The organism is Streptomyces sp. H27-C3 (assembly GCF_030063415.1).
Taxonomy (GTDB): domain Bacteria; phylum Actinomycetota; class Actinomycetes; order Streptomycetales; family Streptomycetaceae; genus Streptomyces.
In genome coordinates, this window is record NZ_JASITA010000007.1 from 115,343 (window position 1) to 171,012 (window position 55,670).

53 protein-coding genes, 1 pseudogene and 1 riboswitch (2 of these 55 running past the window's edge) are annotated in these 55,670 nt (G+C 71.3%); of the genes and pseudogenes, 17 read left to right on the top strand and 37 right to left on the bottom strand.

Going from position 1 to position 55,670, the window contains the following annotated elements; all coding sequences use genetic code 11:
* On the bottom strand, window positions 1-593 hold the start of the coding sequence (locus tag QMK30_RS09020; protein ID WP_283516668.1) for a DUF8508 domain-containing protein. The gene continues 1,252 nt to the left of window position 1, outside the view; only the first 593 of its 1,845 coding nucleotides appear in the window; the start codon lies at window positions 591-593; its stop codon lies off the left edge, out of view.
* A 204-nt stretch (window positions 594-797) separates the two neighbouring features.
* Here QMK30_RS09020 and QMK30_RS09025 point away from each other — a divergent pair, with 204 nt between their 5' ends.
* Complete coding sequence (locus tag QMK30_RS09025; protein ID WP_283516669.1) at window positions 798-2,276, top strand: hypothetical protein; 1,479 nt, start codon at window positions 798-800, stop codon at window positions 2,274-2,276.
* Between the two features lie 138 nt (window positions 2,277-2,414).
* Here the strand turns inward: QMK30_RS09025 and QMK30_RS09030 are convergent, their stop codons facing one another.
* The 5 genes from QMK30_RS09030 to QMK30_RS09050 form a co-directional block, all read right to left on the bottom strand.
* Entirely contained in the window at window positions 2,415-2,861 is a 447-nt protein-coding gene (locus QMK30_RS09030; protein WP_283516670.1) for a hypothetical protein, read from the bottom strand.
* Window positions 2,862-2,876: 15 nt separating this feature from the next.
* Window positions 2,877-4,031: a chymotrypsin family serine protease gene (locus QMK30_RS09035; RefSeq protein WP_283516671.1), complete on the bottom strand. Its 1,155-nt coding sequence runs from the start codon at window positions 4,029-4,031 to the stop codon at window positions 2,877-2,879.
* 33 nt (window positions 4,032-4,064) lie between these two features.
* Window positions 4,065-4,304 (bottom strand): hypothetical protein, encoded by a 240-nt coding sequence (locus QMK30_RS09040; protein ID WP_283516672.1) that lies wholly within the window; start codon window positions 4,302-4,304, stop codon window positions 4,065-4,067.
* Window positions 4,305-4,528: 224 nt separating this feature from the next.
* Window positions 4,529-5,323 carry an SDR family NAD(P)-dependent oxidoreductase gene (locus QMK30_RS09045; RefSeq protein ID WP_283516673.1) on the bottom strand — a complete coding sequence of 265 codons (795 nt, stop codon included), beginning with the start codon at window positions 5,321-5,323 and terminating at the stop codon, window positions 4,529-4,531.
* A gap of 232 nt (window positions 5,324-5,555) precedes the next feature.
* On the bottom strand, window positions 5,556-6,449 hold the full coding sequence (locus tag QMK30_RS09050) for a serine/threonine-protein kinase (protein WP_283516674.1): 894 nt from the start codon (window positions 6,447-6,449) through the stop codon (window positions 5,556-5,558).
* A 525-nt stretch (window positions 6,450-6,974) separates the two neighbouring features.
* On the opposite strand from QMK30_RS09050, the gene QMK30_RS09055 reads away from it, so the two are divergent.
* Window positions 6,975-7,202, top strand: coding sequence for a hypothetical protein (locus QMK30_RS09055; RefSeq protein ID WP_283516675.1), 228 nt, complete (start codon window positions 6,975-6,977; stop codon window positions 7,200-7,202).
* Between the two features lie 19 nt (window positions 7,203-7,221).
* Here QMK30_RS09055 and QMK30_RS09060 read toward each other — a convergent pair whose 3' ends face one another.
* The 3 genes from QMK30_RS09060 to QMK30_RS09070 form a co-directional block, all read right to left on the bottom strand.
* The gene (locus tag QMK30_RS09060; RefSeq protein ID WP_283516676.1) at window positions 7,222-8,439 is read right to left on the bottom strand and encodes a TerD family protein; all 1,218 of its coding nucleotides are present in this window, start codon (window positions 8,437-8,439) and stop codon (window positions 7,222-7,224) included.
* A gap of 36 nt (window positions 8,440-8,475) precedes the next feature.
* On the bottom strand, window positions 8,476-8,784 hold the full coding sequence (locus tag QMK30_RS09065; RefSeq protein ID WP_283516797.1) for a hypothetical protein: 309 nt from the start codon (window positions 8,782-8,784) through the stop codon (window positions 8,476-8,478).
* A gap of 188 nt (window positions 8,785-8,972) precedes the next feature.
* On the bottom strand, window positions 8,973-9,782 hold the full coding sequence (locus tag QMK30_RS09070) for an NAD-dependent epimerase/dehydratase family protein (protein WP_283516677.1): 810 nt from the start codon (window positions 9,780-9,782) through the stop codon (window positions 8,973-8,975).
* 260 nt (window positions 9,783-10,042) lie between these two features.
* Here QMK30_RS09070 and QMK30_RS09075 point away from each other — a divergent pair, with 260 nt between their 5' ends.
* The 4 genes from QMK30_RS09075 to QMK30_RS09090 all read left to right on the top strand — a co-directional run bounded on the left by QMK30_RS09075 (window position 10,043) and on the right by QMK30_RS09090 (window position 14,367).
* Complete coding sequence (locus QMK30_RS09075; RefSeq protein WP_283516678.1) at window positions 10,043-10,978, top strand: 5-dehydro-4-deoxyglucarate dehydratase; 936 nt, start codon at window positions 10,043-10,045, stop codon at window positions 10,976-10,978.
* Window positions 10,975-12,141 (top strand): hypothetical protein, encoded by a 1,167-nt coding sequence (locus QMK30_RS09080; RefSeq protein ID WP_283516679.1) that lies wholly within the window; start codon window positions 10,975-10,977, stop codon window positions 12,139-12,141. Before QMK30_RS09075 ends, QMK30_RS09080 begins: the two co-directional genes overlap by 4 nt.
* Window positions 12,142-12,450: 309 nt before the next feature.
* Complete coding sequence (locus tag QMK30_RS09085; protein WP_283516680.1) at window positions 12,451-13,032, top strand: TetR/AcrR family transcriptional regulator; 582 nt, start codon at window positions 12,451-12,453, stop codon at window positions 13,030-13,032.
* Window positions 13,033-13,140: 108 nt separating this feature from the next.
* Window positions 13,141-14,367, top strand: coding sequence for a Cmx/CmrA family chloramphenicol efflux MFS transporter (locus tag QMK30_RS09090; protein WP_283516681.1), 1,227 nt, complete (start codon window positions 13,141-13,143; stop codon window positions 14,365-14,367).
* Here the strand turns inward: QMK30_RS09090 and QMK30_RS09095 are convergent.
* From QMK30_RS09095 to QMK30_RS09105, 3 genes and pseudogenes are all read right to left on the bottom strand, one after another.
* Window positions 14,352-15,635 (bottom strand): annotated as a pseudogene (locus QMK30_RS09095) (mannosyltransferase family protein). The gene QMK30_RS09090 and the pseudogene QMK30_RS09095 sit on opposite strands and share 16 nt — an antisense overlap.
* 70 nt (window positions 15,636-15,705) lie before the next feature.
* Entirely contained in the window at window positions 15,706-16,149 is a 444-nt protein-coding gene (locus tag QMK30_RS09100; RefSeq protein WP_283516682.1) for a hypothetical protein, read from the bottom strand.
* A complete protein-coding gene (locus QMK30_RS09105; RefSeq protein WP_283516683.1) occupies window positions 16,142-16,675 on the bottom strand; it encodes a SigE family RNA polymerase sigma factor in 534 nt (177 codons plus the stop codon). The genes QMK30_RS09100 and QMK30_RS09105 overlap by 8 nt, the downstream gene beginning before the upstream one ends.
* 184 nt (window positions 16,676-16,859) lie before the next feature.
* Between QMK30_RS09105 and QMK30_RS09110 the strand changes: the two genes are divergently transcribed.
* Complete coding sequence (locus QMK30_RS09110; RefSeq protein WP_283516684.1) at window positions 16,860-18,191, top strand: S28 family serine protease; 1,332 nt, start codon at window positions 16,860-16,862, stop codon at window positions 18,189-18,191.
* A 62-nt stretch (window positions 18,192-18,253) separates the two neighbouring features.
* Here the strand turns inward: QMK30_RS09110 and QMK30_RS09115 are convergent, their stop codons facing one another.
* The 5 genes from QMK30_RS09115 to QMK30_RS09135 form a co-directional block, all read right to left on the bottom strand.
* Window positions 18,254-19,705: a peptidoglycan D,D-transpeptidase FtsI family protein gene (locus QMK30_RS09115; protein WP_283516685.1), complete on the bottom strand. Its 1,452-nt coding sequence runs from the start codon at window positions 19,703-19,705 to the stop codon at window positions 18,254-18,256.
* An 84-nt stretch (window positions 19,706-19,789) separates the two neighbouring features.
* Window positions 19,790-20,545, bottom strand: coding sequence for a response regulator transcription factor (locus tag QMK30_RS09120; protein ID WP_283516686.1), 756 nt, complete (start codon window positions 20,543-20,545; stop codon window positions 19,790-19,792).
* Window positions 20,542-21,237 carry a hypothetical protein gene (locus tag QMK30_RS09125; RefSeq protein ID WP_502963097.1) on the bottom strand — a complete coding sequence of 232 codons (696 nt, stop codon included), beginning with the start codon at window positions 21,235-21,237 and terminating at the stop codon, window positions 20,542-20,544. The genes QMK30_RS09120 and QMK30_RS09125 overlap by 4 nt, the downstream gene beginning before the upstream one ends.
* 151 nt (window positions 21,238-21,388) lie before the next feature.
* The gene (locus QMK30_RS09130) at window positions 21,389-21,859 is read right to left on the bottom strand and encodes a GNAT family N-acetyltransferase (protein WP_283516687.1); all 471 of its coding nucleotides are present in this window, start codon (window positions 21,857-21,859) and stop codon (window positions 21,389-21,391) included.
* Between the two features lie 6 nt (window positions 21,860-21,865).
* Entirely contained in the window at window positions 21,866-22,636 is a 771-nt protein-coding gene (locus QMK30_RS09135; protein WP_283516688.1) for an IclR family transcriptional regulator, read from the bottom strand.
* A gap of 128 nt (window positions 22,637-22,764) precedes the next feature.
* On the opposite strand from QMK30_RS09135, the gene QMK30_RS09140 reads away from it, so the two are divergent.
* The 6 genes from QMK30_RS09140 (at window position 22,765) to QMK30_RS09165 (ending at window position 27,928) form a co-directional block, all read left to right on the top strand.
* Window positions 22,765-24,306, top strand: a complete 1,542-nt coding sequence (locus QMK30_RS09140; protein WP_283516689.1) for an aldehyde dehydrogenase (NADP(+)) — start codon at window positions 22,765-22,767, stop codon at window positions 24,304-24,306.
* A complete protein-coding gene (locus QMK30_RS09145; RefSeq protein WP_283516690.1) occupies window positions 24,303-24,917 on the top strand; it encodes a DUF1349 domain-containing protein in 615 nt (204 codons plus the stop codon). Before QMK30_RS09140 ends, QMK30_RS09145 begins: the two co-directional genes overlap by 4 nt.
* 229 nt (window positions 24,918-25,146) lie before the next feature.
* Window positions 25,147-25,632, top strand: coding sequence for a GNAT family N-acetyltransferase (locus QMK30_RS09150; protein ID WP_349362056.1), 486 nt, complete (start codon window positions 25,147-25,149; stop codon window positions 25,630-25,632).
* 75 nt (window positions 25,633-25,707) lie between these two features.
* Window positions 25,708-26,433 (top strand): DsbA family oxidoreductase, encoded by a 726-nt coding sequence (locus QMK30_RS09155; RefSeq protein WP_283516691.1) that lies wholly within the window; start codon window positions 25,708-25,710, stop codon window positions 26,431-26,433.
* A 70-nt stretch (window positions 26,434-26,503) separates the two neighbouring features.
* Entirely contained in the window at window positions 26,504-27,571 is a 1,068-nt protein-coding gene (locus QMK30_RS09160) for an aminotransferase class V-fold PLP-dependent enzyme (protein WP_283516692.1), read from the top strand.
* Window positions 27,572-27,796: 225 nt separating this feature from the next.
* Window positions 27,797-27,928: a hypothetical protein gene (locus QMK30_RS09165; protein ID WP_283516693.1), complete on the top strand. Its 132-nt coding sequence runs from the start codon at window positions 27,797-27,799 to the stop codon at window positions 27,926-27,928.
* A 276-nt stretch (window positions 27,929-28,204) separates the two neighbouring features.
* On the opposite strand, the gene thpD is transcribed toward QMK30_RS09165, so the two are convergent.
* From thpD to QMK30_RS09190, 5 genes are all read right to left on the bottom strand, one after another.
* Entirely contained in the window at window positions 28,205-29,122 is a 918-nt protein-coding gene (thpD, locus tag QMK30_RS09170; protein WP_283516694.1) for an ectoine hydroxylase, read from the bottom strand.
* Window positions 29,123-29,125: 3 nt separating this feature from the next.
* A complete protein-coding gene (locus QMK30_RS09175) occupies window positions 29,126-29,524 on the bottom strand; it encodes an ectoine synthase (RefSeq protein WP_283516695.1) in 399 nt (132 codons plus the stop codon).
* A gap of 48 nt (window positions 29,525-29,572) precedes the next feature.
* Complete coding sequence (gene ectB / locus QMK30_RS09180; RefSeq protein WP_283516696.1) at window positions 29,573-30,841, bottom strand: diaminobutyrate--2-oxoglutarate transaminase; 1,269 nt, start codon at window positions 30,839-30,841, stop codon at window positions 29,573-29,575.
* A gap of 26 nt (window positions 30,842-30,867) precedes the next feature.
* Complete coding sequence (ectA, locus tag QMK30_RS09185) at window positions 30,868-31,401, bottom strand: diaminobutyrate acetyltransferase (protein WP_283516697.1); 534 nt, start codon at window positions 31,399-31,401, stop codon at window positions 30,868-30,870.
* A 323-nt stretch (window positions 31,402-31,724) separates the two neighbouring features.
* Window positions 31,725-32,831: a pyridoxal-phosphate-dependent aminotransferase family protein gene (locus tag QMK30_RS09190; RefSeq protein ID WP_283516698.1), complete on the bottom strand. Its 1,107-nt coding sequence runs from the start codon at window positions 32,829-32,831 to the stop codon at window positions 31,725-31,727.
* 93 nt (window positions 32,832-32,924) lie between these two features.
* Here QMK30_RS09190 and QMK30_RS09195 point away from each other — a divergent pair, with 93 nt between their 5' ends.
* Together QMK30_RS09195 and QMK30_RS09200 are read left to right on the top strand one after the other, a co-directional pair.
* Window positions 32,925-34,016, top strand: coding sequence for an amidohydrolase family protein (locus QMK30_RS09195; RefSeq protein ID WP_283516699.1), 1,092 nt, complete (start codon window positions 32,925-32,927; stop codon window positions 34,014-34,016).
* Between the two features lie 342 nt (window positions 34,017-34,358).
* Window positions 34,359-35,288, top strand: coding sequence for an SCO1860 family LAETG-anchored protein (locus tag QMK30_RS09200; RefSeq protein WP_283516700.1), 930 nt, complete (start codon window positions 34,359-34,361; stop codon window positions 35,286-35,288).
* A gap of 540 nt (window positions 35,289-35,828) precedes the next feature.
* Here QMK30_RS09200 and cobC read toward each other — a convergent pair.
* Genes cobC through cobM form a run of 6 tightly spaced genes read right to left on the bottom strand, consistent with a single transcriptional unit; the run spans window position 35,829 to window position 42,386 of the window.
* A complete protein-coding gene (cobC, locus tag QMK30_RS09205; protein ID WP_502963103.1) occupies window positions 35,829-36,893 on the bottom strand; it encodes an Rv2231c family histidinol phosphate aminotransferase CobC in 1,065 nt (354 codons plus the stop codon).
* The gene (locus QMK30_RS09210) at window positions 36,871-37,788 is read right to left on the bottom strand and encodes a sirohydrochlorin chelatase (protein ID WP_283516702.1); all 918 of its coding nucleotides are present in this window, start codon (window positions 37,786-37,788) and stop codon (window positions 36,871-36,873) included. Before QMK30_RS09210 ends, cobC begins: the two co-directional genes overlap by 23 nt.
* Window positions 37,785-38,387 (bottom strand): precorrin-8X methylmutase, encoded by a 603-nt coding sequence (locus tag QMK30_RS09215; protein WP_283516703.1) that lies wholly within the window; start codon window positions 38,385-38,387, stop codon window positions 37,785-37,787. The genes QMK30_RS09210 and QMK30_RS09215 overlap by 4 nt, the downstream gene beginning before the upstream one ends.
* Window positions 38,387-40,255, bottom strand: a complete 1,869-nt coding sequence (gene cobJ / locus QMK30_RS09220; RefSeq protein WP_283516704.1) for a precorrin-3B C(17)-methyltransferase — start codon at window positions 40,253-40,255, stop codon at window positions 38,387-38,389. The genes QMK30_RS09215 and cobJ overlap by 1 nt, the downstream gene beginning before the upstream one ends.
* A complete protein-coding gene (cbiE, locus tag QMK30_RS09225) occupies window positions 40,252-41,526 on the bottom strand; it encodes a precorrin-6y C5,15-methyltransferase (decarboxylating) subunit CbiE (RefSeq protein WP_283516705.1) in 1,275 nt (424 codons plus the stop codon). The genes cobJ and cbiE overlap by 4 nt, the downstream gene beginning before the upstream one ends.
* Window positions 41,523-42,386, bottom strand: a complete 864-nt coding sequence (gene cobM / locus QMK30_RS09230; protein WP_283516706.1) for a precorrin-4 C(11)-methyltransferase — start codon at window positions 42,384-42,386, stop codon at window positions 41,523-41,525. Before cobM ends, cbiE begins: the two co-directional genes overlap by 4 nt.
* A gap of 107 nt (window positions 42,387-42,493) precedes the next feature.
* Between cobM and QMK30_RS09235 the strand changes: the two genes are divergently transcribed.
* Window positions 42,494-43,216 carry a ZIP family metal transporter gene (locus tag QMK30_RS09235; protein ID WP_283516707.1) on the top strand — a complete coding sequence of 241 codons (723 nt, stop codon included), beginning with the start codon at window positions 42,494-42,496 and terminating at the stop codon, window positions 43,214-43,216.
* A gap of 17 nt (window positions 43,217-43,233) precedes the next feature.
* On the opposite strand, the gene cobI is transcribed toward QMK30_RS09235, so the two are convergent.
* Genes cobI through QMK30_RS09270 form a run of 7 tightly spaced genes read right to left on the bottom strand, consistent with a single transcriptional unit; the run spans window position 43,234 to window position 54,219 of the window.
* The gene (cobI, locus tag QMK30_RS09240; RefSeq protein WP_283516708.1) at window positions 43,234-43,986 is read right to left on the bottom strand and encodes a precorrin-2 C(20)-methyltransferase; all 753 of its coding nucleotides are present in this window, start codon (window positions 43,984-43,986) and stop codon (window positions 43,234-43,236) included.
* Window positions 43,983-45,347, bottom strand: coding sequence for a cobyrinic acid a,c-diamide synthase CobB (locus QMK30_RS09245; RefSeq protein ID WP_283516709.1), 1,365 nt, complete (start codon window positions 45,345-45,347; stop codon window positions 43,983-43,985). The genes cobI and QMK30_RS09245 overlap by 4 nt, the downstream gene beginning before the upstream one ends.
* The gene (cobO, locus tag QMK30_RS09250; RefSeq protein ID WP_283516710.1) at window positions 45,341-45,940 is read right to left on the bottom strand and encodes a cob(I)yrinic acid a,c-diamide adenosyltransferase; all 600 of its coding nucleotides are present in this window, start codon (window positions 45,938-45,940) and stop codon (window positions 45,341-45,343) included. The genes QMK30_RS09245 and cobO overlap by 7 nt, the downstream gene beginning before the upstream one ends.
* Window positions 45,940-48,018 carry a putative cobaltochelatase gene (locus tag QMK30_RS09255; protein WP_283516711.1) on the bottom strand — a complete coding sequence of 693 codons (2,079 nt, stop codon included), beginning with the start codon at window positions 48,016-48,018 and terminating at the stop codon, window positions 45,940-45,942. The genes cobO and QMK30_RS09255 overlap by 1 nt, the downstream gene beginning before the upstream one ends.
* Complete coding sequence (gene cobN, locus QMK30_RS09260; protein ID WP_283516712.1) at window positions 48,015-51,695, bottom strand: cobaltochelatase subunit CobN; 3,681 nt, start codon at window positions 51,693-51,695, stop codon at window positions 48,015-48,017. The genes QMK30_RS09255 and cobN overlap by 4 nt, the downstream gene beginning before the upstream one ends.
* Complete coding sequence (locus QMK30_RS09265; protein WP_283516795.1) at window positions 51,692-53,224, bottom strand: cobyric acid synthase; 1,533 nt, start codon at window positions 53,222-53,224, stop codon at window positions 51,692-51,694. Before QMK30_RS09265 ends, cobN begins: the two co-directional genes overlap by 4 nt.
* An 8-nt stretch (window positions 53,225-53,232) precedes the next feature.
* Entirely contained in the window at window positions 53,233-54,219 is a 987-nt protein-coding gene (locus QMK30_RS09270; protein ID WP_283516713.1) for a cobalamin biosynthesis protein, read from the bottom strand.
* Between the two features lie 56 nt (window positions 54,220-54,275).
* Window positions 54,276-54,476: riboswitch (cobalamin riboswitch) on the bottom strand.
* 96 nt (window positions 54,477-54,572) lie between these two features.
* Between QMK30_RS09270 and QMK30_RS09275 the strand changes: the two genes are divergently transcribed.
* Window positions 54,573-54,752, top strand: a complete 180-nt coding sequence (locus QMK30_RS09275) for a hypothetical protein (protein WP_283516714.1) — start codon at window positions 54,573-54,575, stop codon at window positions 54,750-54,752.
* Between the two features lie 8 nt (window positions 54,753-54,760).
* Here QMK30_RS09275 and QMK30_RS09280 read toward each other — a convergent pair whose 3' ends face one another.
* Together QMK30_RS09280 and QMK30_RS09285 are read right to left on the bottom strand one after the other, a co-directional pair.
* Window positions 54,761-54,985 carry a hypothetical protein gene (locus QMK30_RS09280; RefSeq protein ID WP_283516715.1) on the bottom strand — a complete coding sequence of 75 codons (225 nt, stop codon included), beginning with the start codon at window positions 54,983-54,985 and terminating at the stop codon, window positions 54,761-54,763.
* Window positions 54,986-54,997: 12 nt separating this feature from the next.
* On the bottom strand, window positions 54,998-55,670 hold the 3' portion of the coding sequence (locus QMK30_RS09285; RefSeq protein WP_283516716.1) for an inorganic phosphate transporter. The gene runs 575 nt beyond the window's last position; the window shows 673 of its 1,248 coding nt (coding positions 576-1,248); its start codon lies beyond the right edge, outside the window; it ends in the stop codon at window positions 54,998-55,000.

The following is a 55,670-nucleotide window of genomic DNA, read 5'->3' on the forward strand; positions in this document are numbered from 1 at the left end:
TTGCTGCCCTCCAGCGACTCGTAGAAGTCCAGGGCGTACTTGCGGGGCCGCAGCGGCAGCGCGTTGATGCTGCCGCCCGCCGCCGGGTCGCCGTCCGGGGCGTACGCCGAAGGGACGGACTTCGAGGAGAGGGCGACCGGCGCGGGCACCGCGTTGCCGGACGACGTCACGGACACCGTGGGCTTCGCGATCTGGGTGAGCGACTGATTGCCGGAGGTGGCTCCGCCCGGAACGTACTCGCCGACCGTGCCCGACACATTCACCGCGTCACCCACGGCGACCGTCGGCGCGGAGCTGGTGAAGACGAAGATGCCCTCGCTGGTGGCGGCGGAGCGGTCGGCCCGCGGGTCCTGGAACCAGAAGCCCTTCGAGCCGTACGTCCGCACCCCCGTGACGATCCCGGTGACGTCGGTGACCTGCTGTCCCACGAGCGGGGATATCCGGGTGCTGCCCTGGATGTCGTGGATCCGCGTCCCGTCGGCGGCGCCGGACGCGGAGGCCGATGACGAGGCCGCGAGCAGGCCTCCTGCCAACGCGGCGGCGACCACGGCCGCGACGGCGGCGGACCTGGGGAGGGAGGAACGGGCAGTCATCACGAGACTCCGGGAGGGTGTGAGTGAGTGCGAGAAGGGTGGACGAACAAGGGTCTACGCGCGTCAATCTCTTGTGTCGGCCCAGGTGTTGTCAAGGGTCGTCGGGTGTACGGCTCACGGCCGGTAGATGAACCAGGTGGCATGGGGGCAAATACGTCTACGCTGGGGGCCGCCCGAGCCGCATGCCCCGAGGAGAATCACCAGATGTCCGGAGACCGCCCCTCCCTGCCGCCGGTGCGGCTGCACTCCGAAGCCGAGCTGGCACGCGAGGCGCTCGCCTCCCCGCTGCTCGCGCGCGCCGCCCTGCTCGCCCGCTGGGCCGGGCCCGCGACCCGGGTCGGAGCGGGCGGCGAGCTCGCCGACGAGCAACTGCCCGCCGCGGCCGAGCACCTCGGCCTCGCCGGCGACGAGGACGGCGCCGCGGACGCGAGCGAGGCCTGGCGGATCGCCGTCGACACGGGCCTGGTCGACATCACGGACGCCGACGAGGACGGGGAAGCGGGCGCCGCCCAGTCGGACGCGACCGGCACGGTCACGGCCGGCGAGAACCTGGCGACGCTCACCTCCGGAAGCCCGCAGGACATCCTCGCGGTCTGGCTCGACGCCCTCGACGCCGTATTCGCCGACGCGACCGCGCCCGTCCTGGAGGACCTCGCCGAGGTCATCGACGAGGACGGCGAGATCGACTTCGGGGCACTGGAGTGGGACCCGGAGGCGGAGGCCGATTTCCTGGAGGGCGTACTGGGCAATCTGTATCTGCTGACCGTGGCATCAGGTGCGGCGGAAGGGCCGGTGCCGTTGCCGGCGCTCGCCGCTTCGGTGATCGTGCCCGACGACATGGGCGAGCCGACCGACGACGTACTGGAGCAGGTGTCGGACGCGATGATGCGGCTCGACGACCAGTTCCGGATGCTTGAGCCGGTCGGGCTCGTCGTCTACCGGCCGGTGGACGAGGCGCTGATGGCGGAGGCGGGCGAGGACGAGCCGGACGTACCGCAGCCGCCCGTCGACGAGGAGGACGTGTCCCGGTACGGGATGGTCGGGCTCACGCCGCTCGGCCTGTACGGGGTCAGGTCCCGGATGCTCGAAGCGGGCGTGGACGCGCCCGCCGTCGGTGACCTCGTGGACAAGGGCGCGGACACGCTGCTCGACGGCATCGCGTACTTCCCGGAGATCTCGGCGCGCGGGGAGACCGTGCTGTGGCTCGCCCGCCGCGAACCGGCCACCGCGGCACGGGAGTTGCTCGCAGCCGCGCGCGGCGCCGACCGGGGCGCGCCGCTGCGCAGGCTCCGCAGCCAGCAGGCACTCTCGCTGGTCGGCCCGGAGGCCGAGCCCGCTGTGCGCGAGGTGCTCGACGACGTGGAGCTGGGCGGCCTGGCCCGGGTCTGGCTCGCCGAGAGCGGCGCGTCGGACGTGCCGCCGCCGCCCGACACGATGATCTTCTGGCTGGCGATCGACACCATCGCGGCCCAGCTCGACGCGGACGGCGAGCCGGCCGAGCTCCAGGATCTGGTGGCGGGACTCACCGGACAGCACAGCGGGTTCTTCGACACGGCCTGGCGGGTGCGGCACCCGTCCACGGCGGACGTGCTGGAGGCGATGGGCCGCCTGCACCCGGACCGGAAGTCGGCCAAGGAGGCCCGTAAGGCGGCCTTCAAGGCCCGCTCGCGCACCGGGAGTTGATCACCCCCCCCGCCTCGGCGGGGCGGGGCGCGGCTGCGCCGTTGCGGTGAATCGCGCGCGTGTGGGCGGGCGGCGGGTTCCGATGGAGCCGGCCGCCCGCCGGTTCACGTACTCGGTGCGTGGGCGCGTAACTACGCGTCACAGGTACTTCGTCGTGTGCTTGAACGAGGACGACGCCCCGTCGAACCCGTACGTACCCCGGTACGACGACGGATTCTGGAACTCGCCCACGATCGTGATCGTGTTGGCGCAGGAACCCTGCCCCGCACGCTTCGCGTCGAGCCTGATCTGCTCGCCGACGAAGCCGCCCGTGATGTCCCACGGGGCGCCGCAGATGCCGGACGTGATCTGACCGCCCGTTACCACGTGCGGGTAGGTGTTGGGGTTGTACTTCACCTCGATGGCGAACGTGGTCTGGCCGTTGTGCAGTTCCAGCTTGGCGGCCGTCGAGATGGCTTCCGCCGAGAGGTCCATCGGTGTCGCGAAGGCCTCCTCGCGCGACTTCACCTCCGCGCCCTGCGCGTTGAGGTAGCGGTGCGCGGAGCGGTCCTGGCTCTGCGATGATTTCCGTGTCTGGGTGGTCATGGGTGCCTCCTCCTGTCAGGCCAGCTGCTCGGCGATTTCGACGCGCAGCAGTGCGCGGACGGTCTCGATGTGGTTGACCACGGTCACGACCTGGGAGCCCGCGAAGAGCAGGCCGAGGGCGACGTTGTCCTGCGAGGTGACCAGCGAACCGGAGTCGCCGCCCGCGGAGATGTTCGTCGTCAGGATCTGGTCCTTGAACCGCGCCGTCCCGGCGGTCCCGTAGTTCACGTCGATCGTCGCGTCGACCGCGATGATCCGGCCGAAGCTGATGTTGGTCGTACGGCCGGTCTTCTTGACCAGGTCACCGACGGCCACATTGGCCTTGCGCCGCCAGGCGCGCGGCGCGCCGCTGAAGTACTGCTCACGGGTGGCGTCCTGGAAGTCCACCGCGCCCAGCGCCGCGTCGACGACGTTGTTGTGCCGGTCCAGCGGGATCTGCGGGGCGAACTGGATGGTGATGAACCGGTCCAGCGTCGCGATCCTGTCGGCCGGGTCCTGCCCGCCGTCGAACACGCCGGGCTGGACGATCGCGCCGCCCGCCGGAGCCCTGTTGGAGTCGGCGAGTACGTGGTTGTTGCTGAGGATGTAGAACTTCGCCGGGGTGCCGAGCCCCGACCCGGGCGGGTCGGTGGTGGCACCGGGCAGGAAGTCGTACACCACGCTGCCGAGCGTGCCGGCCGTCACGCGTACGTTGCCCACCGAGATGCCGGAGGGCGCCGGACGCATACGGCGCTTGAGGAGCTGCGGCTCGAACGCGCCGAGCCCGCTGAGCTCTTCGAGCTGCGGCTGGGACAGCTGGGAGAGCTGCTCGCTCACGCTGCCGTCCGGCCGGTACTGGGACTCCTGCTCGGCGCCGCGGCGCTGCTGACGCCGCTGGCGCTGCGCGGAGACATGGCCGACCGCGACGACATCGGTCGGGGTGCCGTCGTCCATCCGGCGCGGGATCAGGTCCCGCTCCGGAAGCATGGAATCTGGAACCTTCTGGTTCACGAAGACGAGCAGGGCCGGCTCGCCGGTGGGCTGCCCGTTGCTCCACTTCACGCCGTGGCCGAAGCCGACCACATTGGTTCGCGGTTCCTGCGGATTCAGGAAGTCGTGCACTGCCTGCTGGCGGGAACTGTCACTTACCTGCCCGCCGGTCGGACCACGCATCATCTCGGGCTGGCTCATGCCAGACCACCTCTTCCCCGGTTCTACGGCGCGTCAGAGCTCGTCGTCCTGTGCGTGGACGTCGCCGATCGCGACCACCCGCACGGGAACGCCGTCGAGCTCCGGTGGCACCACGTCTTCGGTCCGAAGCCGGTCGCGGGGCACTTTGCGCGTAACGAACACAACGATCATGTCCACGCCCGAGTGCTCATCCCTCCCGGTGCCGACCCCGGTCACATTGGCCAGCTGCATCAGCCGGCTCTCATGGAGGTCGCGGGCCTGCCTGGCATCCACAGGCTCGCCTCCCCCGCAGGTACGGATCTGCCCGGGTACGTTCCCCCCGGTCCCGGGCCGGTAGGGAATGTCTATTGCGGCCTTCGGCTGCGGTCAAGGCGTTCTGCGTTAAATCTTGGGATTACGGGCGTTCCATGCCTGTTGACCTTCTTTACGAAGATTCTTCGAACCACTTGTCGGGCACGCCGAGAGCCGCCTCGTGGGAGGTCCGGTGACGCTCGCGCTCAAGTACGCAAATGCGAAGCGCCGTTGAGGTCCAGCACCGCGCCCGAGGACCATTCGGCGGCCGGCGAGGCCAGCCACAGCACCGCCGACGCGACCTCGTCCGCCGACGCCACCCGGCCGAACGGGCTCTGCGCCCGGATCGCCGCGCCCTCCGCCCCGCTGAGCCGGTGCGCCACCCGCTCGGTCTCGAAGAACCCCGGTGCGACCGAGGCCACCCCGATTCCGTACGGGGCCAGCGACACCGCCAGCGACTGGCCCAGCGCGTGCACCGCCGCCTTCGTCGCCCCGTACGCCGGGTGGTCCGGCTCCCCGCGGAAGGCGCCGCGCGAACCGATGTTGACGATCCGGCCGCCGCCGCCCTGGTCGATCATCCGGCGCGCGGCGAGATGGCTGAGATTGGCCGTGGCCAGGAGATTGACGGACACATGCCGCTGCCATACGGCCGCCCAGTCCTCGTACGACGTCTCGGCGAGCGGGTGCCGCTCGTTGACGGCGGCGTTGTTCACCAGGACGTCGATGCCGCCGAGCCCCTCCGCCGCCAGGGCCGCGACCTCGGCCGCCCCGGCCGGGTCCGAGAGGTCGCCGCCGACCAGCACATGGCCCGTACCGGCGAGACCGTCGAGGGTGCGCCGCGCGTCCTGGCGCCGTGAGCCGTAGTGGACGGCGACGCGGTCGCCGTTGCCGGCGAAGGCGCGGGCGACGGCGCGGCCGAGGCCGCGCGAGGCGCCACTGACGAGGACACGGCGAGCGGGGCTTTCGGGGCCTTCGGGGCGTTCGGTGGCGGGCGGGTTCATCGGCGGTGCCTCTCGGAACTCGGTTGATGTACAGCCGTCGTTGGTGCGCCCGGACAGAGGGCCGTGTGGCGCACTTGGGGCTTCCGGATTCGGAGAAATGGGCGGAGTCGGAATTCGGCGAATTCCCCCGCTGTCTTCACCCCGCTGTCTTCAACGCACGGAATCTTCTCGCCGACAGGAAAGGCCGGTTACGCGAAGATCGCCCGTCGCGCGAATATCCCGGAGCCCGGCATCATGCTCGCCAGTCCGGGTCCGTGGCGGCGTCGATTTCGGGGTCGGATTCACCGAGACCGAGAAGTTCGGTCACTTCGTCCTCGTGTTCGCGGATCACCCCGGACATCGGTTCCTCCTCCCACCACGGCACGGGGGCTGCCTGACCGGCGCACCAGGCCAGGGCCTCGGGGACGCTGGGGCGGTCCGCGGGGCTCTTGGCGAGGCAGTGCGCGATGAAGCCCGGCCACTGGACGCCGGGGACACCGATCAGATCAGGCGCTTCGTGCAGCGTGCGCCGGAGCACCTTCTCGGCGCCGCCCGAGCCGTGCGGATTGCGCCCGGTGCTGGACAGGGCCAGCAGCACGCCGAGCCCGAACACATCGGCGGGCGGGCCCACTTGGGCGCCGGAAATCAGCTGTTCCGGGGCGATGAAGCCGAGCGGTCCGGTGGCGTCCTCGGGGTATCCGGCGCCGAATCCGATGACCTTCGGGCCGCCGCGGGTGACGATCACATGGGCCGGTTTGAGTTCACGGTGGACCAGTCCCGCGGCGTGCAGGGCGGACAGGGCGACGGTGAGCGCCGTACCGAGGGTGCCGAGGCTCGGCGGGTCCAGCGGGCCGAGTGTGGTGACCGTCTCGACGAGGGCGGGGCCCACGCAGAACTCGGTCGCCAGCCAGGGCTGCCCGTTCTCGATCCCGCCGTCGACGACCGCCGCCGTGAACGGCCCGCCGACGGCGTGCGCGGCGGTCGCCTCACGGCGGAAGAGCTCGCGGAAGCTGCGCTCCGCCGCGAGGTGCTGGTGCACGGTCTTGAGGGCGACCAGCTGTCCGGAAGCCGCCTGCGCCAGCTCCACGCGGCCCGTCGCGCCCTCGCCGAGCAGCGAGACGATGCGGTACTCCGCGCGCTCGGCCATGCCGTGATCCCCTCGCGTGATCCAGTGATGCGGTTGCTGCCAGTGATCAGTTTCCCGGACGCCATGAGCGACGCGCGCCGCGCCCCCTCGGTTGCGGCCTCGATGGCGGCGCGCGTCTGTTCGGAATCGGCTCGCTGTCGGAATCGAAAAGTTGTGCCCGTATTGCTCCGTGCGGAGGATTTGGGTCGAACAGGAGCAGCGGTCCGTCGAGTGCCTCGCGGGTCGGCGGATTCGCGGAGGAATGAATTGCCCGTACGCGCCAAGGCAAACAGCGGGACACCGATTGAAGGCCGTGTGACGGCCTCCGGGCGCACCGCCGACGGGGCAATCGTCCAATTCCGCAGGGTGTCGCGGCGGTCACGCCCCGTCCGGAATGCCTGGTCGCCGCACCCTCGACGGGGCGAGGGACGCGGCGTTCCGGATGGTGGCGTCGACCGTGGCGGGAGGGGGTGCGAACTGGCCCTCGGGCAAGTGATCAAGGACGGGCATGGCGTGGCGGGCGCGCGGGGCGCATACTCTCAAGCAATGACAAAGTCAGCCGGAGCCCGGCGTTACCTGCCGTCCAGTCCCTTCAACGTCCCGGCCGCGGCCGCCCCACCGATCGAGGTTTTCGATGTGGGCGACCGGGTCTCGCACGACCAGTTCGGACTTGGGAGGGTTGTCGCAGTCGAGGGAGATGCCGCAGTGCTCATCGACTTCGCGGGGCGACAGGGCCGCATCCTGAGTCCTTTCGTCAAGCTGACGAAGCTCTAGTCCCTCCGGCGCGCAAGCGCTAGAGGGCCTGGGCAGCCGGCTTGACCATGCCGCGAACGGTGCGACTCTTCGCGAAGTCGCCCATCGCGGTCATTTCCCATTCCCCCGAGAACTGCTTGATCAGCTTCGCCATCATCACGCCCGTCTGCGGCTCGGCGCCCGTCAGATCGAAGCGCACCAGCTCCTCGCCGGTCGCCGCGTCCAGCAGACGACAGTAGGCCTTGGCGACCTCGCTGAACTTCTGGCCGGAGAACGAGTTCACCGTGAAGACCAGGCCGGTCGCCTCCGGGGGGATGCGGCCGAGGTCGACGGTGATGACCTCGTCGTCGCCCGCGCCCTCACCGGTGAGGTTGTCACCGGAGTGCTTCACGGAGCCGTTGAGGATCGAGAGCTTGCCGAAGTAGCAGCTGTCGAGGTGTTTGCGGTTTCCGTCGTAGGCGATGACGGACGCGTCCAGGTCGATGTCCTTGCCCCGGAAGGCGGGCTCCCAGCCGAGCCCCATCTTGACCTGGGAGAGCAGCGGACGGCCGCCCTTGACCAGGGAAACGGTCTGGTTCTTCTGGAGGCTGACCCGCCCCTTGTCCAGGTTGATCTTGCCGGCCGCGGCAGGGGGCGCAGGCGGCGCCTGAGGGGCCGCGGGAGGCGCCTGGGCGGTAACCCTCGGGTCGGCCACCGGAGGGGCCGAGGGGGCCGCTGGAGCAGCCGGAGCGGGCGTCGGAGCGGCTGCGGCGGCGGGCTCGTCCACCGAGACGCCGAAGTCCGTGGCGATGCCCGCCAGCCCGTTCGCGTAACCCTGGCCGACCGCGCGCACCTTCCAGGCGCCGTTGCGCAGGTAGATCTCCACGATCACCAGTGCCGTTTCGCTGCCGAGCTGCGGCGGGGTGAACGTGGCGAGGGCGCTGCCGTCGTCGGCGTTGCGCACGGTGGCGGTGGGCTCGATGCCCTGGAAGGTCTGGCCCGCGGCGTCGGGGCTCGCGGTGATCACGATCTTCTCGATGCCGGCCGGCACCGCGGAGGTGTCCACCACGATCGCGTCGGGCGCCGAGCCGCCGCCGGACCGGTGGACGACACCGGGTCCCGTAGGCTGGTTGAAGAAGATGAAGTCGTCGTCGGAGCGCACCTTGCCGTCGGCGGTGAGCAGCAGGCCCGATACGTCGAGCCGCACCGGAGCGGCGACGTCCACGGCCACGCGGGCGGTCGAAAGCGGGATGTTCGAGCCGGGTGTCATTGCGGTCATGCCAGGGCTAACGACCGACACCTCTTTGCCGTTCCCTTACCTGTCGCTATCTGTTGCGCGGGTGATTGCGGGCCGCCCGCTCGGTTCCGTGCTTGCGACCTCACCCGCGATTGACAGTGGGAGGCGGAGGTCCCAGGCGCCGCGACGCCGCTGCCAATCGTGGGTGAGGTCGTTGTACGCGCCGGTCCAGTGGGCCATCACGAGCTGGCTGTCGTCGGCTTCGGCCTCGGCCAGGAACTTCGCCGCGCGCTCACCCCGCAGGGTGCCGGCCGCGCGCCCCTGGTGGGTGATGACGACGCTGCCGTCGCTGTGCGCTTCCCAACCGAATCCATGAGGTTTCGGCATGGAGGCATGGTGCCCGCCGGACGCGCTTGCGGCCATGTGTTTTAGGCGCCCGGCGGTTTCGCTGGGGTTTCACTCGTCCGGGTCGGTTCTCCGGTGTGCACCGGGCGCGAGGACCGGTCCGCCCGCCTCGGCGCGCTCTGCCCGCCGGGAGCGGCAGGCCGTGCCCGGGACTCCTCGTACGCGATCTCTCAGTACGGCCACTGGGGCGGGTCGGTGCAGAACGGGCCGCCCAGATTGGCGTGGGCCGGATTGTCCGGGTCGAGCTCGCCGTGCTCGGCGATCAGCGTCTCGGCGAACTGCTCCGAGTCGTCCTGCGGCTCGTAGCCGATGGCCCGCGCGGACGACAGGTCCCACCACAGGCGGGTGTTCGCGGAGGAGCCGTAGATGACGGTGTGGCCGACCCTCTCGGCGGTGAGCGCGGCGTGGAAGAGCCGCGCGCCGTCGCCCGGACTCATCCAGACCGAGAGCATCCGCACCGAGCTGGGCTCCATGAAGCAGGAGCCGATCCGTACGGAGACGGTCTCGACGCCGTGCAGGTCCCAGTACAGCTGCGCGAGGTCCTCACCGAAGGCCTTGGAGAGCCCGTAGAAGGTGTCGGGGCGGTGCGGGGTGTCGATGGGGATGAGCGGCGCGCCCTCGGCGGGACGCGGGGTGAAGCCGACCGCGTGGTTCGACGAGGCTAAGACGATCCGGGCGACGCCCTCCTCGCGGGCCGCCTCGTAGAGGTTGTACGTCCCTTCGATGTTGGCGCGCACGATTTTCTCGAAGGAGGCTTCCAGGGAGATGCCCGCGAGGTGGATGATCCCGTCTACGCCCCGCACGGCCTCGCGCAGCGCCTCCTTGTCGGCCAGGTCCGCGGTGATCGCCCTGGGCTCGCCCTCGATCGGAGTCGCGTCGAAAAGCCGCAGTTCATAGCCGTACGCCGGGAGGATCCCGCGCATCAGGGTGCCGAGGCCGCCCGCGGCGCCGGTGAGCAGGACGGTGCGTGGAGCAGGCATCGGTGGGTCTCCTCGGTGCGCGGCAGGGCGGTGTGTGAGCGTGGCGTGGTCCACAGGGCATGGACGCGTCCGTGAACCTTGTTTACATATGTGGACACGCTACGGATCGCCGCCGGACCACGTCAAGTGTTGCGCGGAGGGGGTCGATCCGTCTGGGTCTTGCGGTTTCTCGTCTTGACCGGCCCCGTGGACCTGCTTTAGCGTGACGGCGTTCAGGGATATGGACGCAGATCAGAATTGTGCACGCACAGGGAGCGCTCGTGACCTCAGCCCCGCTCGCCGACCGACTCGACGGTCTGCTCTTCTTTCCCGTCACCGCGTACGGACCGGACGGCGGTCTCGACCTCGAAGTCTTCCGCGCCCACGTACGCGCTGGCATCGACTCCGGCGCCGCCGCCGTCTTCGCGTGCTGCGGAACGGGCGAGTTCCACGCCCTGACCCCGGAGGAATTCCGCGACTGCGTAGCCGCGGCCGTGCAGGAGGCCGCGGGCCGGGTGCCCGTCGTCGCCGGCGCGGGCTACGGAACGGCGCTCGCGATCCAGTACGCGAAGGCGGCCGAGGCGGCGGGGGCGGACGGACTGCTCGCCATGCCTCCGTACCTCGTCGTCGCGGACCAGAAGGGGCTGCTGCGCCACTACACCGCGCTGGCAGCCGCGACCTCCCTCGACGTCATCGTCTACCAGCGCGACAACGCGATCTTCGCTCCGGAGACCGTCGTCGGACTCGCCCAGGTGCCCCGCATCATCGGGTTCAAGGACGGCCACGGCGACATCGATCTGATGCAGCGCATCGTCAGCAGGGTGCGCCGGGAGCTTCCCGGCCACCCGTTCCTCTACTTCAACGGCCTGCCCACCGCGGAGCTCACCGGCCTCGCGTACCGGGCCATCGGCGTCACTCTCTACTCGTCGGCGGTCTTCTGCTTCGCTCCCGACATCGCCCTTGCTTTCCACAAGGCGCTGAACAACGGCGACGACGTCACCGCCAACCGGCTGCTCGACCACTTCTTCGTGCCCCTGGTCGAACTGCGCAACGCGGGCCGCGGATACGCCGTATCGCTCGTCAAGGCGGGTGTACGGCTCGGTGGTCTGGACGTCGGCGAGGTCCGCCCGCCGCTCAATGAGCCCGACGCCTCGCACGTCAAGGAGCTGGCCGAACTGATCGCGAGCGCGCGGAGTCTCCTGGGGGACGACGCGTGAGGGCCTCCGCCTTCGTCTACCCCTGGGACGTCGTGGGCGACCCGGACGTCGCCGTCCGCATCGCGGACCTCGGCGTCCGGCAGGTGACCCTCGCATCGGCCTACCACTCGACCAGGGCCCTGACCCCGCGCCACCCCGGCCACCGCATCGTCACCGCCGAACACGCTTCGGTGCTCTACCCCGTGGACGAGGACCGCTGGGCCGGGCGCGCCCTGCGGCCGTACGCCGCCGGCGCCTGGGCGCCGACCGCCGACCCGTACGGCGAGGCGGCGCACGCGCTCACGGAGGCCGGGCTCGACGTCCACTCCTGGGTCGTCCTGGCCCACAACTCCCGTCTCGGCGCCGAGCATCCGGACACCAGCGTGGTCAACGCCTACAGCGACCGCTACCCCTGGGCGCCCTGCATCGCCCAGCCCGCCGTCCGTGCCTACCTCGTCGCCCTCGCGGCGGAAGCGGCCGTACGACCCGGCGCGCGGGGCACCGAGCTGGAGTCCTGCGGCTGGTACGGGCTGGCCCATCTGCACGCGCACGACAAGATCGGGGGAGTCGGGCTCGGGGACGCGGCGCAGTATCTGATGTCGCTCTGCTTCTGCCCGGCCTGCCGCTCCGGCTACGCGGAACTCGGCCTGAACGCAGATGAATTGAGCGCGACCGTACGTCGCGCGCTGGACCCCGTGTGGTCTGCGGGCTCGCTGGAAGCAGGCTGGCCCGCGGTGGAGAAGCTCATCGGGGCGGACCTCGCGGCCACGACCCTGGAGTGGCGCACCCGGACCGCCCGCACGCTCCAGGAGTCGGCGGTCGGCGCGGTACGGGCAGCGGCGCCGCCGGGCTTCCAGGTGCTGCTGCACGCCGATCCGACGGCGTACCACTGCGGTGCGAACGTCGGCGTCGATCCGGAGCACATCATGCGGGTAGCCGACGGCGTGGTCGTTCCCTGCGCCGCCGGTCCGCATCTGATCGCCCCCTTCGCGGAGCACCGCGCCGGGGGAGGCGTCCTCGCGGCCAACCTCACCGTGGTCTCCGGCATGGGCGGCAGTCCGGCCTCGCTCGCGGCGGACGTGGAGCGCGCGGCCGGACTCGGCGCCACTGAACTGCGGCTCTATCACGCGGGCCTGGCGTCCGACGCGGACCTGAGGCTCGTGCGGGAGGCTCTGGGGGTGTGAGGGTCGGCCGAAGCCGGTTGCGTGGTGGCTTCGGCCGACCGCCAGGCCCCGGCGGCGAAGGCGGCGTAGCCGAGGGGGACGATCGCGCGTCCGCTGAACAGCAGGGGGGAACCGGTCCAGGTTGATCCGGCCGAGCGGACCGGCCCGCCACGTCACCAGGAGGCTGAGCAGTCCGACGACGGCGGCGGCGATAGAACGCTAGCTCTGTCTCCTATGTCAACGAGCCGGGAGTCGGCGGCGCGCTCTGTGGTGCCAGGGCCCCGGCGAAGTTATGGACTGGTCGGTTCAAAACATGTTAGCGTCCTCGTCATGGCCCGCCCGAGGAAGTTCGACGAGGAGCAGGCGGTCGATGCCGCGATGGAGGCGTTCTGGGCCGCCGGCTACGAGGCGACGTCCACGCAGGATCTGTGCGAGGCCACCGGTCTGGGCCGCAGCAGCATTTACAACACCTTCAAGAGCAAGCGCGATCTCTTCGACCGGGCGCTCGCCCGCTATATGGAGTTCAAGAACGCCGAGCTGACCGCCCTGATGGAGAGCGATCTGCCGGTGCGGGAGAAGCTCCGTACCCAACTCCAGCTGGTGATCGACGAGGAGTTCGGCCGCGGTCGCGACGGCCGCGGCTGTCTGGTCGTCAATACGGCCGTCGAGGCGGCCACTCGCGAGCAGGGGCTCAAGGAGGATCTGGCGCGTGACTACGGGGTGCGGCTGTCGGTGATCCGCGCCGCGATCGAATCCGGGCAGCGGGACGGCGACATCGCCCGCGACAAGGATGCCCTGGCCCTCGCGCACTTCGTGATCGCGACCGTCGCCGGACTGCGGGTCTCGGCACGGGTCACTTCGGAGCGGTCCACCTTGGAAAGCATCGCGGACGCGGCTCTCAGCGCACTGTGAAGACCGCGCGCGTGGCGAAGACCGCACGGTGAAAAACGCCCCCGTCGTCCGGGGGTTTCTTTACGGGTTCGTTTTGAACTGAACGGTACAAAAAGGAGCGCCACACTCATGCCGATCGCCGTCTACATACTGGGCCTGGGCATCTTCGCCCAGGGAACCTCCGAGTTCATGCTCTCCGGGCTGCTGCCCACCATGGCCGCCGACCTGGGCGTTTCCATCCCCGACGCGGGCCTGCTCATCTCCGCCTTCGCCGTCGGAATGGTCGTCGGCGCACCGGTGACGAGTGTGCTCACCCTGCGTGTGCCCCGGCGCACCGCCCTCGCCGCCTTCCAACTCGTCTTCATCGCCGGGCACGTGGTGGCGGCCCTGGTGCCGGACTACGGGGTGGTGTTCGCGACCCGTGTGGTGACCGCGGTCGCCTACGCCGGGTTCTGGAGCGTGGCCGCCGCGGCGGCCGTCAGCCTGGTGCCCGTCGGCGCCAAGGGCAAGGCGCTCTCCGTCGTCGCCACCGGCCTCACGCTCGCCACGATCGTGGGCGTACCCGCCGGGACGCTCCTGAGTCAGTACGTCGACTGGCAGGCCGCGTTCTGGGGCGTGGCCGTGTTCACCCTGGTGAGCCTCGTGGCGATGCTGGCCGTCCTGCCCGGCGGCCACGCGGCGGACCGGCAGATTCCCTCGGTGCGGCGGGAGTTGAAGGGGATGGCCCGGCCGGCGCTCTGGGTGTCGTTCGCGGTCACCGTGCTGACCTTCGGCGCGGCCATCGTCACCTTCAGCTATCTCGCGCCGCTGCTCACCGAGGTCAGCGGAGTGCCGGAGAGCTGGGTGCCCGCCGTGCTCTCCCTGTACGGAGTCGGCGGGCTGATCGGCATGACCATCGGTGGACGCGTCGCCGACGCCCACCCGATCCGTACGCTCTACTTCGGGGTCGGCGGACTCACGGTCCTGTCCGCCGCCCTCGCCGCGGCGGCGTCGAATCCGGTCGTCACGATCGGCCTGGTCCTTCTCCTCGGCGTGGCCGGCTATGTCACCAACCCGGTGCTTCAGTCACGGGTGTTCAGCATCGCCCCCGACGCACCGACGCTGGTTCCGGCGGTCAACACCTCGGCCTTCAACGTGGGCATCACCCTCACGCCGATGCTGGGCGGCATGGCCATCGACGCCGGACTCGGCTACGCCTCGGTCGCCTGGGTCGGCGCCGGTGTCGGCGCCCTGGGCGTCGCCGCCACGGCCTGGGCGGCCGCGCTCCAGCGCCGAGCAATCCGGAGCCGGGTGGTGGCGGGAAGCGGGCTCCGCGTAGCGGCCGGGGACGTTCCGCGAGGTCAGCCCGCCCAGTGACCGGACAGGAAGGCGACGGCGACGAGGGTCGACAGGGGGGCGGCGACGTACAGATAGGCACTCTTCAGTCAGGCCCGGCGCAGGCTCCAGGCGGCTAGGAGTGTCCACAGGGGCCACCACAGGAGGGTGGCGCGAGGAACAGACGTGTACCAGTAGGGCGTCCCCAGCGCCCACAGGCTGAGCCCGATATAGACGGCCTCCGGCCAGCGCCGGAGTCTCAGGAGGACGCCGAGCAGTACGACGCCGCCGACCATCGCCAGCAGTTCGGCCTGGCACATCAGGGCGTACCCGGTGGCCTGGGTATGCTCGAAGGCGGCCCGCCAGGTGTGCTGCCAGGCCTCCCAGGGGGCGTGGAACTCCCGGTACCAGCCGCGTTCCTGGGCGTGTTTCCACGCCATCCAGTCGCCGGTGTGCGCGTGCAGGTATCAGCTGTGGAGAACCGCGGGCAGGGCGGGCAGCGCGATCCACGGTGCCCGGTACCAGTCGCGGCGGTTGGACGCGGTGGTGACGAAGTGGACGGCGAGGGCCGCGGTGAGGAAGAGGCCGCTGATGCGCACGGTGGTCCCCAGGCACGTCAGGGTGGCCGCCAGGGGCCAGTTGTGGCGCTGGGCGGCCAGCCAGGCGGGCAGAGCGAGGGCGAGGAAGAGCGCCTCGGTGTAACCGGCGGCCAGGAACACCGCGAACGGTGAGAGCAGCAGGAAGAGAACGGCACGCTGTCCCGCCGCCCTCCCGGGCAGATGGAGCCGTGCGATGCGGGCGAGCGCGACGACGGCGACGGCCCCGGCGGCGAAGGAAATCAGCAGACCCGCCGCTGTCCAGTGCGGGACCACGGTGTGAACGGCCCGCAGCAGGAGGGGGAAACCGGGGAAGAAGGCCTCCCTGTTGTCCCAGCCGGCGGTCCAGGGGCCCGTCCCTTCGGGGAAGTAGCCGCTCTGCGCTATGTGCAGAAAGTGCCACCAGTCCCACTGCTCCCACGGCGACAGCAGCGAAGGGGCGTGCCTGCTCTTCGGGTTGTCGGGGAACAGCCACCGTGTGCAGTGGGCGACGGTCCAGATGCCCGCTCTGGTGAACAGATAAAGCCACAGCGCGTCGCGGTCGCCGGGAGTGAGCGAAAGGGGCAGCCGGCCGGTGAACTGTCGGCGTGCGGACGCCCCCTGCCGGAGACGCGGCGCGGCCTTCGGCTCGTACGGGCGGGGGCAGCCGGGGGCCGCAGTGGCGGTGCGGTCATGGGCGGACTCCTGAGTGCGGGCGGAGGGGCATCGGGGCATGGGGAATCGCCCGGCGGCGGTCATGACGGGCAGGAGAGTTGGGGGGAAGGGGGTGCGGCGCGCGGGCGCGTTATGAGCCGGGCGGCGCCGAGGTCGAGGAGTAGGTCGAGGGGAAGTCGGACGGCGTACCCGACCCCGGATACGTCGGCGCGCTGGACGCGGTGCCGGGCGGGGCGTCGCTCGCGGTGTCCGACGGTGTGCCGTCCGTCGAGCCGGACGAGGGAGGGCCGGTGGGCAGCGTGGTCCGTGCGGGGGAGGGGGAGGAGGCGGGCGCGTCGGACGGCGTACTGGCCGGAACCGTGGCGCCGCGATTGCTCGGCAGCAGGGCCGCCACGGCCGCTCCGGTACCGGCGAAGGCCACACACAGAACGGCGGCCAGCGCGGCGAGATGCCGGCGCCGACGCCGGTCGCCGCGCTCCACGATCACCGAGACGGGCACGGACCTGGCGCCCGCCCGACCGGCGGCGGCAGCCTGCTTGAACACGGACTTCAGCGGGTCGTGGGGCTCAGGCACCGGAGGTCTCCTCAGCGCGGGGGTCCTGCAGAAGGTGGGAGAGAGCGGCCCGTCCCCGGACCAGATGCGTCTTCACGGTGCTCGCGGAAAGACCGGTCTCGGCCGCGATCTGCTCGACGGTGAGGTCGCACACGTAATGCAGCGTCACGGTCCGCCGCTGCCTGCCTGGCAGTTCGCGCAGCGCCGAGACCAGCGCGACCTGTTCGGGCCCCGGCCCGTCGACGGACGGTGGGCTGCCGCCGCGCTGCCAGGCATCGGCCGAGCGGCGGTGCCCACGCCATCGGCTCACGGCCAGCCGCCACGCGACCGTGCGGATCCACGCCTCGGGTTCCCGACCCCGGTCGAGCTGGCGCCGCCTGCTCCAGCCCCGGACGAACGCCTCCTGCACGACGTCCTGGGCCTCGTGCAGATCGCCGAGCATCACGTACAACTGGCCGGTGAGCCGTGCCGCCGCATGCGCGTAGAACTCTTCGAACTCCTCGACGGTCAACAACGACTCCTGGGTCTCTTCGGTCTCATCTGGCATACGCCCGGGAACACCCATCCGGTTGACACGGGAGTCACAGGAGCGCAGTGAGAGACGTCACAGCGCGCGCGGTGCGCGACACGCGGCGGTGGAACCCTCCTGCGGAGTGATCACAGGGAAACGGGAAACGCATAACATGCGCGCGATGTATCCATCGCAGCACTTCCGTCCGAGGGGACTCAGCGTGCGCAACAAGGTTCTGCCTTCCCTGTTCTGTGCCGGGCTCATAGTGGCCACCAGCGTGTTGGCCGGCACAGCGGCCACCGCCGCCGAAGCCGCGCCCGCGTCGCAGACCGCCGCGGCCGGCATTCGCGAGAAGCTGGAGCGGATCCCCGGACTGACCGTCGTGTCCGAGGGGGACAAGGGCGGATTCCCTCTCTACACCCTGAGGCTGACCCAGCCCGTCGACCACAGCCGCCCCGGGCGTGGTTCCTTCGAGCAGACCTTCACGCTGTGGCACAAGGCCGAGAGCGCGTCGGTGGTGCACTACACCGGCGGCTACGGGCTGTCCTCGGGCACGCGTGAGATCACCACGTTGCTCGGCGCCAACCAGGTCAGCCTGGAGCACCGCTACTTCAACACCTCGCGCCCCGCCGACGTCGACTGGGACGACCTGAACGTCTGGCAGGAAGCGAGCGACGAGCACGCGATCGTCAAGGCGCTCAAGGGCATCTACACCGCGAAGTGGCTGGGCACCGGCGCCAGCAAGGGCGGCATGACGCAGGTCTACCACGAGCGTTACTACCCCAAGGACCTCGACGCCGTCGTCGCCTATGTCGCGCCGAACGACGCGGACAACCGGGACGACAGCGTCTACGAGGAGTTCTTCAATACCGTCGGCACCGCCGAGTGCCGCAGTGCGCTGAACGCCGTGCAGCGCGAAATGCTGGTGCGGCGCGACGCGATGCTGCCGCGCTTCGAGGCCACGTCCAAGGAGCAGGGCCTCACCTTCAAGTACCTCGGCACACCCGACCGTGCCTTCGAGTTCTCGGTGCTCGACCAGGTGTGGAACTTCTGGCAGAGCGGTACGTACACCGACTGCCCGGCCGTCCCGGACGCCAAGAAGGCCACCGACGACGAGCTGTACGCCTGGTCGCTGGACCACGGCCTGAGCATCTACTCGGACGAGGGCAACGGCCCGGAGGGCACCGGCCCGTACTACCGGCAGGCCGCGAGCCAGCTGGGCTGGGCCGACCTGAAGTTCAAGCACCTGCGCGACGTCCGCAACTACCCAGGCGTCTACCAGCCCAACTCGGTGCTGCCCGAGGACATGCGCACGTCGTACAACGGCCGCGCCATCAAGGACGTCGACCGCTGGGTGGCCACGCAGGGCACGCAGATGATGTTCGTGTACGGACAGAACGACCCGTGGAGCGCGGAGCGGTTCAGGCCGAGCCGGCATGACTCGCACCTGTTTGTCGCCCCGGACACCAACCACGGCGCCCTGATCTCGAAGCTGACGCCCGAGGAGCGGGCCAAGGCCGAGGCGACGGTCAAGCGCTGGGCAGGCCAGTAGGAGCAGCGGGAACCCCGGACGGGCTTGAAGCGCCGCTCAAGCCCGTCCGGTGCTGTCTCACCTCACCGGCCGATCGCCGCCTTCATCACCTTCTGTGCGATCGGCGCCGCCAGACCGTTGCCGCTGACTTCTGAGCGCGCCGCACCCGAGTCCTCGACGAGGACCGCGACCGCGACCTCCTTGCCGGACGAGCTGTCCTTCGCGTACGACGTGAACCAGGCGTACGGCGTCTTGCTGTTCGCCACGCCGTGCTGCGCGGTGCCGGTCTTGCCGCCCACTTCGGCGCCGTCGATCTGCGCGTTCGTGCCCGTGCCGTCCTTGACGACCGTGACCATCGCGCTCTGCAACTGCTCGGCGGTCGACGAGGACACGACCCGCTCGCTGCCCGCGTCGTCCAGCTCCTCAAGGTCGTTGCCGTCGCCGTCCGTCACCTTGGAGACCATGTGCGGCGACGCCAGCTCGCCGCCATTGGCGAGGGCCGCCGAGACCATGGCCATCTGCAGCGGGGTGGCCGTCACCTCGAACTGGCCGATGCCGGTGAGCGCGGTCTGCGGCTTGTCCATGCCGGACGGGTAGACACTCTCCGAGGCCCTGACCGGCACATCCAGCTTCTCGGTGTTGAAACCGAACTTCTCCGACATCGCCTTCACCTTGTCCTGGCCGAGGTCGACGGCCAGCTTCGCGAAGACGTTGTTGCAGGAGAACTTGAGCGCGCTGCGCAGCGTCGCGTTCTCGCAAGGGGCGGAGGCGTTCTCGTTCTTCAGGACCGTCCGGGTGTTGGGCAGGGTGTACGGGTTCGGGCTTTCCGTCTTCTCGTCGACCGACCCGTGGATCCCGTCCTCCAGCGCCGCGGCGGCGACCACCAGCTTGAACGTCGACCCCGGCGGCAGCGGCTGGCGCAGTGCCCGGTTGACCAGCGGCTTGTCCTGGTCCTTCAGCAGTTGCTGCCAGGTGTCGCCGTCCGTGGTCCCGCTGATCTTCGAGGGGTCGTACGACGGGGTGGACACCATCCCCAGGATCCGCCCGGTCTTGGGATCCACGGCGACGGCCGCGCCCTTCTTTTCGCCCAGCGCCTCGTACGCCGCCTTCTGCACGGCGGGGTCGATGGTCGTCACGACGTCGCCCGGCTCGGTCTGCTTGCCGGTGATGACATCCGCCGGGTTCTTCAGCCGGTTGTCGGTGCCGTCCAGGACATCGCTGTAGATGCCTTCGAGCTGGGTGGACCCGTACGCCTGTGAGCCGTAGCCGGTGACGGCCGAGTAGAGGTCACCGTTGGTGTAGGTGCGCTTGTACGCGAGATCGCCGACCTCCGTCTTCTTCGATCCGGTGACCGGCGAACCGGCCACGATGATGTTCCCGAGCGGCTGCGCGTACTGCGCGATCGTGTTCCGCCGGTTGTTCTTGTCGTCTGCGAGGGCCTGGCCTTGGTATGCCTGCACCCAGGTGGCCCGCACCAGCAGGGCGAGCACCATCAGCAGGCAGAAGACCGAAGCGTGCCTGATTGTTTTGTTCATCCCGTACGAAGGACGAGCGACGGGGGCGCGGACGTTCCCATATGTCGCGCTTCTCAGGAAAACTTCATCTGGCGCCCCCCGGTGTCAGCCGGGGGTGATGAAGCCCGACTCGTACGCCTTGATCACCGCCTGGGTGCGGTCCCGCGCCCCCGTCTTGGCCAGCACGGCCGCCACATGGCTCTTGGCCGTCGTCGGGCCGACCAGCAGCCTTCCGGCGATCTCCGCGTTCGTCAGGCCCGCCGCCATCAGGCGCAGCACCTCCGACTCGCGGTCGGTGAGCCGCGCCACCCAGGGCGGCGGTGCGGCGGGCCGCCGGGCGGCGTGCCCGGCGGCCAGGCCGCGCAGCGCGGCCGGGAAGAGCAGGGAGTCGCTGCGGGCCACCAGCCGGACCGCCTGGACGAGGTCCTCGGCGGCGGCGCGTTTGAGGAGGAAGCCCGAGGCGCCGGCGCGCAGGGCGTCGTACACATAGGAGTCGTTCTCGAAGGTGGTGACGACAACGATGCGCGGCGGCTCGGAGAGGGTGGCCAGGATCTGCTCGGTGGCGCGGATGCCGTCGATCTCCGGCATGCGTACGTCCATCAGCACCACATCGGGCCGCAGCTCGCGCACCACCGACACGGCCTGCGCGCCCGTCGCCGCCTCGCCGACGACCTCCAGGTCGGGCTCGGCGTCCAGGATGACCCGCAGCGCGGTGCGGACCATGCGCTCGTCGTCGGCGACCACGACGCGGACCGTGCGCGAGGTGCCCGGTGTGTCCGGTGCGGCTGCCGTGTTCGGTGTGTCCGCCGTGCCCGGTGCGGTTGCCGTGGTCGGTGGGTTCTGTGGGTTCGGTGTGCTCATCGGGCGCCGCCGCCGGTCGGCAGGTGCGCCGTGAGCCGCCAGACTTCGCCGCGCGGCCCGGCCTCGGCGTGGCCGCCGAGCAGCGTGGTCCGCTCCGCGATGCGGCGCAGGCCCCGGCCGCCCCCGGGGCGCGGGACGGGGACACCCTGCCACAAGTGACCCCACCGCTCGCGGGCGTACAGCGCGAACAGGGCTCCCAGCGCGAGGCCCTGCATGATGAAGCCGGGGTAGACGACGGCAAAGACCCACTCGTCGAGGAAGGGCTCCCTCGACGCGGACCCGCTGCCCGCACCGGTGAAGAGCTTGACCACGAGCTGGAGCGGATACGCGGTCATGATCGGCGTCAGCAGCCCGCCCGCCGCCCACATGGGCAGCGCCAGGAGCCAGGCCGGGACGCGCCGCCCCCAGGCCTGGGTGAGCAGCAGCGCCAGCACGATGACGGCGCTGTCCATCAGGACCGTCACGCTGTTGGCGACGGCCATCACGCCCGGCTTGTCGAGCAGCACGCTGTCGTCCGGGATGCCCACGTGGCTCCCGGCGATCCAGGAGATCTTCAGCGCGAGGTAGGGCACGCAGGAGACGACGGCGACGGCACGCAGCGTCCGGCGCAGCGGCCCGGTGCGGGACGGGTGGGCGGACGGGCGGGCCGCCGGCGGGCCGGCGGAGGCGGGGAGGAGCGGTGGGTGTGTCATGGCATCCACACTTCCGGCCGCCGCCGCCGGGCACGTCCTGCGCGGCGACGATCCGCCTCCGCCGCGCGGCGGAGACGGCCTTCGCCCGATGGCGCCCACTCGCCGCGCCTCACCCGGCAGACCTCACGCGCCGTCCCTCACCCGGCGGACCTCACCCGCTGAGGGTGAGGATCAGCCCTTCGGTCTCCGCGCCTCGGCCGTTCGCGTAGGTCCGCTCGCGCCCGACCACCGTGAAGCCGCACTTCTCCAGCACCCGGATCGAACCGGTGTTGTCGGCGGCGGCGCGGCCGAGCAGCGGCCGCTCGGGCACCAGCGCGAGCAGCGCCCGCAGGGCCGCGGTGGCCACCCCGCGGCCCCAGAACGCGCGGGCGATCCAGTACGTCACTTCACGTTCGTCCAGCGGCCCGTACACCGCGGCGCTGCCCGCGACCTCTCCGTCGGCCAGGATCGTGCGCACCACCACGTCGGAGTCGAGGATCCGCACCCAGTGCGCGTCGAAATGGGCCCGGTCCGAGGGGTCCTCGGAGGTGAACGCCGCCATCAGAACGGACTCCGGGTCCTGCGTCTGCTCGAAGAACAGAGGCAGGTCGGACGGCCGCACTTCGCGCAAATTGACATCCATCAAGAGTCAGAGCCTCCGGGTGGCGAGAGTGAGCCGGTCGCGCGCGTCGAAGAGCGCGTCCTTGATCATCTGTTCGTGGCCGGGAGTGAGCCGGGCGACCGGCACCGAGCAGCTGATCGCGTCGCGCGCCGGTGTGCGGTACGGAATCGCGATGCCGAAGCAGCGCAGACCCAGCGTGTTCTCCTCGCGATCCACCGCGTACCCCTGCTCGCGGATGAGATGCAGCTCCTCGATGAGCTTCTCGCGGTCGGTGATGGTGTGCTCGGTGAGCGGCGCCATCGTCTCCGGCAGCAGCTTGCGGACCTGCTCGTCGGTGTGGGTCGCGAGCAGCGCCTTGCCGAGGGATGTTGAGTGCGCGGGCAGCCGACGCCCGACGCGGGTGAAGGGGCGCAGATAGTGCTGCGACTGGCGGGTGGCGAGGTAGACGACGTTCGTGCCGTCGAGACGGGCCAGGTGGATCGTCTCGGTCGTGTCGTCGGAGAGCCGGTCCAGGGTGGGCCTGGCGGAGGTCACGACCTCGTCGCCGTCGATGTACGACGTACCGACGAGGAGGGCCCGCACGCCGATGCCGTACCGCGTGCCCGTCGCGTCGGTCTCCACCCAGCCGAGCTCGACCAGGGTGCGCAACAGCATGTAGAGGCTGGACTTGGGGTAGCCGACGGCTTCCTGCACGGCGGCGAGGGAGTGCATACCGGGGCGTCCCGCGAAATATTCGAGCAATTCCACGGTCCGCACCGCGGACTTGACTTGTGCTCCACCTGAATCGGCAGCCGACATTGCTCTTCGCCCTTCTTGACCACACAGAACACCCGGAAATAAAGTCCCCATCATATTCATCATCAGGAACTGTGTTCAGAATACCGAACAACTTCTGATGGTCGGCAGTGAAGCTGGAAGGAATCTCGGTGGCAGCAGCACCAGTCTGGAGCGTCGACCCTCGAACCGGGAAGCCGCGCGAGCAGGTTGCGGTGGAGGCTACAGCGGCGGAGGTGGACGCGGCGGTGCGCGCGGCCCACGCCGCGCGCGGGGCCCTCGCGGACCGCACCGTGCGTGCGGCCCTGCTGCGCACGGTGGCGGATCTTCTCGACGGGACCGGCGAGCGCATCATCGAGGCCGCGGACGCCGAGACGGCGCTCGGCCCGGTCCGCCTCACCGGCGAACTCGCCCGCACCACGGCCCAGTTGCGGACCTTCGCGGAGGTCGTCGACGAGGGCGCGTATCTCGACATCCGCATCGACCACGCCGACTCCGCGCAGACCCCGCCCTGGCCCGACCTGCGCCGCTGGAAGGTGCCGCTCGGCGTCGTCGCGGTCTACTCCGCGAGCAATTTCCCGCTGGCCTTCTCGGTGCCCGGCGGCGACACGGCCAGTGCGCTCGCCGCGGGCTGCCCGGTCGTCGTCAAGGCGCACCCCGACCACCCGGCGACCTCCGAGCTGTGCGCCGCTGTGGTGCACCGCGCCGCCGAGCGGCTCGGGCTCGACCAGGACATCCTCGTCCTGGTGCACGGCTTCGAAGCGGGCGTCGAGCTGGTCAAGCACCCGCTGGTGACCGCCGCGGGCTTCACCGGGTCGGTACGGGGAGGGCGCGCCCTCTTCGACGCCGCGGCGGCCCGGCCGACGCCGATCCCCTTCCACGGCGAGCTCGGCAGCCTCAACCCGGTCGTGGTGACCGAGGCCGCAGCCGCCGAGCGGGCCGAGCAGATCGGCGCCGGACTGGCGACCTCGATGACGATGGGCGTCGGCCAGTTCTGCACCAAGCCGGGCTTCGTACTGGCCCCCGCGGGAGCGGCGGGCGACCGGCTGCTGAAGTCCCTCACCGAGGCCGTCAGCGACACCGCGTCCGGGGTCCTGCTCGACCAGCGGATGCGCGACAGCTTCGTCGCCGGCGTCCGGGAGCGGGTCGAACTGCCCGACGTGGACGCCCCGGTGACGCCCGGCGCGGGCGGCGAGCACACGGTGAGCGCGGGATTCCTGACCGTACCGGCGCGCGTCCTGGCCACCGAGGGACCGCACGACCTCCTGCTGGAGGAGTGCTTCGGCCCGGTCACCGTCGTCGCCCGCTACGAGGACCCCGCCGAGATCACGGCGGTACTCGCCCGGCTCCCCGGCAACCTCACGGCCACCCTCCAGCTCTCCGCGGAGGAGGGCGCGGGCACCGAGGGCTCGGGCGCCGAGCTGCTCGCGGAGCTCACCCCGCTGGCCGGCCGCGTCCTCGTCAACGGCTGGCCGACCGGAGTCGCCGTGGCCCCGGCCCAGCACCACGGCGGCCCCTACCCGGCGACGACGTCGACCTCCACCTCGGTGGGCGCGACCGCGATCGAGCGCTGGCTGCGCCCGGTCTCGTACCAGTCGACGCCCGATGCGCTGCTCCCGGCGGAGCTGTGCGACGCCAACCCGGGAGCGGTGCCGCGCCGTGTGGACGGCCGCCCGGAGGAGCCCCGTCCATGAGTGACCAGCTCGAACTGCCGGAGCTGCCCTTCCCGCTGCGCCGGTACGGTCCCGACGGCTCCTGGTCGCGGGAGGGCGGGGCACTCACCGGCTGGGCGGGGCCCCGCCAGGACCGCTTCGTGCCGCCGTCGGGCGAGGCCCTGGACTCCGCGTCCGGCGCGCCGCGCCTGCTCGGCGCGCCCGAAGGCGACTTCCAGCTCATCGCCCGGGTGACGGCGGGGCTCGCCGCCTCCGGCGACGCCGGGGTGCTGTATCTGCACGTCGGCGAGCGGGAGTGGGCCAAGCTCTGCCTGGAGCTGTCTCCGGACCGGCCGACGGTCTGTACGGTCGTCACCCGGGGGCACTCCGACGACGCCAACTCCTTCGTGGTCGACGGCGACCGGGTCTGGCTGCGCATCAGTCGTACGGGCAAGACCTTCGCCTTCCACGCCTCCACCGACGGCGAGCACTGGACCTTCGTCCGGATCTTCACCCTCGGTACGCCGGAGCGGGCGGCGGCCGCGCTTGTGGGCTTCATGACACAGTCCCCGGTCGGCGAGGGGTGCGTGGTGACGTTCGACCGGATCGAGTTCCGCCCGAGCTGGCCCAGGGGGCTGCGCGACGGCACCTGACACCCGGTGATCGGCTGCGGCCGGGCCGTGCGCCCGGCCGCAGCCGGAGCGTCGTCGGCGCCGTGGCCGTCAGCAGGGCGGCGCCGATCAGCAGGCCCGTGCGCGGCCGATTCGCCGCGTCGGCAGCTGCGGGGCGAGGTCGGCCTCGCCCCGGCGCGTACCGTGCGTTGTTCAGCCGCGTCGCGGCCCCGCAACCGCAACCGCACGCCGACAAGATCGCGTCCACCTCATGATGATCAGAAACGCCACCCCCGCCGACCTCGACGCCATCATCCCCCTGCACGCGGCCGCCCGTGCCACGTACTACCGCGGCCGTATCCCCGAGGACGACTTCGACGGGCCCATCGAACAGGCCCGGGTCCGCGGCGGCTGGACCCGCGCACTCGCCCGGGGCCGCGGTGTGCTGTGCGCCGAGGCCGCCAACGGCACGCTCGCGGGCGTGGCCGCGTTCCACGAGGTCGACGGCGCCCTCACCCTCACCCAGCTCCATGTCGCCCCCGAGAGCTGGGGCCGTGGCATCGGCACCGCCCTGCACGCCGCCTGCGTCACGTCCTGGCAGCGCTCCGATGTCCGCGCCGCGCGCCTGGAGGTCTATGAGCGCAACCTGCGCGCCCAGGCCTTCTACGCCCGCCACGGCTGGCGCCCCGACCGTGTGACGCCACGCTCCGGTGCCCATCTGGTGCTGTGGCTGGATGTGCGGTCTGCGGGGGAATGAGCAGGCCACCACCTGTGTTGAGGCGGGAGCGGAGGGTGCCTCCGTGCCCGTCGGACCGTGGAGAGAAGAAGTCACATGCGCGTCGAGATCTGGTCGGACATCGCCTGTCCCTGGTGCTACATCGGCAAGGCCCGCTTCGAGAAGGGCCTGGCCGCCTTCGCGCACCGCGACGAGATCGAGGTGGTGCACCGCTCCTTCGAGCTCGACCCCGGCCGCGCCAAGGGCGACACGGCGCCCGTGATCGACATGCTGGCCTCGAAGTACGGGCGTACCCGTGAGGAGGCCCGCGCCATGGAGGAGCACGTGGCGGGCAACGCGCAGGCCGAGGGCCTCGGCTACCTCACCGAGGGGCGCGAGCACGGCAGCACCTTCGACATCCACCGGCTGCTGCACCTGGCCAAGTCGCGCGGCCGCCAGGACCAGCTGCTCGACCTCGCCTACCGCGCCAACTTCGCCGAGGAGCGCTCCGTCTACGACGCCCAGGTCCTGGTGGACCTCGCCGTGGAGGCCGGACTCGACGCCGAGGAGGCGCGGGCCGTCCTGACGGACGAGAGCGCGTACGCCGACGACGTACGGGCCGACGAGCGCGAGGCCGCCGAGCTGGGCGCGAGTGGTGTGCCCTTCTTCGTGCTCGACCGCCGCTTCGGCGTCTCCGGCGGCCAGCCTGCCGAGACCTTCACCCAGGCACTGGAGCAGGCGTGGCAGGGCCGGGCCCTCACCACGATCGGTGACAGCGCCGACGGAGAAGCGTGCGACACGGATGGGTCCTGCGAGATTCCGCAGGCCGGCGGGTACGTATAAGCATCGCTTAGAGGTACCCGGTAAACATTGGCAATGGACGGGGAGTTCGCGGGGCCGCAGAGTGGGGGGCATGGAGCCTCTTTCTCTCAGTGACCGGGCGGCAGCGGAGTTCGCGCCGCAGACGACCTATCTGGACACCTCCACCGGCGGCCTGCTGCCGGCGCGGACCGTGGCGGCCGTCAAGACCGCGGCCGAGGAATTCGCCTCCGGCCGCAGGGATGTCGGTGATCCCTTCGACGCCGTGGCCGCCGCTCGTGCCTCCTTCGCACGCATCGTCGGGGTGGACGCCGCACGGGTCGCCGTCGGCAGCGCGGTGGCGGTCCATGTCGGGCTGATCGCGGCGTCGCTGCCCGCAGGCGCCGAAGTCCTCGTTCCCGAAGGGGACTTCAGCTCGCTCGTCAACCCGCTCGCGATCCGCGGCGACCTCAAGCTGCGGTACGTGCCGCTGGACGCCCTGGCCGAGTCGGTGCGCCCCGGAACCTCCCTCGTCGCCTTCTCCGCGACGCAGTCCGCCGACGGCCGGATCGCCGACCTCCGCGCGATCCGCGCCGCGGCCGCCGCCCACGGCGCCCGCACCCTGGTCGACGCCACCCAGGCGGCCGGCTGGCTGCCGTTCGACGCCGGGGACTACGACTACAGCGTCACCGGCGGCTACAAGTACCTGCTGTGCCCGCGCGGGACGTCGTTCCTCACCGTCACCGCCCAGGCGCAGGAGACCCTCACGCCGTTGCACGCGGGCTGGCTGTCCGGGGAGGACCCCTGGGGCAGCACCTACGGTCCCGTGGCGGAACTCGCCCACAACGCACGCCGCTTCGACGAGCCCCCGGCGTCCATCCCGTACCTGGGCGCCCAGCACTCCCTGGCGCTCATGGAGGAGATCGGCACCGAAGCGGTCCACGCCCACACCACGGCTCTCGCCGCGCGCCTGCGCGCCGGCATCGCGGACCTGGGACACACCCCGGTCCCGGGCGAAGGCCCCATCGTCGCCGCCCCCTCACTGGCCGGCCGGCACGGGTCGCTGGAGGCGGCCGACATCGTCACCTCCGTCCGGGCAGGCAACCTGCGCGTCTCCTTCCACGTCCACAACTCCACCGCCGATGTGGACCGGGTGCTGGACGTCCTCGGCGGCCGGGCGTAGGAAGGCAGCACGAGGTGGTGCCGGTGGAGTCGATACTCAGCAGGTCGCCGACCCACGCCGATCTGCGTCAACGGCTGCTGTACGGGGACGAGTCCGCGCCGGCGGAGGCGTGCGCCTTCGGCGGGCTCGTCCTGCGGGTCGCGTGGCACGTCACGCGCTCCACGGCGGACGCCCAGGACATCGGCATGCTGGGCCAGGCCCGCAGGGCCGCCGCCCCAGCGCCAGGTGGCCGAACTCTTCCTCGCCCCGGTCGACTTCCGCCTTCTCCTCGGCGGCCGGTACGCCCCGGACGAGGTGCCGCGCGGCATCGGCGGCGACCTGCTCGCGGCCACCGCCTTACGACCTCGGTGGCAATAGTGCGCGGGCTCCCGACGCCCTGCGACTCCGCCTCCGGCGTTGTCGTCGGTCGACGACGCTCCGCGTCGCCTCCCTCCTCCGCCTTGGACGCGAAGCCGCATGACGCCGCTCGCTGATCCACGCTCCATTGCCCCCGAGGTCGTTACGACCTCGGGGGCAATAGAGCCCGCGGCGTCACCGGCCCGACTCTGAGGGGCGACGGCCGACGTCTGCGAACGCAGGGTGGGGTCGGTCCGAACCCGGACCGACCCCACACCGCAGGCCTCGCGTACTGCCTCACTTCACCGGCGTGAAGTCCCTCGCCCCGATGAAGTCGGGTCGTGGAACGGGCGCCGCGAACGGCGCGACCGCCGCGTTCTCCACGCTGTTGAACACGATGAAGACATTGCTGCGCGGGTACGGCGTGATGTTGTCGCCCGAGCCGTGCATGCAGTTGCAGTCGAACCAGGTCGCGGAACCGGCGTTCCCCGTGAAGAGCTTGATGCCGTGCTCCTCGGAAATGCGGGTCAGCGCGGCGTCCGAAGGCGTACCGGCGCCCTGCATCTGCAGCGACTGCCGGTAATTGTCCCTCGGTGTCTCGCCCGCGCAGCCGAGGAACTCCTTGTGCGACCCCGGCATGATCATCAAGCCGCCGTTGGTCGCCAGGTTCTTGGTCAGCGCGATCGACACGGACACGGTCCGCATGTTCGCCAGACCGTCCTCGGCGTGCCAGGTCTCGAAGTCCGAGTGCCAGTAGAAGCCCGAGGCCCCGAACCCCGGCTTGACGTTGATCCGCGACTGGTGGACGTACACGTCGGATCCGAGGATCTGGCGGGCGCGGCCCACCACTCGCGGGTCACGCACCAGCTGGGCGAAGATCTCGCTCATCCGGTGCACCTCGAAGACCGACCGTACGTCCTGCGACTTGGGCTCTATGATCGAGCGCTCGTCGGCCCGGACCCCGGGGTCGTTGATCAGCCGGTCCAACTCGGCGCGGTACAGCACCACTTCGTCGGGGGTGATCAGCTGGTCGACCGTGAGGAAGCCGTCCCGCTCGAAGCTCTGGAGCTCCGGGGCTTCGACCGGTCCCGGCGCGCCGGGCACGGACCAGACGACCGGGTCCTGGCGGGGGGTGGTCACCTCGGCCGTACCGCGCGTCGGGTATCGGTCGGTCTTCGGTTCGCGGGCGGTCGTCGGGGTCAGTACGTCGGTCATGGATCAGCCCTCCTCTGTCAGCAGCGGGTATACGCCGTTCTCGTCATGGTCCTCCCGTCCGGTGACGGGGGGGTTGAACACGCACACGCAGCGGAAGTCGGTCTTGGGCCGCATGGTGTGCCGCTCGTGGCCGTCCAGCAGGTACATCGTGCCGGGCGAGATCCAGTGGGTCTCGCCAGTCTCGTCGTTGGTGAGCTCGGCCTCGCCCTCCGTGCACAGCACGGCCTCGATGTGGTTCGCATACCACATCGACGTCTCCGTACCCGCGTACAGCACGGTTTCGTGGAGCGAGAAGCCCACCTTTTCCTTGGCGAGCACGATGCGCTTGCTCTCCCAGGTCCCGGAGGCAGCCTTCACATGCCGGTCGGTGTTCTCGATGTCCTTGAAAGATCGGACGATCACGGTGAGTCGTAGCCCTTCTCTATACGGTGGTGCGTCGTACGTCGTGCGTCAGGCGGTCTCGCGGACCGACCGGGCCAGGATGCGCAGGCCCTGGTCGAGCTCCTCGGCGGTGATGGTGAGCGCCGGGAGCAGCTTCACGACCTCGCTCTGCGGGCCCGAGGTCTCCAGCAGCATCCCCAGCTCGAAGGCGCGGCGGCAGACCGCGGAGGCGCGCGGCTTGTCGGTGAACTCAAGACCCCAGACCAGGCCGCGGCCGCGGAAGCTCAGGCCGGCCCCGTCGTTCTCCTCGACGATGGCGAGAAGCGCGCGCTCGACCTGTTCGCCGCGGAGCTCGGTCTGCTTCTCCATCTGGCCGTCGGTCCAGTAGGTGTCCAGCGCGGCGGACGCGGTGACGAACGCCGGGTTGTTGCCGCGGAAGGTGCCGTTGTGCTCGCCCGGCTCCCAGATGTCCAGCTCCGGCTTGAACAGGCAGAGCGACATGGGCATGCCGTAACCGCTGATCGACTTCGACAGCGTGACGATGTCCGGCGTGATGCCCGCCTCCTCGAAGGAGAAGAACTTGCCGGTACGGCCGCAGCCCATCTGGATGTCGTCGACGATCAGCAGCATGTCCTGGCGCTTGCACAGCTCGGACAGCGCGCGCAGCCACTCGGCGCGGGCCACATTGATGCCGCCCTCGCCCTGCACCGTCTCGACGATCACGGCGGCGGGCTTGTTGAGGCCGGAGCCCTGGTCGTCGAGCAGCCGCTCGAACCACAGGAAGTCTTCCACCGTGCCGTCGAAGTAGTTGTCGAACGGCATCGGGGTGCCGTGCACCAGCGGGATGCCGGCGCCGGCCCGCTTGAAGGCGTTGCCGGTGACGGCGAGCGCGCCCAGCGACATGCCGTGGAAGGCGTTGGTGAACGAGACGACGGACTCGCGGCCCTTCACCTTGCGGGCCAGCTTGAGCGCGGCCTCGACGGCGTTGGTGCCGGTCGGGCCCGGGAACATCACCTTGTACGGAAGATCACGCGGTCGCAGGATCACGTTCTGGAAGGTCTCCAGGAACGCCCGCTTCGCGGTCGTCGCCATGTCCAGGCCGTGGGTGATGCCGTCGCGTTCGATGTAGTCGATCAGCGCCCGTTTGAGTACCGGGTTGTTGTGTCCGTAGTTGAGTGACCCGGCGCCGGCGAAGAAGTCGAGGTAGGTATGGCCGTCCTCGTCGTGGAGGTGACTGCCCTGCGCGCGGTCGAACACGGCCGGCCAGCCGCGGCAGTAGCTTCGTACTTCGGATTCGAGGGTCTCGAAGACGCTCAGGGCGGGAGGGGTGATGGTCATGGCGGTCTCCTGGTGAGTGGGGGGTGTCAGGAAGCGATCGGGCCGATGCGGTACAGCACTTCGGGCAGGTGTGATCCCTCAGGGAACAGCCCGCCGTCGAAGAGGACTTCGCGCTCCAGGGACGCTCCCTGGCGCTCGGCGTACGAGGTGAAGAGCCGGTCGGATGCGGTGTTGTCCGGCGTCACCGTCGTCTCTATCGCCTTGACCCCCTGGCCTGCGACGACCTTTGCGGTCAGCGCGTCCAGCAGAACCCCGGCAAGCCCGCGGCCACGGTGATCGTGACCGACGGCGACCTGCCAGATGACCAGCGTTTCGGGGCTATCAGGACGTACGTAGCCCGTGATGAAGGCGATTGGTTCGCCCTCCGGGTGATCGCGCGCCACCACTGAGGTCGCGGCGAAGTCACGGCACCACAGCAGATAGCTGTACGAGGAGTTGAGGTCCAGGACCTCGGAGTCGCGGGCAATGCGCCAGATCGCGGCTCCGTCCTCCACTCGTGGAGCATCGATCTGCATGAATTCGCTTCGGGCACGTGCAAGGTCTGCTTGTGCGGCAGTCATGTGGAAGGAATTTACCGAGCAAATTCAAAAAGTGCATCGTCGGATGAGGTTGGCTGAGAGGCGACGCTGTGTTATCGCGCGGGCCCACACGGGCGCAAAGGTGTTGCGAAAACAGATGATTTGCCCGTAAATATACGGGCAAATCGTCTTGAGTGTGGGGTCGGTCACAAGGCCGTAACTCTCGTGAGACGTGCCCGAATTGAGCCTTTCGGCCATGTTGAAATCGTGGCGTTTAGGGTTGGAAAAAGCGGGCAGAAGAATACGGGAAGCTGCGCTAATAAAGCGGCCATATGTCATCCGGAATTCATGGAATTCAAAGGCGATTATTCATTGGGCCAGGTTTCCGTCACGGCCTTGCGGGCAGCTTCAAGGTCCACCGGTCGGCCCGAGCCGCTCAGTGCCGCCCCCAGCGCCGCGAGCGAGGACTGCACGACGCCCCGGGTGGCGTCCACCCCGTAGTGATTGACCCGGATCATCTCCTTGGCCAGCGTGCCGCCGCCCGCGATCAGCGGCAGCGACGGGTCGGCCGCCAGGGCGGTGGCGACCAGCTCCGACGCGTCGACCCCGGCGGGGGAGCGCAGCGTCGTGGCCACCGGCGCCGCGTCCCGCGCTTCGTGGACGTACGGCTCCAGGCCGCCGCCCAGCGCGAGCGCACCCGCGCGGGTGGCCGACGCGGCGGCGCTGTGGCGGTCCATGACCGCGTCGAGGCCCTCCGCCTCGACGCGCTCGACACACGCGTCGAGCGCCAGCATCTCCAGCTGGGCCGGCGCGTGCAGCAGCGTCCTTCGGCCACCGTCGATCCACCGCTCCTTCCAGTCAAGAAGTGAAAGGTAGGAGCGACGGGGGGCCTGCGGGTTCGCCGCGATGCGCTCCCAGGCGCGCGCGCTCACCGACACCGCGGAGACACCGGCCGGGCCGCCCATCGCTTTCTGCGCGCCGATCACGCACAGATCCACCCCCCACGCGTCGGGCAGCAACGGCTCGGCGGCCACCGAGGCGACCGCGTCCAGCATGAAGAGGGCGCCGTGGGCCCGTACGACCTCACCGATCGCGGCGACCGGGTTGGTGTTGCCGGTGGCCGCCTCGGCGTGCACCAGGGAGACGAAGTCGATCTCCGGGTGCTCGGCCAGCGCGTGCGCCACCTGGTCCGCCGACACGGCCGTGTCGAAGGGGACCGCCAGATCGATCACGGTCGCACCGCAGTCGCGCAGCCAGTTGCCGAAGGTCTGCCCGTACGGCCCCGTCACGACATTCAGCGCCGTCGAACCGGGGTGCGCGGCCCCGCGGATGCAGCCCTCCAAGGGAAGCAGCGCCTCGCCCTGCATGATGACGACGTCCTGCTCGGTGGAGAGCAGCGCGGCGACCCGCCGCTCGATCTGCGCGAAGTGCTCTGCGGTCAGCGGGGGCAGGTCCAGCAGCGGGTGTGTCACGGCGGTGCTCTCTTCGCGAGGGTGATCGGGCTTTCGGCCGAGACTACCCACCGCCTCCGACAGCCCCCGCGGCGTCCTCGTACAGTGCTGTTCATGAGTGATCACGGGGTGCTCCGGGTGAAGGGGCGGGTACTCGCCGGACCCGACGACGTCAGGGACGAGTTGTGGGCCGTGGACGGCCGGATCACCTACGAACGGCCCGTCGGCGCACGCGACGTGACGACCGTCGACGGCTGGGCGCTGCCCGGCCTGGTCGACGCGCACTGCCATGTCGGGCTCGACCGGCATGGGCCGGTCGACGACGCCACCAGCGAGAAGCAGGCGCTCACCGACCGGGAGGCGGGCACCCTGCTGATCCGCGACGCGGGATCACCGTCCGACACCCGCTGGATCGACGACCGCGCCGACCTGCCGAAGATCATCAGGGCGGGTCGGCACATCGCCCGCACGCGCCGTTACATCCGCAACTACGCCCATGAGATCGAGCCCGGCGACCTGGTCGCGTACGTGGCCCGGGAGGCGCGCCGCAGTGACGGCTGGGTCAAGCTCGTCGGCGACTGGATCGACCGGGAGACCGGCGACCTGAGCGCGTGCTGGCCGCGCGGCGAGGTGGAGGCGGCCATCGCCGAGGCGCACCGGCTGGGCGCCCGCGTCACCGCGCACTGCTTCGCCGAGGACGCGCTTCGCGATCTCGTCGAGGCCGGGATCGACTGCATCGAGCACGCGACCGGGCTGACCGAGGACACGATCCCGTTCTTCGCCGAGCGCGGCGTCGCGATCGTCCCGACGCTGGTCAACATCGCGACCTTCCCGCACCTGGCGGACGGCGGCGAGGCGAAGTTCCCGCGCTGGTCCGCCCATATGCGGGACCTGTACGAGCGGCGCTACGACACGGTGCGCGCGGCGTACGACGCGGGAGTGCCGGTCTTCGTCGGAACGGACGCGGGCGGGTCGCTGGCGCACGGTCTGGTGGCCGCCGAGGTGGCCGAGCTGGTGAAGGCGGGCATCCCGGCCCTGGACGCCCTGTCGGCGACGGCGTGGGGGGCGCGGGAGTGGCTGGGGCGCCCTGTGCTGGAGGAGAGCGCCCCAGCGGACCTGGTGGTGTACGACGAGGACCCGCGGGCGGACGTGCGAGTGCTGGCGGCGCCGCGGCGGATCGTGCTGGACGGGCGGATCGTCGGCTGACGGCTCTGCCTGCTCGGCGGGCAGCGCCCGTCAGCGGGCATCAGTGTGTTGACAGAGCGTGACCCGCGCACCTTGTGCGTCGTTGTACGCTCCCACGCCCGCCCGGCGCGGGAGCGGTGGTGACCCCTTTTTCGCCGTTGCGCAGGTGCCGCATGGGAAAATTTGTACCGACAGATTCGAATACAGACACGGAAACCCCCCTTTGGGGTGAACTCACGCCAGGTTGCTGCCTGTTCACCCTAAGTGCGTAAAGATTCCGGTGTCTCGGTCGCCGGTACCCACGATGTCCCCCCATTGACGGGTGCCGGGCGACGCCATGTCACTTGTGGGGGTTCCACCACCTTGAACAGCTCTTTCTTCAGCATGCCCGCGCGCCGTTGCGCCGTCGTCGCGACGGCCGTCGCACTGGCCGCAGGCCCCGCGGCGCTGTTCGCCGCCGCTGCCCCGGCGCACGCCACCGGAGGCGGCGAAGGGAAGGCGAGTGCCGTCGTGCTCCGCACCGGGCTCGATGTGTCACTGCTCAACAAGACCGTCAACGTGCCGCTCAGGACCGTCCTCAATGAGGTGCAGGCCCCGGCGAGTGCCGAGAAGACCGCGCTGACGGTCTCCCTGGACGGTGTCGGGCAGGGCGGTGCGGTCAATGTGCTGCGCGCCGACGTGGCCACGTCGAGAGCGACCGCCGACGCGCACAGGGCGGAGGGGTACACCAACCTCGCGCACGCCAAGATCCATGTGCCCGGGCTGCCGTTGCTCTCCCTCATCGAGGTCGAGAAGGTCACGTCGAGGGCGCTGTGCGAGGCGGGCAAGAAGCCCGTCGCCGAGTCCAATGTGCTGGGCGCGGTGACGGTACTCGGCAAGAAGGTCACGCTGACTGCGGGCGGCACCACGCGGGTCGACGTGCCCGCGGTGGGTGAGGTCACGCTCGACCTGTCGAAGCGCGGCACCACCTCGCGCACGGCCGCGGCCACCGCGCTCGAACTCAGGGTCTCCGTGAACCCGCTCAAGCTGAACGTCGCCGAGGTCGCGGGCACGGTCACGCTGGCCGGCGCGACCTGCGAGTCGCCGAAGGCACCGGTGGCGAAGCCGGAGGAGCCGAAGGAGCAGCCCGGAGTGGAGCCCCAGACGGCACCCGTCCCGCCGACCGAGGCGAACCTCGCGGAGACCGGCGGCAACTCCGCGACGCCGTACATCGCGGGCGGCGCGGTCGCCCTGCTGGCGGCGGGCAGCGGAGCGCTGGTGCTGGTACGGGCGAGGGCACGCGGAAGGGGCTGACCGCTGTGCGGGGCTTGTTCCCCACTTCGGCTCTTCCCGTGACCGGGGGCAGGCCCCCGGACCCCCTGGACGCCCTTCGGGCGTGTCCTTGATCGCTGGACGGGCTGGATGTTGCCGCTTGCGGCAACTTTTCAGCCCGTCCAGCGATCAAGGACCGGGGGCTGGGGCGGAGCCCCCACACGGCGGCAGCCGCAAAATGTCACAGCCGGGAAGGGGCGGGTAACGACCTCGGGGGCAATGGGGCGTGGATCAGCGAGCGGCGTTATGCGGCTTCGCGTCCAAGGCGGAGGAGGGAGGCGACGCGGAGCGTCGTCGACCGACGACAACGCCGGAGGCGGAGTCGCGGGACGCCGGGAGCCCGCGCACTATTGCCCCCGAGGTCGTAAGGGGACAGGCCCGCCGCAGGTGGCCCGGCACCCCATCCCGGTGCCCGCACCGCATCCCCGCACTCCGGTGCCCGCCCCGCACCCCCGCACCCGGCTTCAGCCCGCTGCGGGCGCCCCGCACCGCAGCGCCCGCACCTCTCACCCCGCAGCGCCCTCACCCCGCGACCAGCGTCAGCGCCTGATCCAGCGCCTGCAGGAAGCGGCCCGTCGTCACCCGGTCCCGCACCGCGACCCGCAGCCACTCGGGTCCCAGCCCCGGAAACGTGTCCCCCCGCCGCACCGCGAAGCCGAGGGCGCGCAGCCGAACCCGTACCTCGTCGCCCCGTTCCATCCGGACCAGCACGAACGGCCCTTCGGCCGCCTCCACCGCCCGTACCTCGTCGAACTCCGCGAGCCCGGCCAGCAGATGCGCCCGGTCCGCGGCGACCCGCTGGGCTGCGCGCGTGGCCTCCGCGAGCGCCGGGGGCGCAAGACACGCCTCGGCGGCGATCAACGCAGGTGTGGAGACCGGCCACAGGGGCTGCGCGCGCTCCAGCGTCCTGATCGTCCCCGGATCCGCCAGGACGTATCCGATGCGCAGTCCCGCGAGCCCCCAGGTCTTGGTGAGGCTGCGCAGCACCACCAGACCCGGCACGTCGGTGCGGCTCGCCAGTGCCTGCGGCTCACCGGGCACCGCGTCCATGAACGCCTCGTCGACCACGAGCGTCCGCCCGGGACGCGCCAGCCGGGCGATGGTGTCCGCCGGGTGCATGACGGATGTCGGGTTGGTCGGATTGCCGATCACCACCAGGTCCGCGTCCTCGGGCACGACCGCGGGATCGAGCCGAAAGCCGTCCGACTCCCGCAGCAGCACCCGGCCGACGTCGTGACCCGCGTCGCGCAGCGCCGCCTCGGGCTCGGTGAACTGCGGGTGCACGACCACCGGGCGGCGTACCGCGAGCGCGCGCGCGATCAGTACGAACGCCTCCGCCGCGCCCGCCGTCAGGAGCACCCGCTCGACCGGCAGCCCGTGCCGTCGCGCGACCGCCTCGCGCGCGGCCCGCCCGTCCGGGTAGGCCGCGAGCGTGTCCAGACAGGCGGCGATGCGCTCCTTGAGCCAGGCGGGCGGGGTGTCCGCACGGACATTGACCGCGAGGTCGACCAGCTTCCCGTCGCGGATCTCCGCGTCCCCGTGATGACGCAGGTCGTGACCTGCGTCAGTGGGCGTGTGCATGGCCATCGTGTTGGTGCTGCCCGTGCCCATGTCCATGTCCGTGCCCGTCGTCGTCGGGGTGGAAGTGCGGCTGCTGCAGCGCCCCCACCTTGTCCTCGAAGCCGGGCAGCGCGATGCGGTAGACACAGGAGTCGCAGTTCATCCGGATGTCGCCCTGGACGGCTTCCCGGTAGCGCTCCATCACGAGGTCCATCAGCTCCTCGGTGGGACCGATGACGGCGGCCGAACGCACCCCGGTCTCCGGGTGTGCGTCCGCCCAGTCCTGTGTCTGCTGCAGCACCCGGTCCGGCAGGATCCCGGTGAACAGGAAGTACGGCAGGACCACGATGTGCTTGGCCCCGAGCCTGGTGCAGCGGTCGAGCCCGCTCGGCACGTCGGGCGCGGCGAGCGAGACGAACGCGGTTTCCACACCTGCGTACCCACGTCCCTCCCAGAACAGTCGTGCCGCCTTGAAGACCTCGGCGTTGGCATCCGGATCGGTTGAGCCGCGGCCCACCAGCAGCACGGTCACATTGGAGCGGTCCAGTTCGCCGATGACCTCTTCGACCCGGCGCTCCAGGACGGTCATCAGGCCCGGGTGCGGGCCCAGCGGACGGCCGTACGTGTAGGAGATCCCGGGGTGGCGCTCCTTCTCACGGGCCAGCGCCGCCGGGATGTCGCCCTTGGCGTGACCTGCGGAGACCAGCATCAGGGGGACGGCCGCGAAACGTTTCGAGCCACGCTCGACCAGGTCGGCGACGGCGTCGCCGAGCGGCGGCGGGGAGAGCTCGATGAAGCCGCCGGCGACCAGCAGTTCGGGGTGGCGGATGCCCAGCTCCTGGACGAAGTCCCGGAAGGCTCCGGCTCCCGCCTGGTCGCGGGTGCCGTGGCCGGCGATGAGCAGTGCGGGCGCGGTGGTCACGCGTTCTCCTTGGTGAGGGGGGCGATGGGGGGCGTGTAGAGCAGGGCGTTGAGTGCGGCCGCGGCGACCGCGGACCCGCCCTTCTCGGACACGTTGCTGACGGCGGGCAGTCCGCTCTCGCGCAGCGCCGCCTTGGACTCGGCCGCCCCGACGAAACCGACCGGCAGGCCGATGACGAGCGCGGGCGCCGCGTCGAGGAGCAGCAGTTCCTCCAGGGCGGTGGGGGCGCAGCCGATCACCCACAGGGCGCCGGGACCCACCTGCTCGTACGCGAGTCTGACCGCGTGCGCGCTGCGGGTAAGACCCGGGCCCGCCGTGGCCTCCTTCAGGCGGCACACCGTCTCGCGCCGGGTGATGCCCGCGGCGACCATCTCGACGTCGGCGACAACCGGCGCACCGGCGTGCAGGGCGGCGTGCGCGGCTTGGAGTGCGCTCTCGTCGCAGACGAGGTCGGTGGCGTACTCAAGGTCCGCGGCGGAGTGAATGACCCGCTCGACGACGGCCCGGGTGAGCGGCGGGAAGTGCGAGGTGTCCAGGCGTGAGCGCAGCCGCCGGAAGGACTCCTGCTCGATGGGGTGGACGATCCGGTCCGTGGTCATCACGAGCCCTCCGTCTGCCAGCGGTAGCCGCGCGGCGTCACCATGCGGCCCGCGATCTCACGGGCCGCGGTGTTGCCGACGACCACGACGGTCATCATGTCGACGGTCGTCGGGTCGATCCCGGCGAGCGTGGTGAGTCGGCTGGTGCCGTCCGGGCGGGAGGCGTTGCGTACGACACCGACGGGCGTCGAGGGCTCCCGGTGCTCCGCGAGGATCGACAACGCCTTGGGGAGCTGCCAGTCGCGGCCCCGGCTGCGCGGGTTGTAGAACGTCACGACGATGTCGGCCTCCGCCGCCGCCCGTACCCGCCGCTCGATGACCTCCCACGGGGTGTGCAGGTCGGAGAGGCTGATCGAGACATGGTCGTGGCCGAGCGGTGCGCCCAGGATCGCGGCGGCGGCGAGGGCCGCCGTCACCCCGGGGACGCCGACGACGTCGATGTCGTCGCTCGCCTCGGCGAGCGCGGGCGACGCCATGGCGTACACGCCCGCGTCCCCCGAGCCGATCAGTGCGACGGCGTGCCCCGCGCGGGCCTCGGCGACAGCGGTACGGGCCCGCTCCTCCTCGGCGCCGAGGCCCGATTCGAGCACCCGGGTGCCGGGCCGCAGCAGGTCCCTGATCTGGTCGACGTACTGATCGAGCCCGACGAGCACCGAGGCGCGCCGTATCTCCGTACGGGCCCGCGGCGTCAGCAGGTCCCGGGCGCCGGGCCCGAGCCCGACCACGGCGAGCCGTCCGCGCGGCTGCTTGCGCACGACGGCGCAGGTGGCCATCGCCGGGCGCCCCTCCGGCGCCGACTTCCGCTTGGGTACGAGCAGTTCGCCCCCGCCGACGAGCGCGGCGGCCTCCGCCACGGAGGGCGTCCCCACGGCGGCGAGCGGCGCCCCCGACGGATTGGGCACCTCGACGGCGGCCAGTTCCTCCGCGGCGTACGTCCGCAGCGGGACGCCCAGCCGCGCGGCGGCCTCCACGATCCCGGCCTCGTCCGCCTTGGCGTCGACTGTCGCGAGCGCGGCGACGGAACGGGCGGAGAGACCGGCGTCGGCCAGGGCGGCCTCGATGAGCCCGAGCACCTCGTCGACGGACGCGCCCCGGCTGGCCCCGACCCCGACGACGAGTGACGGCGGGCGCAGCACGGCCTCCCGCGCCTCGGGTTCGACGAGCAGATCGGTGACGCGCAGGACGGTGGGCCCGGCCTGTGCCGCGCCCACGGCGGCGTCGGCCAGCACGGTGTGGGCGGCGGTCGCGGCCATCGCGGCGGCGACGCCCCCGACCGGAACGGGGGCCGCGGCCACGGCCTCGATCATGTCGTCGGCCGCTCGCCCGGCGGCGTCGGTGCCCGCGTCAGTTGTGCCGTCGGCGACCGGGTCCGGGGCCACATTCGGCGGCAGCGCGGGCAGCGGCCACACGGCATCCGCGTGAAGAGCCACTGGCGAGCCGTCCAGGGCCGCCCGCGTCACCGCGGCGACCGCACCCTCGACCGGCCAGCCCAGGGTGTCCAGGCCCGGGATGTCCATCGCGTCCGTGGCCGTGGTGACGACCGGGGCGCAGGGCAGCACATCGGACACCGCGAGCGCCAGCGCGTTCGCGCCGCCGCCGTGGCCGCCGATCAGCGAGACGGCGTGGCGCTGCGCCTCGTCGACGCACACGACCCCGGGGTCCGACGCCTTGTCCTTCAGGAGCGGCGCGATCAGCCGGACGACCGCGCCCGTCGCCAGGAAGCAGACCAGCTGGTCGCATTCCGCGAAGGCACGCCCGACGGCCTCCCTCACTGGTCCCTCGTAGACCCGGGTGCGCGCGGGCCAGGCCGAGGCCAGCCGGTCGCGGGCCACGGCGCCTGCCGCCGTGGCGGAGATGAGGCCGATCACTCGACTGCTCCTTCAATAGCCGAATCCGCGGGGCGATGTCCCCACAGCAGAAAGACAGGGTTGGCTGCCGCGAGCCGGGTGACACCGCCGGGCAGCGGCGCGAGGCGTGAGGACTGCAGCAGTACGCCCTCGGGCTCGAAACCGGCGCCCGCCAGCGCTTCGCGCACCTCTGGCACCCGGTCGAGCGCCGCGAGGGCGACCACGACCGTGCGCCGTGCGCGCCGGGCGCACGCGGCGACGATGGTGGACAGTTCGCGCCCCCCACCGCCGATGAACACCGCGTCCGGATCGGGCAGTCGTGACAGCACCGTCGGCGCCGCGCCGTGCAGGGTCTGCACGTCCACACCGTGCGCGGCGGCGTTGGCCCGGATGCGCTCGACGCCGTCGGAGGTCTTCTCCACGGCGATCGTGGCGGCGCCGAGCCGGGCGCACTCCACGGCCACCGAGCCCGACCCGGCGCCGATGTCCCACACCAGGTCCCCGGGGCGCGGGCCGAGCCTGGCCAGCGCCAAGGCCCGCACCTCGAACTTGGTGATCATCGAATCGCGGTGCTCGAACGCCTCCTCGGGCAGCGCCCAGGAGGAAGCCAGGGCGACCTGCCCGGCCACCGTCCGCTGCGCCGGAGCCAGCGCCCGGGACTCGTCCAGGCACACAACAACGCTGACCGTCCCCGGCCAGTCGCGCGCCGCCGCCTCGGCGGGGGAGAGGCGCAGCACGCTCTCGGCCTCCGGGTCACCGAGCGACGAAGCGACCACCAGGGTGCGCGGTATGCCGGTACGGGCCAGCGCGGCGCCCAGCTCCGCGGGCCCGGCGCCCGGACCCGTCAGGACTGCCGTCTTGGGATGCACCCGGCACACGTTCACCGCGGTCCGCAGCTCACGCCCGTGCGCGCTGACGACGACCGCGTCGTCCCACGGCAGCCCGAGCCGGGCGAAGGCGACCGCGACCGACGGCGCCCCCGGCCGTACGTCGAGGGCGTCCGCCCCGAAGCGCTCGGCCAGCGCCCGCACGATCCCGAAGAACCCGGGGTCCCCGGAGGCCAGCACCACGACGCCGAGGTCCGGATTCTCGGCCAGGTACCTCTCTATGGAGTCCAGCGCCGGCGCGAGCGGGCCGAGGACCAGCCGGGCCGTCCCCTCGGGCAGTGCGGCGGAGTCCAGATGGCGCCTGCCGCCGACCACGAGAGCGGCGGCGTCCAGTGCCGCGCGGGCGCCCGGGGCGAGCGACGCGCCCGTCCCCGTACCGATGACAGTGATGGCGAGAGAGGTCATGAGCCGGACTTCTCCGCCGGTTCGGCCACGGGCTTCCCCGACGACTTCTCCGCGTTCTCCGCGCGCAGTGAGGCCCTCGCCGCCCGGTCGGCCCGCCGGAAACCGTGGAAGTGGCCCGGGTGGTAGAGATGCGAACGGGTGCCGGACGCGGACAGGGCCGGGCCCACCAGGAAGAGCGTGTGCTTCCAGAGCTTGTGCTCCTTCACGGTCTCCTCCAGCGTCGCGATGGTGCAGGGCAGCACCAGCTCCTCCGGCCAGGTCACCTGATAGGCGACGATCACCGGGGTGTCCGTCGGATAGCCGCCCTCAAGCAGCTCCGCGGTCAGCTGCCCGGAGCGGGCCGCCGACAGGAAGACGGCCATCGTCGTGCCGTGCCGCGCGAACTCCCGCACCTCCTCGCCGGGGGGCATCGGCGTCTTCCCGCCGCCCAGCCGGGTCAGGATCACGGACTGCGCCACCTCGGGGATCGTCAGCTCGCGCTGCGCGATCGCGGCGACAGCCGAGAACGACGAGACACCCGGCACGATCTCGACCTCCAGGCCCAGGTCGTCGCAGCGGTCGACCTGCTCCTGGGTGCCACCCCACAGGGCGGGATCGCCGGAGTGCACCCGGGCGACCTTCAGACCGTCCCTGACCGCCCGCTCGTACACCGCGACGACGTCCTCCAGGGACATCGCCGCCGAGTCCAGGATCTCGGCGCCCACGCGCGCGTGGTCCAGGATTTCGGCCTGCACCAGGCTCGCCGCCCAGATCACGACATCGGCGGCGGCGATGGCTCGCGCGGCGCGGAAGGTCAGCAGATCGGCGGCGCCGGGGCCGGCACCGACGAAGGTCACCTTGCCGGTGGGGGCATCGGCCATGAGTGTGGGGTCCTCTCGGGTACAGAACATCAGGTGTAGGGGAAATCAGGTGTGCGGGGTGGATCTTGGATGTGCGGAGTGAGGGGCTAATCGGCTAGCAAGGGCACATGGCCGTCTTTGTAGCGCTCGGCGCGTTCTGCATGACGCTGTTCGGCGGGTGGGTGGCGCAGCGCGTCACCGACCGGCGCCACCTCGTGCTGGGCCTGGCCGGCGGGCTGATGCTCGGAGTCGTCGGCCTGGACCTGCTGCCCGAGGCGCTGGCCGCCGCGGGCAGGGAACTCTTCGGGGTGCCGCGTGCCCTGCTGCTGTTCGTCGGCGGCTTCCTGGTGGCCCACCTGGTGGAACGGATGCTCGCGGTACGCCAGGCGGCGCACGGGGCGAGCGAGGAACGCGTGCCTCAGGTCGGACTGACCGCGGCGGCGGCAATGGTCGGCCACAGCCTGATGGACGGCATCGCGCTCGGCGCGGCCTTCCAGGTCGGCGGCGGCATGGGCACGACCGTCGCGCTCGCCGTCATCACCCACGACTTCGCGGACGGCTTCAACACGTACACGCTCACCAGCCTGTACGGGAACGAGCGCCGCAAGGCGGTCGCGATGCTCTTCGCGGACGCGCTGGCCCCCGTGGTGGGCGCGGCGTCGACGCTGCTGTTCACTCTTCCGGAGGAACTGCTCGGCAGCTATCTCGGGTTCTTCGGCGGCGCCCTGCTCTACCTCGCCGCCGCCGAGATCCTGCCCGAGGCCCACCACGACCACCCGGCCCGCTCCACCCTGCTGTGCACGGTCGCCGGAGTGGCCTTCATCTGGCTGATGGTGGGTCTGACGGGCTGAGGGCCCCGCTGCGGGACTCACAGCTTGCCCCCGCGGCCACCGTCACGCCTGGCCGGCGCGATGAGCGTCGAGAGGTACGGCAACGGACCGCCCCCGGTGAGCTCGGCGGCCGGGCGGATCGATTCTTCGGGCAGCCCGAGCGCCGAACCCCACACGGCGCTCTCGGTGCGGCCCGTCTCGCGCAGCGCCGTCGCCACCTCACCCGCCAGCCGCCCGAACTTGTACGCCACCACCGTGCCGGGACCCTCCAGGGCCTCCTTGAGCACGGCCGCACCCGCGGTCACCGGCACCAGCGTCAGTGGCTCCGTACCCTCCGCCAGCACCGCTCCGCTGCGTGCCGCGAGATCCTGCATGGCGGTGATCCCCGGCACGGTCTCGATGACCGTCCCCGGCAGCAGTGCGCCGATGGTCTGCGCGAGATACGTGAACGTCGAGTACACATTGGGGTCGCCGATCGTCGCGAAAGCCACCATGCCGTGCGCACGCAGCAGTTCGGCGACGCGCGAGCCCGCCGCGTCCCAGGCGGCCTCGCGCCGGGGCCGGTCCTCGCGCTCATTGAGCGCGAACACCACCCGGACGACCTTCGCCGCGTCGACGTAGTGCAGCACCGTCGCCTCGGCCCGCCCGGGCTCTCCCACATCGGTTCCATCGGGCGCGGCCATGACGGGCACGACCACCACGGCCGCGTCCCGCAGGGCGTTGACGCCCTTGACGGTCACCAGCTCCGGGTCACCGGGCCCGACACCGACTCCGGTCAGCTTGCCGCTCATCCCGCACACCTTTCGACGAATCTGCGGGCCATGCCGGGCTCGGCGGCCCAATGCGTGTGCAGGAAACTCGCATGCACGCCCTCCTGTACGAAACCTTCGACCCGGCGCTCGGGCAGATGCATGCCCCACGCGGGGGTCGCGCCCGCCCCGGGCTCGATCACCGTCCGGTGGAACTCGTGCCCCCGCAGCCGCGTCCCGGTGGCCGCCAGCACACTGTCCGACACCGCCACCGCCTCCCGATAGCCCAGCGTCAGCCCCTCCGACATCCGCGCCTCGGCGTCCAGCACCCCGCACATCGGCTGCCCGTCCAGAGAGCGCGCGAGGTACAGCAGCCCGGCGCACTCGGCGGCAACGGGCGCCCCGGAGCGCGCGAGCTCGGCGACGGCCTCGCGGAGCGGCTCGTTGGCGGACAGCTCGGGGGCGTACACCTCAGGAAATCCGCCCCCGACGACAACACCGCGCGCCCCCTCGGGAAGCGCCTCGTCCCGCAGCGGGTCGAAGGGCACCACCTCGGCGCCTGCGGCGGCGAGCAATTCACCGTGCTCGGCGTAGGAGAACGTGAACGCGGCCCCGGCGGCGACGGCGACCACAGGCCGCCGACCTCTCTCCGCGTCCGGCCCGTCCGGCCTGCCCGCGACCGCCGCCGGATCCCACGCGTCCCCCGCGAGCGCGGGCGCACTGCGCGCCAGAGCCAGCAGCGCCTCCAGGTCGCACCCGGCCCGCACCTGCTCGGCCAGCGCGACCACGGCCTCCACGGCCTCCGCCCGCCGCTCGGCCACCGGCACAAGCCCCAGGTGCCGCGACGGTGTCCGCACCTGCTTGACGCGCCGCAGCGCACCGAGCACCGGCACGCCCGACTCGTCCAGCGCCTCGCGCAGCAACTGCTCGTGCCGCTCGGAGCCCACCTTGTTCAGGATCACCCCGCCGATCCGCACCCGCGGATCCCAGGAGGCGAAACCGTGCACCAGCGCCGCCACCGACCGGGACTGCGACGACGCGTCCACGACCAGCACCACCGGCGCGCCGAGCAGCCCCGCCACCTGCGCGGTGGACGCCAGTTCGCCCTGCCCCGCGGCGCCGTCGTACAGGCCCATCACGCCCTCGACCACCGCCAGGTCGCACCCTGCCGCGCCGTGCGCGAACAGTGGTGCGATCAGCTCCGCACCGCACAGGTACGCGTCGAGATTGCGTCCCGGACGGCCGGTCGCCAGCGCGTGGTAGCCCGGGTCGATGTAGTCGGGGCCCACCTTGTGCGGGGAGACGGCAAGTCCGCGCTCCGCGAAGGCCGCCATCAGGCCCGTCGCGACGGTGGTCTTGCCGCTGCCTGAGCACGGCGCGGCAATGACGAGTCTGGCTACCACTCGATGCCCCTCTGGCCCTTCTGGCCCGCGTCCATAGGGTGCTTGACCTTCGACATGTCGGTCACCAGGTCGGCGTGGTCGATCAGGCTCTGCGGCGCGTTGCGCCCGGTGATCACGACGTGCTGGTTGCCGGGGCGGTCGCGCAGCACCTGGATGACCTCGTCGGTGTCCACCCAGCCCCAGTGCATCGGATACGCGAACTCGTCCAGCACGTACAGCTGGTAGGTCTCGGCGGCCAGGTCGCGCTTGACCTGCTCCCAGCCCTCGCGCGCCGCCTCCTCGTTGTCGAGCTGCGCGTCGCGCTGCACCCAGGACCAGCCCTCGCCCATCTTGTGCCAGGCGACGCTCCCGCCCTCGCCGCTCGCGCCGAGGACCTTCAGCGCGTTCTCCTCGCCGACCTTCCACTTCGCCGACTTGACGAACTGGAACACCCCGATTGGCCAGCCCTGGTTCCAGGCGCGCAGCGCCAGACCGAACGCGGCCGTCGACTTGCCCTTGCCGATGCCCGTGTGGACGACGACGAGTGGTCGGTTGCGGCGCTGGCGGGTGGTGAGACCGTCGTTCGGAACGACGGACGGCTGTCCCTGTGGCATTAAGCGGCCCTCCTGGAGCCTTGAACGTCCTTGACGAGCCCGGCGATGCTGTCGGCCCGCAGCTCGTCGAGCGTGACGGCGCTGCCGCCGAGATCGCGGGCCAGAGCCCCGGCCAGACCGAGCCGTACCGGACCCGACTCACAGTCCACGACCACCGAGGCGATGCCCTCCACGGCATGCAGCTGGGCCGCACGGGCCGCGTTCGCGACCGGCTCGGGCCCGCCCGTTGCCCGCCCGTCGGTGATGACAAGCAGCAGCGGACGGCGCGAGGGATCCCGCAGCCGCTCCACACGCAGCACGTCGTGCGCCTTCAACAGCCCCGCGGACAGCGGTGTACGGCCACCCGTCGGCAGGATCTCAAGACGGGCGGCGGCGGCCTCCACGGACGACGTCGGGGGCAGTGCCACCTCGGCGTCCTTCCCGCGGAAGGTGATCAGGCCGACCTTGTCGCGCCGCTGATAAGCGTCCAGCAGCAGCGAAAGGACCGCGCCCTTCACGGCGCTCATGCGCTGCCGCGCGGCCATCGATCCCGAGGCATCCACCACGAAGAGCACGAGGTTGCCCTCGCGCCCCTCCCGGTTCGCCTGCCGCAGATCGTCCCGGCGCACCACGAGGCCGCGCCCGGAGCGCCCGCGCGCCAGCTGATGCGGCGCTGCGGCCTGCACGGTCGCTGCCAAGTGCAGCTTGGTGAGCGCCCCTTGGGGCCGACGGGCACCGGTGGTCCTGCCGTGCTCGGTACGCGCGCGTGAACGCCGCCCCGCCGCGCCCTCGCCGAGACCGGGCACGCTCAGCATCTTCGTCCGGAACGGCGCGGAGGCCTGCGCGGCAGGCTGCTCGCCACCGCCCGCCGATCCCTTCGGCTCACCGCCCTCGGCCTCCTCGGCCCGTGCGGGCGAGTCGCCCCCGGCGGGCGCTTCGCTCTCCTCGGGCGCGCTGTCCTGCTCCAAGCCGTCCTGATCCGAGCTCTCCTGCGGGCCGTCAGGACCGTCAGCGGGCCCGTCGCCCTGCGGCGGCTGCCCGCCCCCGCCGGGCCCGTCCGGATCCGGATCGTCGTCGTCCGGGCTGCTGTTCTGCTCCAGCGTGTCGTCGAGCTTGTCCTCGTCGAGCCCCGGCGCGTCGAACGGGTTGCGCCTGCGCCGGTGCGGCAGCGCCAGCAGCGCGGCCTGCCGCACATCCTCGGCGAGCACGACCGTGCGCCCGGCCCAGGCGGCCAGCGTGGTCGCCGTACGGGCCATCACGATGTCGGCGCGCATCCCGTCGACCTCGAAGGCCGCGCAGGTCGCCGCGATCTGCCGCAACGCGCCGTCGCCCAGCCTCACCTCGGGCAGCAGGGCGCGCGCCGCCACGATGCGCGCCCGCAGCGCGGACTCCTCGTGCGCCCACTTCGCGGCGAACCCGGCGGGGTCGTCCTCGTACGCCAGGCGCCGGCGGACGACCTCCACACGCTGGTCGGTCTCCCGGGACGCGGCGACCTCCACGGTCAGCCCGAACCGGTCCAGCAACTGCGGCCGCAGCTCGCCCTCTTCGGGGTTCATCGTCCCGACCAGCAGGAACCGCGCCGCGTGCCGCACCGACACGCCCTCGCGCTCGACGTACGACGCACCCATGGCGGCGGCGTCGAGCAGCAGGTCGACCAGGTGGTCGTGCAGCAGATTGACCTCGTCGACGTACAGGATCCCGCGATGCGCGTCGGCCAACAGGCCGGGCTCGAAGGCCTTCACGCCCTCCGACAGCGCCCGCTCGATGTCGAGCGCCCCGACGAGCCGGTCCTCGGAGGCCCCGACGGGCAGCTCGACCATCCGCGCGGCGCGCGACACGCCGCCGGTGGTCTCGTGCGGTCCGTCAGGACACGCCGGGTCGGGCGACGCGGGATCACAGGAGAACCGGCACCCGGCGACCACCCGCACCTCGGGCATGAGCGCCGAAAGGGCGCGTACGGCAGTGCTCTTGGCGGTGCCCTTCTCGCCACGGACGAGCACACCGCCCACGGCAGGGGACACGGCGTTCAGCAGCAGCCCGAGCCGCAGGTCGTCCATGCCGACGATCGCGGTGAACGGGTAGTGAATCGTGTTGCTCATGCGTCGTCACCCTCCAGGTCGCCCTCAAGTTCCAGATACGTCGCGCGAAGCCGCTCCAGCGTCTGCGCGTCCGGCTCCGCCCACAGCCCGCGCTCGGCGGCCTCCAGCAGCCGCTCCGTGATGCCCCGCAGGGCCCAGGGGTTGGACTTGCGCATGAAAGCGCTGTTCTCGGGGTCGAAGACGTACTCGCTCGACAACTTCTCGTACATCCAGTCGTCGACCACACCCGCCGTCGCGTCGTACCCGAAGAGGTAGTCGACGGTGGCCGCCATCTCGAAGGCGCCCTTGTAGCCGTGCCGCCGCATCGCTGCCATCCAGCGCGGGTTGACCACCCGGGCCCGGAACACACGGTGCGTCTCCTCGCCCAGCGTGCGGGTCTTCACCTGGTCGGGCGTCGCGCTGTCACCGACGTAAGCCTCGGGGGACTCGCCCGTCAGATGGCGCACCATCGCGACCATGCCGCCGTGGTACTGGAAGTAGTCGTCCGCGTCCATCAGGTCGTGCTCACGCGTGTCGACGTTCTTCGCGGCCACCGCGATCCGGCGGAACGCCGTCTCCATGTCCCCGCGGGCCTGCCGCCCGTCGAGGCCGCGCCCGTACGCGTAACCGCCCCACACCGCGTACACCTCGGCCAGGTCGGCGTCGCTGCGCCAGTTCCTGGCGTCGATCAGCGGCAGCAGGCCCGCCCCGTACGCACCGGGCTTCGAGCCGAAGATGCGCGAGGTCGCGCGGCGGCGGTCGCCGTGCTCGGCCTCGTCCTCGGCCGCGTGCGCCCGGACGAAGTTGCGGTCGGCCGGCTCGTCCAGCTCTGCGACGGCCCGTACCGCGTCGTCGATCAGGCCGATGACGTGCGGGAAGGCGTCCCGGAAGAAGCCGGAGATGCGCACGGTCACATCGATGCGAGGCCGGCCCAGCTCCTCCAGCGGCACGATCTCGAAGCCGGTGACCCGGCGCGAGGCGTCGTCCCAGGCGGGGCGGCAGCCCAGCAGCGCCAGGATCTCCGCGATGTCGTCACCCTGGGTGCGCATCGCGGACGTGCCCCACACGGTCAGGCCGACCGACTTGGGGTAGTCGCCGGTGTCGGCCAGATAGCGGGCCACCAGCGAGTCCGCCAGCGCCTGGCCGACCTCCCACGACAGGCGCGACGGAATCGCCTTGGGGTCCACGGAGTAGAAGTTGCGGCCCGTCGGCAGGACGTTGACCAGGCCGCGGGTCGGCGAACCGGACGGTCCTGCCGGTACGTAGCCGCCCTTCAGGGCGTGCAGGATGTTGGTGATCTCGTCCGTCGTACGGGCCAGCCGCGGCACCACCTCGTCGCACGCGAAGCCCAGCACGGCCACGGCGTCCGGGAGTTCGAACCCGAGCACCTCACGCACCAAGGGCGCCGCGGCCGACTTCTCCCAGCCGCGCTCCTCCATGCCCTCCGCGAGCCGCCGGCACAGTTGCTCCAGGAGATCGATGGCGTCGGCGCCGGATCGCGCGGGGCCCGCGACGAGGGAACTCAGCCCGTCAGGCACCTTCACCGGCGCGCCGGGCTCGCCCAGCAGTTCCTTCTCGACCAGCCCGAAGTGCTCGGCGAGACAGGCCCGCAGACCGGGCAGCGCGTTGGCCTTGCCGCCCCACACCTGCGAGGCGCGCAGCACGGCCAGCACCAGGTTGACCCTGGCCTCGGCCTCCGGGCCGCCGCCCAGGATGTGCAGACCGTCACGGATCTGCACGTCCTTGATCTCGCACAGATAGCCGTCGACGTGCATGACGAACGCGTCGAAGTCGTCGTCGTCGGGCTGCTCTTCGAGATGCAGGTCGTGGTGCAGCTGGGCCGCCGTCACCAGCGTCCAGATCTGCGCCCGCACGGCCGGCGCCTTCGTCGGGTCGAGGTCGTTGACCAGGGCGTACTCGTCGAGCAGTTGCTCAAGCTTGGCTAGGTCCCCGTAGGTGTCCGCGCGCGCCATCGGCGGCACCAGATGGTCGACGACCGTGGCGTGGCCGCGGCGCTTGGCCTGGGTGCCCTCGCCCGGGTCGTTGACGATGAACGGGTAGATCAGCGGCAGATCGCCCAGCACGGCATCGGGCCCGCAGCCGGACGACAGACCGAGGCCCTTGCCGGGCAGCCACTCCATCGTGCCGTGCTTGCCCATGTGCACGATCGCGTCGGCACCAAAGGAGTTTTCCAGCCACCGGTACGCCGCCATGTAGTGGTGCGAGGGCGGCATGTCGGGGTCGTGGTAGATCGCGATCGGGTTCTCGCCGAAGCCGCGCGGCGGCTGGATCATCACGACGACATTACCGAACTGCAGCGACGCCAGGACGATGTCGTCCCCGTCGATGTACAACTGGCCCGGCGCCTCGCCCCAGTGCTCCAGCATGCCGTCGCGCAGCTCCGGCTGAAGGTTGTCGAACCACTGCTGGTAGTCGGCGAGCGGCACGCGCGCGGGGGCGGCCGCGAGCTGCTCCTCGGTCAGCCACTCCACGTCGTGACCGCCGGCGCTGATGAGCCGGTGGATCAGCTCGTCACCGTTGTCGGGATGCCCGTCCACGCCGTAACCGGCGTCGCGCAGGGCGTCGAGCACCCGGATCGCCGAGGCCGGTGTGTCGAGGCCGACCGCGTTGCCGACGCGGGAGTGCTTGGTCGGGTAGGCGGTGAAGACGATCGCGAGCTTCTTGTCCGCGTTCGGCTTGTGGGCCAGTTTGGCGTGCCGTACGGCGATCCCGGCGACCCGGGCGGCCCGCTCGGGGTCCGCGACGTACACCGGTACGTCGCCCTCGCCCTGCTCCTTGAAGGAGAACGGCACGGTGATGAGCCGGCCGTCGAACTCGGGGATGGCGACCTGCATGGCGGCGTCCATCGGCGACAGCGCGGCGTCCGACGCGTCCCACGTCGCGCGTGAGGACGTCAGACAGAGCCCCTGGAGCACCGGCACGTCGAGGTCGGCGAGCGCACCGATGTCCCACGCCTCGTCGTCACCGCCGGCCGAGGCGTCACTGGCCCGGGTGCCGCCCGCCGCGAGGACGGTGGCGACCAGGGCATCGGTCCTGCCGAGCACCTCGTACAGCTCGGGGTCGGCGCTGCGCAGCGAACCGCAGTACACCGGAAGGGCGTTGGCCCCCTGTGCCTCGATCTGCTCGCACAGTACGTCGACGAAGGAGGTGTTCCCGGACAGTTCGTGCGCCCGGTAGAAGAGCACCCCGATGGCAGGCCGGCCCTCGACCCACGCCCGCGTGCCGTGCACACCCCACTCGGGCATCTTCATCGGCTCCGCGCTGCGCCGCTGCGGCGCGTCCTCGGCGCGCCCGTGCCCGCCGAGGAGGACGTCCTGGGTGAGAAACGCGGCCAGCTCGGTCAGGTTGCCCGTACCGCCCTCGACGAGGTAGCGCAGCGCCTCCGCGACGGCGCCCGCGTGCACGGTCGACTCGGCCATCAACTCGGCGTCCGGCACGGCCTCCCCGCCGAGCAGGACCGTTGGTACGCCGGACGACTTGAGGACGGCGAGCCCGTCCTCCCAGGCCCGCTTCCCGCCGAGCAGCCGTACGACGGCCACCGAGGCGCCCTCGATCAGCGCGGGCAGCTCGGTGGCCGCGTCGATACGGGTCGGGTTGCCGATCCGATACGGGGCGCCGGAGGCGCGTGCCGCCAGCAGATCCGTATCGGCGGTGGACAACAACAGCACGGTGCTCATGCGGGCGCTCCAGGTGCGATAAAGGGAAGTCCTGCCGGCGCGCCCGACTCGATCAGCCGCAGCAGCGCGTCCGTGTCCGCGTGTTCTTCGATGAGGTCTCCGAGGCGGTCGAGCTGCTCCTCGCGCAGCGCATCGAAGGAGGTGTCGGGTGCCGGTACGAAGCGTCGCCCGGCCGCGGTGGCCACTTCGCGCAGGAACGCGCGCCGGAAGGCGTCGCTCTCCAACGACCCGTGCCAGTGGGTGCCCCAGACCGCGCCGGCCCGGCAGCCGTCCAAGGCATGCCCCCGGTCATCGGTGAGGAACCCTTCGCCGCCGAGCACTTCGGCGACGCCGTGGTGGATCTCGTAGCCCTCGACGGGCTCGCCCAGCGCGATGCCGACGGGCCGCGCGAGGGTCTTCTCGACGGCGAACCGCACCCGCAGCGGGAGCAGCCCCAGGCCGTCGACGGATCCCGCGCGGGATTCGACGTGGTCCTCGATGTGGCGGCCGAGGAGCTGGTAGCCGCCGCAGATGCCGAGGACGGGGCGCCCCTCGGCGGCCCGCCGGACCAGCGCGTCGGCGAGCCCGCGCTCGCGCAGCCACTGCAGGGCGCGCACCGTACCGCGCGTCCCCGGCACGATCACCAGATCGGCGTCGACGAGCTCTTCGGCCCGGTCCACGAACCGCACGACGACGCCCGGTTCGGCGGCCAGCGCGTCCGCGTCGGTGAAGTTCGACATGAGGGGCACGGCGCACACGGCGACGCGCAGGACGTCATCGCCGACGGGCGGCGCGACGACGGACTCGCGTACGGCGCCACGCATCGAGACGCGCAGTCCGTCCTCCTCGTCGATGCCCAGGCCGTGGGTGAACGGCAGCACGCCGTAGGTGCGCCGTCCCGTCAGCCCCTCCAGCATGTCGAGGCCGGGTTCGAGGAGGGACACATCGCCGCGGAACTTGTTGATCAGGTAGCCGGCGACCAGTTTCTGGTCCTCGGGGGACAGCAGCGCCGTCGTACCGAAGAAGGAGGCGAAGACACCGCCCCGGTCGATGTCACCGACAACGACCACGGGGAACTGCGCGGCCCGTGCGATGCCCATGTTGACGATGTCGGTACGCCGCAGATTGATCTCGGCGGGACTGCCCGCGCCTTCGCAGATCACCGCGTCGTACGTGCCGCGCAATTCCTTCAGGCAGTCCGTCACGACACCGAGCAGCGATTCCTGTCTGCCCCCGTGGTAACCGCGCGCACTCATCTCGCCCACCGCCTTCCCCAGCAGGACGACCTGGCTGGAGTGGTCGCTGCCGGGCTTGAGCAGCACCGGGTTCATGAGCGCCGTCGGCTCGACGCGGGCCGCCTGGGCCTGCATGGCCTGGGCCCGGCCGATCTCCGCGCCCTCGCGGGTGACAAAGGAGTTCAGCGACATGTTCTGCGCCTTGAAGGGGGCGACCTTCACGCCCTTGCGTACGAGCCACCGGCAGATCCCGGCGGTCACGACGCTCTTACCGGCGTCGGATGTGGTCCCCGCGACGAGCAGACCGCTCCCCAACTGGTCCTTCATGCGTGTCCCTTCGGGTTACGGATCCTGCTGCTCCTGCGGTCGGCGGCGCGCAGCGCACCGAAGGCGAGACGCCCCGCGACGGCCGTCGCCAGGGCCAGCGCGCCGACCCGCCGGGACAGCCGGGCCGCCCGCTCGATGTCCCCGGCGCCGACGGGCCGGCCGGTGGCGTTGAGCACGGGCCGGTGCTCGACCCGTCCGGCGTACGAGAGCGTGCCGCCGAGCCGTACACCGAGGGCCCCCGCGAAGGAGGCCTCGACCGGGCCCGCGTTGGGGCTGGGGTGCTTCGACGCGTCCGCGCGCCAGGCCCGTACCGCACCCCGGGTGTCGTCGCCGACCAGCGCGGCGAGGGCGGCGGTCAGCCGGGCTCCTGGCCGGCCCATCACGTCGTCGAGGCGCGCGGAGGCCCATCCGTACCGAAGGTACTTGGCCGACTTGTGGCCCACCATGGCGTCCAGCGTGTTCACGGCACGGAAGCACACCAGGCCGGGTACGCCGCCCAGCGCGCCCCAGACGAGTGCGCCGACCACCGCGTCCGAGGTGTTCTCGGCGACGGACTCGACGACGGCGCGGGCGATCTGCGCGGAGTCCAGTGACCGGGGGTCGCGCCCGCACAGATGGGGGAGGCGCTCGCGGGCCACGTCGATGTCCCCGGCCTCCAGGGCGCAGCCGATGGCGCGCGCCTCACGGCCGAGGGAAGTTCCCCCGAGGACGGCCCAGGTGGCGGTGGCGGTCAGCGCCACGGCCGCGGCGGGGCGGTGGCGCACGGCGTGCGCGGCCAGCGCGGCGGCCCCCGTCGCGCCCCCGGCGCACACCAGGGTGTGCAGCGCGCCCCACCCGCGGTGGTCACACCACAGAGCAGCCTCGACGGCGCCCGCGGCCCGCCCGAACGCGGCGACCGGATGCCCACGGCGAGGATCGCCGAAGTACAGGTCGGCGACGAGTCCAGCAGCGACGCCGTAGGCGAATACACGCTCGGCACGCATGGCTTCAGCGGCCCGACGCGCCTCGAAGGAGCCCGGTACAACTCACAGGAACCGGCAACAGGCAGCCGCGCATGGCGATATGTCCTCACTCAGGGTGTCCACGCCCTGGTTCGACTTCAACGTGACCGGCGGCGAGAGTTCCTGGCTTCCTGGATCTCTCCCAGGTCACAGTGGCGGGACCGTGCCGGATTCACACCGGCTTCCTCTTTTGCTGCCGTAAGTGGCTCCGGCAGTCCACCATGGCTTGCGAACACCCGTCAACTTGCTGTTGACCTGCGACGTAAGAGTGTGTTGGGGCACACATGAGGCCGGTTTGCGTCTGGCCGACCGGTTACGTTCGCTCTAGCCTGAAAATGGAGAATCCCCTCGGCGATCCGGTCGATCGGATCGATCGCGGCCTGATCGCCGACCGCGAGGTAGATGAGCTGAGCGAAGCACTCCTGGTAGCGCGCCAGGAGCGCGTGGTCGTCACGGATGGCAAGGGAGCCTGCGGCGTGCTTCACCCACAGCAGGTCCCCGCCGGTCCGTGGTGAAGCTGATGTCAGGCGACGATCAGATAGATCCCGTAGGCCACGGCGCCCGCGCACAGCGCGAAGCACGCGTACGCGCCGGTGCGGGCCAGCGAGGCGGCTCCGCCGCCCTGCGCGGAGGCCGCTTCCTGCTTGGACAGGCCGACGATGCCGAGGGTGAACAGACCCACGAGCGCGACGGTGACGACAAGGCTCACGCCAAATACGGTGCCGAGGGCTACCCAGTCGATTTTCATGCTGATTCGTCCTTACACCGTGGCCGGGCGGGCCGGCTCGGTGACGCTCGCGGCCGGGGCCGGGATGGTGGTCTTCAGGCTCTCGGTGGCGGGGCCACCGATGGGGGGCGGGCTGACCGTCGCGATGGCGGTGGTCACGACGCCCACGGGCTCGTGGAGCTCGTCGTCGGTGACGTTGGTGTGGTCGACCGGCTGGCGGCGCGAGAGCGACCAGATGATCCCGGAGCCCGCGACGAGCAGGACGGCGACCGCGGCGATGCCCCAGGGGCCCTGCTTGGTCAGGAACTCCGCGCACGCGGCGACGAGACCGGCGGCCGGCAGGGTCAGGCCCCAGGCGACGAACATCCGGGTCGCCGTGGACCAGCGGACCACGCCGCCCTTGCGGCCGAGGCCGGCGCCCATCACGGAGCCGGAGCAGACCTGGGTGGTGGAGAGGGAGAAGCCGAGGTGCGAGGAGGCCAGGATGACCGTGGCGGCACTGGTCTGCGCGGCGAAGCCCTGCGGCGGACGCAGCTCGGTGAGGCCCTTGCCCATGGTGCGGATGATGCGCCAGCCGCCCAGGTAGGTGCCCAGCGCGATCGCCACACCGGCCGAGATGATGACCCACAGGGGCGGGTTGGAGCCCGGGGCGAGGACGTTAGCGGTGACGAGGGCGAGGGTGATGATGCCCATCGTCTTCTGCGCG

Bases quoted from the DNA above. Each gene is read 5' to 3' on its own strand.
- cobM (WP_283516706.1), bottom strand. From the start codon at position 42,386: ATGGCCGATGCCCCCACCGGCAAGGTGACCTTCGTCGGTGCCGGCCCC.
- QMK30_RS09145 (WP_283516690.1), top strand. From the start codon at position 24,303: ATGAGTGACCAGCTCGAACTGCCGGAGCTGCCCTTCCCGCTGCGCCGG.
- QMK30_RS09025 (WP_283516669.1), top strand. From the start codon at position 798: ATGTCCGGAGACCGCCCCTCCCTGCCGCCGGTGCGGCTGCACTCCGAA.
- QMK30_RS09120 (WP_283516686.1), bottom strand. From the start codon at position 20,545: ATGAGCACACCGAACCCACAGAACCCACCGACCACGGCAACCGCACCG.
- QMK30_RS09235 (WP_283516707.1), top strand. From the start codon at position 42,494: ATGGCCGTCTTTGTAGCGCTCGGCGCGTTCTGCATGACGCTGTTCGGC.
- QMK30_RS09195 (WP_283516699.1), top strand. From the start codon at position 32,925: ATGAGTGATCACGGGGTGCTCCGGGTGAAGGGGCGGGTACTCGCCGGA.
- QMK30_RS09150 (WP_349362056.1), top strand. From the start codon at position 25,147: ATGATGATCAGAAACGCCACCCCCGCCGACCTCGACGCCATCATCCCC.
- cobI (WP_283516708.1), bottom strand. From the start codon at position 43,986: ATGAGCGGCAAGCTGACCGGAGTCGGTGTCGGGCCCGGTGACCCGGAG.
- QMK30_RS09255 (WP_283516711.1), bottom strand. From the start codon at position 48,018: ATGAGCAACACGATTCACTACCCGTTCACCGCGATCGTCGGCATGGAC.
- QMK30_RS09035 (WP_283516671.1), bottom strand. From the start codon at position 4,031: ATGAGCCAGCCCGAGATGATGCGTGGTCCGACCGGCGGGCAGGTAAGT.
- QMK30_RS09135 (WP_283516688.1), bottom strand. From the start codon at position 22,636: ATGTCGGCTGCCGATTCAGGTGGAGCACAAGTCAAGTCCGCGGTGCGG.
- QMK30_RS09275 (WP_283516714.1), top strand. From the start codon at position 54,573: ATGGAGAATCCCCTCGGCGATCCGGTCGATCGGATCGATCGCGGCCTG.
- QMK30_RS09105 (WP_283516683.1), bottom strand. From the start codon at position 16,675: ATGCCAGATGAGACCGAAGAGACCCAGGAGTCGTTGTTGACCGTCGAG.
- cobN (WP_283516712.1), bottom strand. From the start codon at position 51,695: ATGAGCACCGTGCTGTTGTTGTCCACCGCCGATACGGATCTGCTGGCG.
- QMK30_RS09055 (WP_283516675.1), top strand. From the start codon at position 6,975: ATGACAAAGTCAGCCGGAGCCCGGCGTTACCTGCCGTCCAGTCCCTTC.
- thpD (WP_283516694.1), bottom strand. From the start codon at position 29,122: ATGACCGACGTACTGACCCCGACGACCGCCCGCGAACCGAAGACCGAC.
- ectA (WP_283516697.1), bottom strand. From the start codon at position 31,401: ATGACTGCCGCACAAGCAGACCTTGCACGTGCCCGAAGCGAATTCATG.
- cbiE (WP_283516705.1), bottom strand. From the start codon at position 41,526: ATGACCTCTCTCGCCATCACTGTCATCGGTACGGGGACGGGCGCGTCG.
- QMK30_RS09270 (WP_283516713.1), bottom strand. From the start codon at position 54,219: ATGCGTGCCGAGCGTGTATTCGCCTACGGCGTCGCTGCTGGACTCGTC.
- QMK30_RS09160 (WP_283516692.1), top strand. From the start codon at position 26,504: ATGGAGCCTCTTTCTCTCAGTGACCGGGCGGCAGCGGAGTTCGCGCCG.
- cobO (WP_283516710.1), bottom strand. From the start codon at position 45,940: ATGCCACAGGGACAGCCGTCCGTCGTTCCGAACGACGGTCTCACCACC.
- QMK30_RS09115 (WP_283516685.1), bottom strand. From the start codon at position 19,705: ATGAACAAAACAATCAGGCACGCTTCGGTCTTCTGCCTGCTGATGGTG.
- QMK30_RS09070 (WP_283516677.1), bottom strand. From the start codon at position 9,782: ATGCCTGCTCCACGCACCGTCCTGCTCACCGGCGCCGCGGGCGGCCTC.
- QMK30_RS09085 (WP_283516680.1), top strand. From the start codon at position 12,451: ATGGCCCGCCCGAGGAAGTTCGACGAGGAGCAGGCGGTCGATGCCGCG.
- QMK30_RS09280 (WP_283516715.1), bottom strand. From the start codon at position 54,985: ATGAAAATCGACTGGGTAGCCCTCGGCACCGTATTTGGCGTGAGCCTT.
- QMK30_RS09045 (WP_283516673.1), bottom strand. From the start codon at position 5,323: ATGAACCCGCCCGCCACCGAACGCCCCGAAGGCCCCGAAAGCCCCGCT.
- cobC (WP_502963103.1), bottom strand. From the start codon at position 36,893: ATGGCCATGCACACGCCCACTGACGCAGGTCACGACCTGCGTCATCAC.
- QMK30_RS09050 (WP_283516674.1), bottom strand. From the start codon at position 6,449: ATGGCCGAGCGCGCGGAGTACCGCATCGTCTCGCTGCTCGGCGAGGGC.
- QMK30_RS09090 (WP_283516681.1), top strand. From the start codon at position 13,141: ATGCCGATCGCCGTCTACATACTGGGCCTGGGCATCTTCGCCCAGGGA.
- QMK30_RS09125 (WP_502963097.1), bottom strand. From the start codon at position 21,237: ATGACACACCCACCGCTCCTCCCCGCCTCCGCCGGCCCGCCGGCGGCC.
- QMK30_RS09155 (WP_283516691.1), top strand. From the start codon at position 25,708: ATGCGCGTCGAGATCTGGTCGGACATCGCCTGTCCCTGGTGCTACATC.
- QMK30_RS09030 (WP_283516670.1), bottom strand. From the start codon at position 2,861: ATGACCACCCAGACACGGAAATCATCGCAGAGCCAGGACCGCTCCGCG.
- QMK30_RS09130 (WP_283516687.1), bottom strand. From the start codon at position 21,859: ATGGATGTCAATTTGCGCGAAGTGCGGCCGTCCGACCTGCCTCTGTTC.
- QMK30_RS09215 (WP_283516703.1), bottom strand. From the start codon at position 38,387: ATGACCACGGACCGGATCGTCCACCCCATCGAGCAGGAGTCCTTCCGG.
- ectB (WP_283516696.1), bottom strand. From the start codon at position 30,841: ATGACCATCACCCCTCCCGCCCTGAGCGTCTTCGAGACCCTCGAATCC.
- QMK30_RS09065 (WP_283516797.1), bottom strand. From the start codon at position 8,784: ATGCCGAAACCTCATGGATTCGGTTGGGAAGCGCACAGCGACGGCAGC.
- QMK30_RS09060 (WP_283516676.1), bottom strand. From the start codon at position 8,439: ATGACCGCAATGACACCCGGCTCGAACATCCCGCTTTCGACCGCCCGC.